The 57,671-nt window shown below is 73.4% G+C and carries 41 protein-coding genes and 2 pseudogenes (1 of these 43 running past the window's edge); 26 read left to right on the forward strand and 17 right to left on the reverse strand.

What is annotated here, in order from left to right; translation table 11 throughout:
• Positions 1-46: 46 nt before the first annotated feature.
• Together ACFXOZ_RS20255 and ACFXOZ_RS20260 are read right to left on the reverse strand one after the other, a co-directional pair.
• A complete protein-coding gene (locus tag ACFXOZ_RS20255) occupies positions 47-1,081 on the reverse strand; it encodes a methyltransferase (RefSeq protein ID WP_375885920.1) in 1,035 nt (344 codons plus the stop codon).
• A gap of 38 nt (positions 1,082-1,119) precedes the next feature.
• Positions 1,120-2,199, reverse strand: coding sequence for a nitrous oxide reductase family maturation protein NosD (locus tag ACFXOZ_RS20260; RefSeq protein ID WP_380591787.1), 1,080 nt, complete (start codon positions 2,197-2,199; stop codon positions 1,120-1,122).
• 304 nt (positions 2,200-2,503) lie between these two features.
• Between ACFXOZ_RS20260 and ACFXOZ_RS20265 the strand changes: the two genes are divergently transcribed.
• Both ACFXOZ_RS20265 and ACFXOZ_RS20270 read left to right on the forward strand, forming a co-directional pair.
• A complete protein-coding gene (locus tag ACFXOZ_RS20265; protein WP_380591788.1) occupies positions 2,504-3,448 on the forward strand; it encodes a deoxyribonuclease IV in 945 nt (314 codons plus the stop codon).
• A 125-nt stretch (positions 3,449-3,573) separates the two neighbouring features.
• On the forward strand, positions 3,574-5,661 hold the full coding sequence (locus tag ACFXOZ_RS20270; RefSeq protein ID WP_380591790.1) for an MMPL family transporter: 2,088 nt from the start codon (positions 3,574-3,576) through the stop codon (positions 5,659-5,661).
• 69 nt (positions 5,662-5,730) lie between these two features.
• On the opposite strand, the gene ACFXOZ_RS20275 is transcribed toward ACFXOZ_RS20270, so the two are convergent.
• The gene (locus ACFXOZ_RS20275) at positions 5,731-5,955 is read right to left on the reverse strand and encodes a hypothetical protein (protein ID WP_375885909.1); all 225 of its coding nucleotides are present in this window, start codon (positions 5,953-5,955) and stop codon (positions 5,731-5,733) included.
• Between the two features lie 401 nt (positions 5,956-6,356).
• Here ACFXOZ_RS20275 and ACFXOZ_RS20280 point away from each other — a divergent pair, with 401 nt between their 5' ends.
• Positions 6,357-7,841 carry an amino acid permease gene (locus ACFXOZ_RS20280; protein WP_380591848.1) on the forward strand — a complete coding sequence of 495 codons (1,485 nt, stop codon included), beginning with the start codon at positions 6,357-6,359 and terminating at the stop codon, positions 7,839-7,841.
• A 267-nt stretch (positions 7,842-8,108) separates the two neighbouring features.
• Positions 8,109-8,756, forward strand: a complete 648-nt coding sequence (locus ACFXOZ_RS20285; RefSeq protein ID WP_380526764.1) for an HNH endonuclease family protein — start codon at positions 8,109-8,111, stop codon at positions 8,754-8,756.
• An 82-nt stretch (positions 8,757-8,838) separates the two neighbouring features.
• Here the strand turns inward: ACFXOZ_RS20285 and ACFXOZ_RS20290 are convergent, their stop codons facing one another.
• On the reverse strand, positions 8,839-9,756 hold the full coding sequence (locus ACFXOZ_RS20290; RefSeq protein WP_380526813.1) for an SDR family NAD(P)-dependent oxidoreductase: 918 nt from the start codon (positions 9,754-9,756) through the stop codon (positions 8,839-8,841).
• A gap of 139 nt (positions 9,757-9,895) precedes the next feature.
• Between ACFXOZ_RS20290 and ACFXOZ_RS20295 the strand changes: the two genes are divergently transcribed.
• Positions 9,896-10,564 (forward strand): TetR family transcriptional regulator, encoded by a 669-nt coding sequence (locus ACFXOZ_RS20295; RefSeq protein WP_375885901.1) that lies wholly within the window; start codon positions 9,896-9,898, stop codon positions 10,562-10,564.
• Positions 10,565-10,578: 14 nt separating this feature from the next.
• Here ACFXOZ_RS20295 and ACFXOZ_RS20300 read toward each other — a convergent pair whose 3' ends face one another.
• The 3 genes from ACFXOZ_RS20300 to ACFXOZ_RS20310 all read right to left on the reverse strand — a co-directional run bounded on the left by ACFXOZ_RS20300 (position 10,579) and on the right by ACFXOZ_RS20310 (position 14,242).
• A complete protein-coding gene (locus ACFXOZ_RS20300; RefSeq protein WP_380526766.1) occupies positions 10,579-11,898 on the reverse strand; it encodes an MFS transporter in 1,320 nt (439 codons plus the stop codon).
• Positions 11,895-13,301, reverse strand: coding sequence for a hypothetical protein (locus tag ACFXOZ_RS20305; RefSeq protein ID WP_380591792.1), 1,407 nt, complete (start codon positions 13,299-13,301; stop codon positions 11,895-11,897). Before ACFXOZ_RS20305 ends, ACFXOZ_RS20300 begins: the two co-directional genes overlap by 4 nt.
• Before the next feature lie 206 nt (positions 13,302-13,507).
• Positions 13,508-14,242 (reverse strand): SDR family oxidoreductase, encoded by a 735-nt coding sequence (locus tag ACFXOZ_RS20310; RefSeq protein ID WP_380526768.1) that lies wholly within the window; start codon positions 14,240-14,242, stop codon positions 13,508-13,510.
• Positions 14,243-14,402: 160 nt separating this feature from the next.
• Here ACFXOZ_RS20310 and ACFXOZ_RS20315 point away from each other — a divergent pair, with 160 nt between their 5' ends.
• A complete protein-coding gene (locus tag ACFXOZ_RS20315; protein ID WP_380591794.1) occupies positions 14,403-15,236 on the forward strand; it encodes a helix-turn-helix transcriptional regulator in 834 nt (277 codons plus the stop codon).
• Between the two features lie 176 nt (positions 15,237-15,412).
• On the opposite strand, the gene ACFXOZ_RS20320 is transcribed toward ACFXOZ_RS20315, so the two are convergent.
• Positions 15,413-16,249: a hypothetical protein gene (locus ACFXOZ_RS20320; RefSeq protein WP_380591796.1), complete on the reverse strand. Its 837-nt coding sequence runs from the start codon at positions 16,247-16,249 to the stop codon at positions 15,413-15,415.
• 489 nt (positions 16,250-16,738) lie between these two features.
• Positions 16,739-24,556 (reverse strand): ricin-type beta-trefoil lectin domain protein, encoded by a 7,818-nt coding sequence (locus ACFXOZ_RS20325; protein ID WP_380591798.1) that lies wholly within the window; start codon positions 24,554-24,556, stop codon positions 16,739-16,741.
• A 703-nt stretch (positions 24,557-25,259) separates the two neighbouring features.
• Here ACFXOZ_RS20325 and ACFXOZ_RS20330 point away from each other — a divergent pair.
• The 7 genes from ACFXOZ_RS20330 (at position 25,260) to ACFXOZ_RS20360 (ending at position 35,016) form a co-directional block, all read left to right on the forward strand.
• On the forward strand, positions 25,260-29,204 hold the full coding sequence (locus ACFXOZ_RS20330; protein WP_380591800.1) for a ricin-type beta-trefoil lectin domain protein: 3,945 nt from the start codon (positions 25,260-25,262) through the stop codon (positions 29,202-29,204).
• Positions 29,205-29,538: 334 nt separating this feature from the next.
• Positions 29,539-29,727, forward strand: a complete 189-nt coding sequence (locus ACFXOZ_RS20335; protein ID WP_375885888.1) for a YegP family protein — start codon at positions 29,539-29,541, stop codon at positions 29,725-29,727.
• A gap of 108 nt (positions 29,728-29,835) precedes the next feature.
• Complete coding sequence (locus ACFXOZ_RS20340) at positions 29,836-31,155, forward strand: glycosyltransferase family 4 protein (protein WP_380591802.1); 1,320 nt, start codon at positions 29,836-29,838, stop codon at positions 31,153-31,155.
• Complete coding sequence (locus ACFXOZ_RS20345) at positions 31,152-32,348, forward strand: glycosyltransferase (RefSeq protein WP_380591804.1); 1,197 nt, start codon at positions 31,152-31,154, stop codon at positions 32,346-32,348. Before ACFXOZ_RS20340 ends, ACFXOZ_RS20345 begins: the two co-directional genes overlap by 4 nt.
• Positions 32,323-33,207, forward strand: coding sequence for an SGNH/GDSL hydrolase family protein (locus tag ACFXOZ_RS20350; protein ID WP_380591806.1), 885 nt, complete (start codon positions 32,323-32,325; stop codon positions 33,205-33,207). The genes ACFXOZ_RS20345 and ACFXOZ_RS20350 overlap by 26 nt, the downstream gene beginning before the upstream one ends.
• A 143-nt stretch (positions 33,208-33,350) precedes the next feature.
• The gene (locus ACFXOZ_RS20355; protein WP_380591808.1) at positions 33,351-34,574 is read left to right on the forward strand and encodes an NUDIX domain-containing protein; all 1,224 of its coding nucleotides are present in this window, start codon (positions 33,351-33,353) and stop codon (positions 34,572-34,574) included.
• Positions 34,555-35,016, forward strand: a complete 462-nt coding sequence (locus tag ACFXOZ_RS20360) for a DUF6188 family protein (RefSeq protein ID WP_380591810.1) — start codon at positions 34,555-34,557, stop codon at positions 35,014-35,016. Before ACFXOZ_RS20355 ends, ACFXOZ_RS20360 begins: the two co-directional genes overlap by 20 nt.
• Before the next feature lie 29 nt (positions 35,017-35,045).
• On the opposite strand, the gene ACFXOZ_RS20365 is transcribed toward ACFXOZ_RS20360, so the two are convergent.
• The 7 genes from ACFXOZ_RS20365 to ACFXOZ_RS20395 form a co-directional block, all read right to left on the reverse strand.
• Positions 35,046-35,420 carry a hypothetical protein gene (locus ACFXOZ_RS20365; RefSeq protein ID WP_375885872.1) on the reverse strand — a complete coding sequence of 125 codons (375 nt, stop codon included), beginning with the start codon at positions 35,418-35,420 and terminating at the stop codon, positions 35,046-35,048.
• A 139-nt stretch (positions 35,421-35,559) separates the two neighbouring features.
• Complete coding sequence (locus ACFXOZ_RS20370) at positions 35,560-35,955, reverse strand: roadblock/LC7 domain-containing protein (protein WP_380591812.1); 396 nt, start codon at positions 35,953-35,955, stop codon at positions 35,560-35,562.
• Between the two features lie 82 nt (positions 35,956-36,037).
• Positions 36,038-37,108 carry a hypothetical protein gene (locus tag ACFXOZ_RS20375; RefSeq protein WP_380591814.1) on the reverse strand — a complete coding sequence of 357 codons (1,071 nt, stop codon included), beginning with the start codon at positions 37,106-37,108 and terminating at the stop codon, positions 36,038-36,040.
• A gap of 44 nt (positions 37,109-37,152) precedes the next feature.
• Entirely contained in the window at positions 37,153-37,536 is a 384-nt protein-coding gene (locus ACFXOZ_RS20380; protein WP_375886195.1) for a hypothetical protein, read from the reverse strand.
• Positions 37,537-38,176: 640 nt separating this feature from the next.
• The gene (locus ACFXOZ_RS20385) at positions 38,177-39,184 is read right to left on the reverse strand and encodes an MsnO8 family LLM class oxidoreductase (protein WP_380526815.1); all 1,008 of its coding nucleotides are present in this window, start codon (positions 39,182-39,184) and stop codon (positions 38,177-38,179) included.
• Positions 39,185-39,254: 70 nt separating this feature from the next.
• The gene (locus tag ACFXOZ_RS20390) at positions 39,255-39,881 is read right to left on the reverse strand and encodes a DUF2269 domain-containing protein (RefSeq protein WP_380591816.1); all 627 of its coding nucleotides are present in this window, start codon (positions 39,879-39,881) and stop codon (positions 39,255-39,257) included.
• Positions 39,882-40,091: 210 nt separating this feature from the next.
• The gene (locus ACFXOZ_RS20395) at positions 40,092-41,291 is read right to left on the reverse strand and encodes a peptidoglycan-binding protein (protein ID WP_380526786.1); all 1,200 of its coding nucleotides are present in this window, start codon (positions 41,289-41,291) and stop codon (positions 40,092-40,094) included.
• A gap of 414 nt (positions 41,292-41,705) precedes the next feature.
• Here ACFXOZ_RS20395 and ACFXOZ_RS20400 point away from each other — a divergent pair, with 414 nt between their 5' ends.
• The 13 genes and pseudogenes from ACFXOZ_RS20400 (at position 41,706) to ACFXOZ_RS20460 (ending at position 57,555) form a co-directional block, all read left to right on the forward strand.
• On the forward strand, positions 41,706-43,070 hold the full coding sequence (locus ACFXOZ_RS20400; RefSeq protein WP_380591818.1) for a DUF6271 family protein: 1,365 nt from the start codon (positions 41,706-41,708) through the stop codon (positions 43,068-43,070).
• On the forward strand, positions 43,067-43,564 hold the full coding sequence (locus tag ACFXOZ_RS20405; RefSeq protein WP_375885858.1) for a GNAT family N-acetyltransferase: 498 nt from the start codon (positions 43,067-43,069) through the stop codon (positions 43,562-43,564). Before ACFXOZ_RS20400 ends, ACFXOZ_RS20405 begins: the two co-directional genes overlap by 4 nt.
• 116 nt (positions 43,565-43,680) lie before the next feature.
• Entirely contained in the window at positions 43,681-45,000 is a 1,320-nt protein-coding gene (locus tag ACFXOZ_RS20410; protein WP_380591820.1) for a hypothetical protein, read from the forward strand.
• 190 nt (positions 45,001-45,190) lie between these two features.
• Positions 45,191-46,339 carry a hypothetical protein gene (locus tag ACFXOZ_RS20415; protein WP_380591822.1) on the forward strand — a complete coding sequence of 383 codons (1,149 nt, stop codon included), beginning with the start codon at positions 45,191-45,193 and terminating at the stop codon, positions 46,337-46,339.
• A 289-nt stretch (positions 46,340-46,628) separates the two neighbouring features.
• A pseudogene (locus tag ACFXOZ_RS20420) lies at positions 46,629-48,236 on the forward strand (AMP-binding protein); the annotation flags it as partial.
• Positions 48,237-48,335: 99 nt separating this feature from the next.
• Positions 48,336-48,680, forward strand: a pseudogene (locus ACFXOZ_RS20425) (acyl-CoA thioesterase); the annotation flags it as partial.
• Positions 48,677-51,112 carry an FAD-dependent monooxygenase gene (locus ACFXOZ_RS20430; RefSeq protein ID WP_380591824.1) on the forward strand — a complete coding sequence of 812 codons (2,436 nt, stop codon included), beginning with the start codon at positions 48,677-48,679 and terminating at the stop codon, positions 51,110-51,112. The pseudogene ACFXOZ_RS20425 and the gene ACFXOZ_RS20430, both read left to right, overlap by 4 nt.
• A gap of 9 nt (positions 51,113-51,121) precedes the next feature.
• Positions 51,122-52,090, forward strand: a complete 969-nt coding sequence (locus ACFXOZ_RS20435) for a carbon-nitrogen hydrolase family protein (protein WP_380591826.1) — start codon at positions 51,122-51,124, stop codon at positions 52,088-52,090.
• Positions 52,087-53,220 carry a cupin domain-containing protein gene (locus ACFXOZ_RS20440; RefSeq protein ID WP_380591828.1) on the forward strand — a complete coding sequence of 378 codons (1,134 nt, stop codon included), beginning with the start codon at positions 52,087-52,089 and terminating at the stop codon, positions 53,218-53,220. Before ACFXOZ_RS20435 ends, ACFXOZ_RS20440 begins: the two co-directional genes overlap by 4 nt.
• Positions 53,221-53,234: 14 nt before the next feature.
• The gene (locus ACFXOZ_RS20445; RefSeq protein ID WP_380591830.1) at positions 53,235-54,128 is read left to right on the forward strand and encodes a fumarylacetoacetate hydrolase family protein; all 894 of its coding nucleotides are present in this window, start codon (positions 53,235-53,237) and stop codon (positions 54,126-54,128) included.
• A 16-nt stretch (positions 54,129-54,144) separates the two neighbouring features.
• On the forward strand, positions 54,145-54,897 hold the full coding sequence (locus ACFXOZ_RS20450) for an Asp/Glu racemase (RefSeq protein ID WP_375885842.1): 753 nt from the start codon (positions 54,145-54,147) through the stop codon (positions 54,895-54,897).
• A gap of 130 nt (positions 54,898-55,027) precedes the next feature.
• Positions 55,028-55,870 (forward strand): PaaX family transcriptional regulator C-terminal domain-containing protein, encoded by an 843-nt coding sequence (locus ACFXOZ_RS20455; RefSeq protein ID WP_375885840.1) that lies wholly within the window; start codon positions 55,028-55,030, stop codon positions 55,868-55,870.
• Positions 55,867-57,555, forward strand: coding sequence for an amidohydrolase (locus ACFXOZ_RS20460; protein WP_380591832.1), 1,689 nt, complete (start codon positions 55,867-55,869; stop codon positions 57,553-57,555). Before ACFXOZ_RS20455 ends, ACFXOZ_RS20460 begins: the two co-directional genes overlap by 4 nt.
• Before the next feature lie 32 nt (positions 57,556-57,587).
• Here ACFXOZ_RS20460 and ACFXOZ_RS20465 read toward each other — a convergent pair whose 3' ends face one another.
• On the reverse strand, positions 57,588-57,671 hold the final stretch of the coding sequence (locus tag ACFXOZ_RS20465; RefSeq protein WP_375885836.1) for a universal stress protein. Its footprint extends 438 nt past the window's final position; the window shows 84 of its 522 coding nt (coding positions 439-522); its start codon lies beyond the right edge, outside the window — the gene reads right to left on this strand; it ends in the stop codon at positions 57,588-57,590.

The following is a 57,671-nucleotide window of genomic DNA, read 5'->3' on the forward strand; positions in this document are numbered from 1 at the left end:
CCCCCTGGTCGGGGAGCAGCGGCCGTCGGGCGTTCCTGGAGGGGGGTCAGCCGCGGACGGTGGACTCGAAGGCGTGGAGGTAGGGGTTGACGGGGCGGACGGCGGCGACGTCGAGGCCGGCCTCCTGCATGAGGTGGACCATGCTCTCCTCGGAGTGCTTGGCGCCGCCGACGTTGAGCATCAGCATCAGGTCCATCGCGGTGGTGAAGCGCATCGAGGGGCTGTTGTCGACGAGGTTCTCGACCACCACGACCCGGGCGCCGGGGCGGGCCACGGCGACCACGTTGGCGAGGGTGCGGCGGGTGCTGTCGTCGTCCCACTCCAGGATGTTCTTGATGATGTAGAGGTCGGCGCGCACCGGGATCTCCACCCGGCAGTCGCCGGGGACGAGGCGGGCGCGGGCCGAGAAGGCGCCGCCGTCCTGGAGGCGGGGGTCGGCGCCGGCGACCACCTTGGGCAGGTCGAGCAGGGTGCCGTGGAGGGCCGGGTGCTTCTCCAGCAGGCTGGCGAGGACGTGGCCCTGGCCGCCGCCGATGTCGGCGACCGAGTCGATGCCGGTGAGGTCCAGGTACTCGGCGAAGTCCCGGGCGGACTGCCGGCTGGAGGTGGTCATCGCCTTGTCGAAGACCTTCGCCGAGTCGCCGGCGTCGCTGTGCAGGTAGTCGAAGAACTCCTTGCCGAACAGGTCGGGGAAGACGTTGCGGCCGGAGCGCACCGCCTCGTCGAGCTTCGGCCAGGCCTCCCAGGTCCACGGCTCGGTGCACCAGAGGGCGATGTGGCGGAGGGAGTTGGGGGCGTCGTCGCGCAGCAGGCGGGACATCTCGGTGTGTTCGAAGCGGTCGCCGCCGGTCTCCGCGAAGATCCCGTAGCAGGTGAGCGCGCGCAGCAGGCGGCGCAGCTGGCGGGGTTCGGTGTCGAGCTGCGCGGCGAGCTCGGTGGCGGTGGTCGGGGTGTCGCCGAGCACGTCGGCGACACCGAGCCGGGCGGCGGCGCGGACGGCGGCGGCGCAGGCGGCGCCGAAGACGAGTTCGCGCAGGCGCATCGCCGGCTGGGGGGTGGGGTTGACGGGGGCGGTGGTCATGGTGTGGTCCTTGTCGGTCGGGGACGTCAACGGGGGTGTCAGCAAAGGCCGGACGGCTCGGAGACCGCGCAGGTGTTGCGGACGAAGGAGTTGTCGGTGCCGGTGTCGCGGTCGGCGAGGTCGGCCGGGCGGTTGCCGCTGAGGCGGTTGTCGGCGATGGTCGCCCGGGTGTTGGGGATGCCGACGACGCTCTTGAACAGGACGATGCCGCCGGAGAAGTCGGTGGATCCGACGTTGTCGCGGACCTCGTTGTCGGTGACCCGGGTGTCCTCGGTGCCGGTGAGCACGATGCCCGCGCCCTGGATGGCGCCGAGGCGCGGATTGGCCGGGCAGAACTTGTTGTTGGCAACCACCCGGTTGCGCCGGACGTCGAGGTCCCCGGCGCGGGGCACGCCCTCGTCGCCGACCACGAAGACACCGCTGCAGTTGCCGCTGATCTCGTTGCCCTGGACGGTGAGCACGCGCAGCCGGCGCACGGTGACGCCGACCCGGTTCCCGGTGAGCACGTTGCCCTCGACGAGGGTGCCCCCGGTGTCGGGCGCGCCGCCCTCGCGGTAGGCGTAGTTGGCGAGGAAGACGCCGGACTGGCCGTTGTCGACCGAGCGGTTGCCCACGATCGCGGCCTTGGTCGAGATCTCCTGGCTGATGCCCTGCTGGGCGTTGTCGTGGACGTAGGTGGCGCGGACGGTCAGGCCGGTGGTGCCGCTGGCGTCGATGCCGTTCTTGCGGAAGCCGGTGACGGCGAGGGCCTCGACGGTGACCCCGCGCAGCGGGGCCTGCTCGGTGCCGACCACGCAGACGCCGTGCCCGGCGGTGGCGCAGGCGTTCTCGGTGCCGTCCCCGGGGGTGATCTCGGTGGCCGCTCCGGCGCCGCGCAGGGTGAGACCGGGGGTGGCGATGCGGACGCTGCCGCGGTAGCTGCCGGGCAGGACCTGGACCGTGTCGCCCGGGGCGGCGGCGTCGACGGCCTGCTGGATCGATTCGCCGGGCTGGACGAGGTGCAGGGTGCCTTCGGCGGCGTGGGCCGCGGGGGCGGCGGCCAGGGTGGCGAGAACGGTGGTCAGGGCGGTGGCGGCGGCGGTGGCCGCGGCGAGGTGGTGGACCCGGCGCGTGGGCATGAGTGGTGACCTGTCTTTCGGCGCGCGCGGTGGGGCGGTGGGCGCGCTGGTCGGCTGCGGGAGGGCGGAGGGGACGCTCCGACCCGGCGTGTGCGGGTGGTGACGTTCGGTGAGTACGGCCGAGTCGACGGTACGGTCGCCCCCGGGGGCCCGCCACCAGGGCTGGGCTGCCGGACTGACGGGCCGTCGGCCATGGGGACGGGTCCGGCGGTTCCCGCCGGGCGCGCCCCGGCGTGGCGTGCGCACCCGGCGCGGGGACGGGCCCGCGCGCCGTCGCCGGCCGGGCCCGTGACATCCTCGGGGCATGAGCACCGCGACCGGACCGACCCCCGCCGCCCGCCGGAACCCGATCGGCGCCCACGTCCCGGTGGCCGGCCGGGGCCTGGCCGGGACGGGCCTGGCGTACGCGAACCGGGTCGGTGCCGAGACGGTGCAGGTGTTCGTGGCCAATCCGCGCGGCTGGGCCACGCCCGCGGGCAACCCGGCCCAGGACGAGGAGTTCCGTACGACCTGTGCCGAGCAGGGCATCCCGGCCTGGGTGCACGCGCCGTACCTGATCAACTTCGGCTCGGACAACCCGGCCACCCGGGAGCGCTCGGCCGACTCGCTGCGGCACTCGCTGCACCGCGGCCACGCGATCGGCGCGCTCGGCGTCGTACTGCACACCGGCTCGGCGGTCGGCACCGCGCCCGGCGGCGGTTCGCGCCGGGCCGAGGCGATGGCGCAGGTGCGCGCCGACGTCCGGCCGCTGCTGGACGAGCTGGACGCGCTCGGCGACGACGCGCCCTGGCTGCTGCTGGAGCCCACCGCCGGCCAGGGCAGCTCGCTCTGCTCGCGGCTGGAGCAGCTGGCCGAGTACGTGGAGGCGCTGGACGGGCACCCCAAGGTCGGCGTCTGCCTGGACACCTGCCACGCCTTCGCCGCCGGGCACGACCTGGCCGCCCCCGGCGGGGTGACGGCCGCGCTGGACGCCCTGGCCTCGGCCGCCGGTCCGGGCCGGCTGCGGCTGATCCACGCCAACGACTCGGAGGACGTGGTCGGTGCCCGCAAGGACCGGCACGCCAACATCGGCGCCGGGATGATCGGCGCGGAGCCGTTCCGCGAGCTGTTCGAGCACCCGGAGACGGCCGGGGTGCCGCTGCTGGTGGAGACCCCGGACCGCAAGCACGGCGGGGACGGCACCGGGCACGCGATGGACATCGCGGTGCTGCGGGAGCTGCGCGAGCGGGCGGCCGTGCCGGTGTCCTAGCGGACGCGCGGAACCGCCGGACGCGCGGAACCGCCGGACGCCCGGAGCTGCCGGACGCCCGGAGCTGCCGGTCGGGCGGTGCGGTGGCAGGCTGGAACGAGTCACTGCCACCTGGGGGTGGATGCATGTCCACGACTCGGAAACTGGCCGCGCTGCCCTGCGGGCGCCGGGGCAAGTGGGTGGTGCTGGCCCTGTGGCTGGTGCTGCTGATCGCGCTGGGCCCGCTGGCCGGGAAGCTGATGGGCGCCGAGGACAACCAGGCGTCCAGCTGGCTGCCGGGCAACGCCGAGTCCACCCAGGTGCTGAACGAGCAGCGGGCCTTCCAGCCGGTGGACACCGCCCAGGCCGTCGTCGTCTACCAGCGGACCACCGGCATCACCCCCGCCGACCGGGCCGAGGCCGCCCGGCAGGCCGTCGGGTTCGCCGCCGTCCCGCACGTGGTCGGGCCGGTCATCGGCCCGGTGCTGTCCGCCGACGGGCAGGCGATGCAGACCGTCGTGCCGATCGACGTCGGCACCAACGGCTGGAACGACCTCAAGCCCGCCGTGGACACCCTGCGGCAGACCGCGACCGCCGACAGCCACGGCATGACCACCCACGTCACCGGCCCCGGCGGGATCGCCGCCGACCAGGCCAAGGCCTTCGCGGGCATCGACGGCTCGCTGCTCGCCGCCACCGTCGGCGTGGTGATCGTCCTGCTGCTGCTCACCTACCGCAGCCCGGTGCTGTGGCTGCTGCCGCTGCTCTCCGCCGCCGGTGCGCTGACCGTCTCCCAGGCCTTCATCTACCTGCTGGCGAAGCACGCCGGGCTGACCGTCAACGCGCAGAGCGCCGGGATCCTGATCGTCCTGGTGCTGGGCGCGGGCACCGACTACGCCCTGCTGCTCACCGCCCGCTACCGGGAGGAGCTGCGCCGGCACGAGGACCGGCACGAGGCGATGGCGTACGCCCTGCACCGGGCCGGGCCCGCCGTGCTGGCCTCCTCGGCCACCGTGGTCGCCTCGATGCTGTGCCTGCTGATCGCCCGGATGAACTCCACCCGCGGCCTCGGCCCGGTGCTGGCGATCGGTGTCGTGGTGGCCCTGGCCGCGATGCTGACGCTGCTGCCCGCGCTGCTGGTGCTCGTCGGCCGCTGGGTGTTCTGGCCGGTCAGACCGGACTACGGCACCCCGGAGCCGACCCGGACCGGCCGCTGGGCGCACGTCGGCGCCTGGATCGGACGGCGCCCGCGCAAGGTGTGGGTCGGGACGGCGCTGGCGCTCGCGGCCTGCTGCGTGGGGCTGGTCTCGCTGAACGCCAACGGGCTCAGCACGGCCGCCTCCTTCACCGGCAAGCCGGACTCGGTGGTCGGCCAGCAGGTGCTGGAGCAGCACTTCCCGGGCGGGACGGGCGCACCGCTCACCGTGGTCTCCGCCGCGGCCGGCGCCCCGGCCGTACGGGCCGCCGCGCAGTCCACCGCCGGGATCGCGGCCACCTCGCCGCCGGTGGTGCGGGACGGGCGGGCGCTGTTCCAGGCCACCCTGACCGACCCCCCGGACAGCCAGGCCGCCAAGGACACCGTCGACCGGGTGCGCACCGCCGTGCACGCCGTACCGGGGGCGGACGCCAAGGTCGGCGGGAACACCGCCGTCGTCCTGGACGCCGGGCGGGCCGCCGGGGACGACAACCGGGCGATCATCCCGCTGGTGCTCGGAGTGGTGCTGCTGATCCTGGCCGTACTGCTGCGGGCCGTCACCGCGCCGCTGGTGCTGATCGCGACCGTGGTGCTCTCGTACGCGGCGGCGCTCGGGATCAGCTCGCTGTTCTTCGCCCACGTCTTCCACTTCCAGGGCGAGGACAACGCGTTCCCGCTGTTCGTCTTCGTCTTCCTGGTGGCACTCGGGATCGACTACAACATCTTCCTGATGACCCGGGTACGGGAGGAGTCCGCCCACCACGGCACCCGGCGGGGCGCGCTGATCGGGCTGTCCGCGACCGGCGGGGTGATCACCTCGGCAGGGCTGATCCTGGCCAGCACCTTCGCGGTGCTGGGGACGCTGCCGGTGGTGGGGCTGGCCGAGATCGGGTTCGCGGTGGCGCTGGGGGTGCTGCTGGACACCCTGGTGGTGCGCTCGGTGCTGGTCACCGCGCTGACCATGGACCTGGACCGGCACATGTGGTGGCCGGGGCGGCTGTCCCGGCGTCCCGGGGCGGATGCGAAGACGGAGACGTAGGCGGACGGACGGCCGTGAGCCCGGGGACCGCTACGGGCGGTCCCCGGGCTCAGCTGCGGATCAGCCGGATCAGCAGTCGCCGATGCAGTCGTCCTCGGTGTGCGAGTGAGCGTTCAGCCAGCTGGCGTGCGGGCCGAACAGGCCGACACCCGCCGAGCCCGACTCCAGGCTCTGCCCGGTCGACGCGTGCGACCCGTGCCAGGCCGCCATCGCCGGCGCCGGCGCCGCAAGGGCCGCGGCACCCGTCACCACGGTGATCACGGCGAACTTGCGGATGTTCCCACGAAGCGACATCTGATGTCCTCTTGGTTGGTCTCTGGTCGTCAACCCGCGCCCCCGAACGGCCAGTTCGAGCCGGTCCGAAAGGCCGGGCGGCGCTCCACCGGGGAGCGCCGGGCCAAGGTTGGCACACGAACCCGCAGGCGGCGCGCGCGTCGCGGCCGCGCTGAGTCATTCGGGTGACACATCTCCCCCGGCCGGACGAACGTGCTCGTACATCCGCATTCCGGGTCGAACGCCCTCGCGGGGCGCACCGGACGAGTGCCGGTCCGACAGGCGTACGACCGTAAGTCTTGCGGTGTTCCCTCGGGCGAAATGAACAAATACCGTCGATTTGGTGCAAGGTGCCGCCCGGTCCGAGCATGAGCGGTCGCTCCACCGAGCGCAGGCAGGACCACGAAAGGCACACCACCCTCATGCAGACCAGCCCCGCCGCGACCCGGCAGGCGAACCCGCAGGCGACCCCGCACGCGACCCCGCACGCGACCCGACCGAGCAGCCCGGAGACCCCGGACCAGGCTCCGGCTCCTGGTCCGGCTCCGGCTCCGGCTCCGGCGAAGAGCGGCCGCTTCGGGCTGCCCGTCGCCACCGCCCTGGTGATGGGCAACATCATCGGCGGCGGCATCTTCATGATCCCGGCCGCCGTGGCGCCCTTCGGGACGGTCAGCCTGCTCGCCTTCGCCGTCATCACCGTGGGCTCGATCGCGCTGGCGCTGGTCTTCGGGCAGCTGGCCCGCCGCAACCCGCGCACCGGCGGGCCGTACGTCTACGCCCGCGAGGCCTTCGGCGACTTCGCCGGCTTCCTGTCGGCGTGGTCGTACTGGATCACCGCCGTGGTCAGCAACGCCGCGCTCGCCGTGGCGGCCGTCGGCTACCTGGACGTGCTGCTGCCGATGCACCACGACGTCGCGCTGGAGATCACCGCCGCACTGGTCCTGCAGTGGCTGCCCGCACTGGCCAACCTGGCCGGCACCCGGTACGTCGGGGCGGTCCAACTCGTGTCCACCGTGCTCAAGTTCATTCCGCTGCTGCTGATCTCGGTGGGCGGACTGTTCTTCTTCGACCCGAAGAACGTCGGCCCCTTCGAGGCCAGCGGCCAGGGCTGGATGGGCGGCATGACGGCCGCCGCGGCGATCCTGATGTTCAGCTACGTCGGCGTCGAGTCGGCCGCGATGAGCGCCGGCCAGGTCCGCGACCCGGAGCGCAACGTCGGCCGGGCCAGCGTGCTCGGCACCAGCGGCGCCGCGGTGGTCTACCTGCTGGGCACCCTCGCGGTGTTCGGCACCGTCGCGCACCAGCAACTGGTCGACTCCAGCGCGCCGTTCTCGGACGCCGTGAACGCCATGTTCGGCGGCACCTGGGGCGGCGCGGCGATCGCGGTCGCCGCGCTGGTCTCGATGACCGGCGCGCTCAACGGCTGGACCCTGCTGGCCGCCCAGGCGCCGTACGCGGCCGCCGGGGACGGGCTCTTCCCGGCCGCCTTCGGCAAGGAGAAGCGCGGCGTGCCGACCTTCGGCGTGCTGGTCAGCGTGGCGCTCGCCTCGGTGCTGACCGTCGTCAACTTCGCCAGCGGCGCCAAGGGCGCCTTCGACGTGCTCGTCCTGATCACCACGTTCACCGCCGTCGTGCCCTACCTGCTGTCCACCGCCGCCCAGTTGTACTGGCTGGTCCGCGGCGCCACCGACAAGGTCGACGGCACCCGCCTGGTCCGCGACGCGGTGCTCGGCCTCGGTGCCTTCGCCTTCTCGATCTGGCTGCTGGCCGGGGCCGGCTACGCCGCCGTCTACCAGGGCGTGTTGTTCCTGTTCGCCGGCATCCTGGTCTACGTCTGGCTGGCCGGCCGTCGCCACCGCCAGGAGCAGCAGGACCAGGAACAGGCGCGGCAGGAACAGGTGAACTGACCGCCGACCTCGACGACCTCGACGAGGTCGGCGAGGTCGGCGAGGTCGGCACGACGAACGGCCGAGGGCCCGGGACGCACAGCCGCGTCCCGGGCCCTCGTCGCGTCCGGGCCGGGTGCGAACGGCCCCCGGGAGTGCCGGACTTGTCCGTACCCGTCCGATGTCCACGAGGATTTCACTCCCGGGGTCTACCCGCGTAGCCGCGAAGCCGACACACTGGCGCACGCAACTCATCAGTCAATCCGATCTTCTGATGGAGCGTTCGCCATGGCCCTCACCGGATCCATACGCCGGTTCCTGTCCTGCCTGCCGGCCGCCGCCGCCCTCGTCGCCGCGACCGTGGTCGCCGGCGGCAGCCCGGCCCAGGCCGCACTGCCGACCCCGATCTCCGCCGCCACCGCCCGGCTCTACCTCGACGGGATGACCGCGACCCCCGAGACCCACGCGGACAGCTACGACAGAACCCTCTTCCCCACCTGGATCAAGATCAGCGGCAGCTGCGACACCCGCAAGTGGATCGTCAAGCGGGACGGCACCGACGTCACCACCGACACCTCCTGCAAGGCCACCAGCGGCAGTTGGACCTCGCCGTACGACGGCGCCACCACCACCAACCCGTCCACCTTCGACGTGGACCACCTGGTGCCGCTCTCCGAGGCCTGGGCCTCCGGCGCCTGGGCCTGGACCACCGCCCAGCGCCAGGCCTTCGCCAACGACGTCACCCGCCCCCAGCTGGTCCTGGTCTCCGCGAGCAGCAACCGCTCCAAGGGCGACCGCGACCCGGCCGAGTGGCTCCCCCAGGCCTCCTACCGCTGCACCTACGCCCGCGCCTGGGTGCAGGTGAAGCAGTACTACGGGCTCGGCGTGGACAGCACCGAGAAGACCGCGCTCACCGGCATCCTCGACAACTGCTGACCCGCCGAACGTCGGGGACGGGTGCCGGACCCGGGCGCCCGTCCCCGGGCCGGACCCACTCGCCCCCTGACCCCGGCCCCGCTCACCCCTCCGAGTCCGCGGGGAAGGCCACCGGGTAGGGCTCGGTGAAGTCGGCCGAGCGGGAGACCTCGCGCCACCGGCTGTCCTCCTCCAGCAGCCGGCGGTCCTGCGCGATCGAACCCTCGGCCGCGTTGACCCCCAGCGGCAGGTGGTCCGGGACATCGCGGCGCCCGGCCATCCGCACCAGGATCTCGGCAGCCCGGTCCGGGTCACCGGCAGCGCCGTCCACACCCTTGCGCAGCCGCTCGTTGACCGCGCCGACCGTTCCCGCATAGGCCTCCGGGACCTCGTGCACCACCATCGACGCCCCCGCCCAGTCGGTACGGAAGCCGCTCGGCTCGACCACCAGCACCTTCACGCCGAACGGCGCGAGCTCGGCCCGCAGAACCCGGCTGAACCCGTCGATGGCGAACTTCGCCGCCTGGTACGAGGCGATGCCCGGCGAACCGCCGACCCGCCCGCCCACCGAGGAGAACTGCATCACCAGGCCCCCCTTCTGCTCGCGCAGCAGCGGGATCGCAGCCTTGGTGACGTGGTAGACGCCCCAGAAGTTCGTCTCGAACTGGGCCCGGAAGTCGGCGTCCTCGGTGGTCTCGATCGGCGAGACGTTGGCGTACCCGGCGTTGTTGACCAGCACGTCGATCCGGCCGAAGGCCTCCCGCGCCTGGGCGACGGCCGCCCGGGCCGCCGCCGGATCGGTGACGTCGAGCGCCACCGGGCGGACGCGCTCGCCGAACTCCTCGACGAGGTCGGCCAGCTGCTCCGGCCGCCGGGCCGTCGCGACCACCAGGTCACCGGCCTCCAGTGCCGCGCGCACCAGGCTCCGGCCGAAGCCGCGCGAGCTGCCGGTGACGAACCAGACCCGCGCCTCGGGGCGGCGTGCGCTCTCCGCGTTCTCCATGCTCTCCGCGCTCTTCATGCTCTCCATGACTCTCCTCCGCGTTCTCCGGCGTGCCGTGTCGTGCCGTGTCGTGCCGTGCCATTAGTAGAACACCGTTGCGCTAATAGTGCAACGCCGTTGCGGTAATACGGCAACACCGTTGCTCTACCATGGGTGGATGGCAGACACACCGGAGTTCCAGCGCGCACGCTCGCCCGAGGCCAAGCGCCGACGCGAAGCCGCGATCCTGGAAGCGGCCGCGGCACTCGGCCGCGAGCGCGGCGTCAGGGAGATCACCCTGACCGACATCGCCTCCGCCGTCGGCATGCACAAGTCGGCCCTGCTGCGGTACTTCGAGACGCGCGAGGAGATCTTCCTGCGCCTCACCGCCGAGGGCTGGGCCGAGTGGTCGCAGGCCCTCACCGCGCGGCTGCGGGAGACCGGGGACCCGAGCCCGGCGACCGTCGCCCGGGCCTTCGCCGCCACCCTCGCCGAGCGCGGGAGCTTCTGCGACCTGCTCGCCCACGCACCGCTCAACCTCGAACGCCACGTCTCCGTCGACGCGGTCCGCGAGTTCAAGCTCGCCACGGTCGCCGCCCGCGAACCCGTCACCGCCGCGCTACGGGAACAACTCCCCACTCTCGACGACCAGGACGTCACCGACCTGTTCGCCACCGCCGTCTCCCTCGCCGGCGCCATGTGGCAGATCGCCAACCCGGGCCCCGAGGTCGCCGCCCTCTACCGCAGCGACCCCCGCCTCGCCCACGCCGTCGTCGAGGTCGAACCCCGGCTCGCCCGCATCCTCACCGCGACGATCACCGGCCTGGCCGGGAAGTCCGAGGGCTAGGGTCCGTCCCGCGTTCAGTCGGCCGGCCGGGACGGGAAGGCCCGCAGCGTCCGGAGGTCCGCGGTCGCGATCAGGGGCAGGCAGGAGAGCAGGCCGATCCCGGCGATCGTCCACAGCGTGGGGCGGGTGCCGAGGACCGAGCCGAGGTAGCCGCCGGCCAGTGCCCCGAGCGGGCGGGTGCCCCAGATGGCGAACCGCACGGAGGCGTTCATCCGGCCTTGCAGGCCGGTGGGGGTGATGGCCTGGCGCAGGCTCACCTGGCCGATGTTGTAGACGGTGATGCCGCAGGCCATGATGCCGGTCGCGACGCCCAGGGTCGGCACGGCACGGGCCGGCGCCGCGGTCGCGAGCACCAGCACGGCGATCCCCGACATGGACTTGGCCGCGACCAGGACGGGGCCGAGGCCCACGCGCCGGATGACCCGGCCGCTGAGCGTGGCCCCCAGCAGCGCACCGCAGTTGCCCATGCTCAGGGCCAGCCCGAGCTCCCCCGGCGAGAGCCGCAGGTCGCGCAGCGCGTACGCGGTCAGGACGGCGCCCAGCGCGCCGCTCAGGCCGACGAGGTTGCTGATGCCCGTGGCCAGGGTCAGCGAGCGCAGGGTCCGGTGGCCGAAGACGAACCGCAGCCCCTCGGCGATCCGGGTGCGCATCCGCTCCCTCGTCCGCGGCACCGGCACCCGGGGCGTCCGGATGAGGCAGAGGAGCAGCGCGGACACCAGGTAGCTCACCGAGTTGACGGCCAGGACCAGGGGCGCGGCGACGGTCTGCAGCAGCAGGCCGCCGATGCTGGGGCCCGCCAGCTCCGCCGTCGAGCGGGAGAACTCCAGCCGGCTGTTGCCGTCCGGGGTCTGCTCCCGCGCCACGACCGTCGGCAGGAACGCCTGGTCGGCGATGTCGAAGAAGACCGTGCACAGCCCGATGGCGAACCCGACCGCGCAGAGCAGCGGCACGCTCAGCACCCCGGCGAGGTGGGCCGCCGGCAGCAGGGCGATGGTCACGGCCCGGCCGACGTCCGCCACGACCATCACCCGCCGGCGGTCCCACCGGTCGAGCAGCGCGCCCGCCGGCAGGCCGACCAGGAGGAACGGCAGGGACTCCATCGCCGAGACGAGTCCCAGCTGGCCGGTCGAGGCGGACAGGGTCGTCAGGGCGAGCACGGGGATGACGAAGAACGTGATCCGCGTCCCGAACTCGCTGACGGTGTGCGCCGCCCACAGGACCTGGAAGTTCCGCTGCCGCCAGACGCTGACCAGCGGTCCCGGCCGCGGCCGGGACCGGGGCCGGGCGGGAGCGGCCGGCCCCGGGGGCGGGACCACCTCGACCGGCCGGCTCACAGGTACAGCGGGTGCGGCCGTCCGGAGCCCGCGACGTTGTGGCGCTCCCCGTAACCGGCGCGGGAGAAGGCCGAGACCAGCCGGCCGTCGACGGCGCCCAGGGCCACGTCGTGGCGGGGGGCCGGCCCGTCCACGACCCCGAGGAGGTGGGGACTGGTCACGTACTCCTGGACGAGCCAGCCCTCGGCGCCCGCGAGGTCGACGGCGGCCTCCCAGGCCGGTGCGTCGGCGGCCTCCCGGCCGATCACCACACCGTTGCCGCGGGTGTCCAGCGGGCGCTTGAGGACGTAGCGGTCGCGGTCGCGGACGACGGCGTGCAGCGTCGCCGCGTCGCAGTGCGCGAGGTTGCGCGACCACGGGATCGCCGGACGGACCCGGCGGTAGTCGGCGGCGTCGAAGAGGTGGGCGAAGCGCGGGTCGGAGAGCACGGCGAGGCACAGCTTGTTGTCGCCGATCAGGCGTCCGCGCAGCCCGTTCTGCACGAACAGCCGGCCCTCGCGCACGGCCTCCAGGTAGGACGCCGCGCCGTCGCCCATCCGCAGCAGGTCCTGGATGCCGACCTTGGCGAACGCGTGCCGCACCGCCTCCCCGCGTACGACGACGCCCCCGCGCCCGTCGAGCGAGATCTCGCGCGGGTCCGCGTGCAGGACCCGGACGCCCAGGGCCGTCAGGGCGGTGTCGTAGTCACGGGTGTCGGCGCGGTAGCTGCCGTCCGGGCAGAGCAGGGCCACCGTCTCCGGACGGGTCCCGGTGTGCTGCTCCGCCAGGCGCAGCAGCCAACTCCCCGGCCAGAGCGGGTCGTCGGCCGGCAGCGGGCCCGGCACGTCGACGCCGTGCCGGGCCAGCAGCGACCGCCAGGCCGCCCGGCCCCGGCCGGCCCCGGGCAGGCCCCCGGGGCAGTTGGCGTTGGTCTCCAGCACCCGCAGCGTGCCGTCGGCCTGGGGCAGCAGGTCGATCCGCAGCAGGTGCACCCGGGTGTCGCGGGCGGCGTCCACGTGCTCGCGCAGCACCTGGGGAAGCGTCAGCACCTCGCGCAGGTCGCGGTCGTGGTCCCAGGCCGCCACCAGCGTCTCGATCACCCGGTGGTACGAGGCGACGAACGCGTCCAGCTCGCCGCGCAGCTGCGGGCGCACCCGCAGCGGCAGCCCCTGCGGCTGCGGCTGCGCCCGGACGATCTCGAAGACCTGCGACTCGGCGAGCTCGCGCCCCTCGGCCGTCCGCGCGATCGCGACGACCTCCCGGGTGAACTCCTCGTCCAGCCCGGGCCAGGTGTACCCGCCGGCCCTGGGCCCGTCCGGGGACGGCACGTGGGGGCGGGCCGGCATGACCGTGGTCGTGCCGGTCGGCCCGCCGACCGCGCCCTGGTCGCCGCCGGGGCCGCCGGGGCCGGGAATCGACTGCATGATCCGGTGTCCTTCCGCAGTTGGGAGGCGTGCGCCCGCGCCCCGCCACGGCCGGTGCACACACGTGATCCCGGAGTATCCAGCCAGCCGCGGACGACTCGGTGGACCGCAGCGCGCGGTTCGTCAGATCGAGTGAGGGGACCGGACCCGCACAGGACTGCCTGCACCGGTCGGTCCGCGTCGCCCCGCCCACCGACGCGGACTGGTCACTGGGCGCTCGCCGCGGGGCGGACCACCAGCTCGTTGACGTCGACCTCCCGGGGCTGGGACACCGCATAGGCGATGGCCCCCGCCACCGCGGAGGCGGGAATGGCCACGGCGCGGTACGCCTTCATGGCCTCCCGCGCGGCGGGGTCCGCGATGCCGTCGGCGAGTTCGGACTCGGTCACGCCGGGAGAGACGAGGGTGACCCGGATGTCGCCGGCCGACTCCTGGCGCAGCCCTTCGGAGATCGCTCGGACAGCGAACTTGGTGGCGCAGTAGACGGCGGCGGTGGGCGAGACCTCGTACGCGCCGACGGACGCGATGTTCACGACGTGCCCGCCGCCCTGGGCCCGCATCACGGGCAGCGCGGCGGCGATGCCGTGCAGGACTCCCCTCACGTTCACGTCGATCATGCGGTCCCACTCGTCCGTCCTCAGCGCCTCCAGGGGCGACAGCGGCATCACGCCGGCGTTGTTGACCAGGACGTCGACCCGGCCGTAGCGCTCACCGGCGGCGGCCACGAAGGCCCGGACGTCGGCGGCGTCCGTGACGTCGAGGCGCCGGAACGCCGCGGTGGCGCCCGCGGCGGTCAGCTCGCCGGTGAGCGCGTCGAGGCGGTCGGTGCGCCGGGCCCCGAGGAACAGCCGGTGGCCGTCGGCGGCGAGCCGGCGGGCGGTGGCCTCCCCGATGCCGCTGCTCGCCCCGGTGACCAGTACGACCTTGGATGTCTGCGTCATGCCTGCTTCTCCTCCTGGTGGAGCACGGGGTTCGTCGACGGATGCGGATCCGTTCCGCCGGACCGAGTCTGGGCGGGGCGCGGGCGACCGACCAGGACGTGTCCTGCCTGGGTGCGGTACACCCAGGCAGGGCCCGGGCGGCGCCACCTAGGGTGAGGGCGTGACCGACAACCACCTGGGAGAGTTCCTACGCGCACGCCGCGCGGCCCTGCGGCCGCAGGACGCCGGCGTGGCGAGCCACGGGGTGCGCAGGGTCGCCGGACTGCGCCGGGAGGAGGTCGCCGTCCTGGCCGGGGTGAACGCGGACTACTACACCCGCCTGGAACAGGGGCGGGAACGCCACCCGTCGGCCCAGGTCCTCGACGCGCTCGGCCGCGCCCTGCGGCTCGACCCGGACGGGCACGCGCACCTGCACCAGCTGGCGGGGACGGTGCCGGGCAGCCGGTTCGCCCACACCACCGACCTGGTCGGCCCCGCCCTGCGCCAGCTGCTGGACGGCTACCCCGCCGCCCCGGCCTTCGTCATCAACCGGACCCTGGACGTCCTGGCGGCCAATGCCCTGGCCGAGGCCCTGCACTCGCCCTTCGAGCGGATGGACAACCTCGCCCGGATGGCCTTCCTCGACCCGGCGGGCCGACAGTTCCACGAACGGTGGGGCCACACGGCCCAAGCCGTCGTGGGCCATCTGCGGCAGGCCGCCGGGCTCGACCCGGACAGCCCCCGGCTGCGCGCGCTCGTCCGCACCCTCACCGACCACAGCACCGACTTCACCCGGCTGTGGAACGCCCACGCCGTACGCGGAAAGACCCAGGAGGCCAAGCACTTCCTCCACCCGGACGTCGGCCCGCTGACCCTCACCTACCAGGCCTTCGACGTGCGCGACGCCCCCGGCCAGCAACTGGTCGTCTACCAGGCGGAGCCCGGCAGTTCCAGCGCCCAGGCCCTCGCCCTGCTCGGGTACCTGCGCGCCACCGCGAACCGCGCCGCCGGCTGAGCCGGAGGTCGGCTCCGCGACTCGAACGGTCGCCACCCGGCTGGGTCAACTGGCGAGCTTTCCAACGGATTTGGGCCTACGGTGCGGTGCCAGGGAGTCATCGAGCGAAAGGCTGTTGACGGCATGGCCGGGAAATTCGAGCTGTACCGACCTCCGAATTCAGGCCTCCTGCGCGACTACTGCTTCGGAGCACCCCACCAGGTACCGTCCTGGTAGTAGACGCTGTTCCAGTCTTCGTCGGAGGCACCGGCAGGCATCGGTACGAGCATCGAACGCGTCGCCGCGTACACCTGGTCGACCTGGGCCGAGGCCAGCAGGCGGCAGTTCCACAACAGCCCTGCCATCTCAGCTGCCAACGGGTCATCGGGCCAACGTGGTTCAGGGAGTCCAACCCCCACAACGGCGGCCAGGTCGCCCTCGGAGAGGCCGAGGGCGCGCGCGAAGCCGGCGACCATGTCCGGGGTCAGGGGAACGCCGCCCCGAGCCAGGGCCGCGATCGTGGTCTCGGCCAGGCACAGGTGGCCATTGGTGAGCAGGAACAGCAGCTTGGCCGCAGCGCGCAGGGACCTCAAGTTCCGGTTGCCGAACAGGAGGTTGACGAGTGCGGCTCCGAAGCCCCCCTCCCGCTGGTCCGCCATCCGTGGTGGGTCGAGCGGACCTTCGGGGGACTCCTGACGCAGTTGGTCGACCAGGCGGTGCACGCGGTCCCGCTGGTCCGGCGGCAGCGCGAGCGCGTACTGGACGAGGTCCGCGAGCCGCGGCCCAGGGGCCGCCTCCCGAGGAGTCAGGGCCTGCGGCACCGGGAGAGCCGCGATCACGTAGAGGTCGGCCACGTGGAGTCCGAGCGCAGGCGCGAGTGCCTCCAGGTGTGCGGGCAACGGTGCCGCGCCCGCAAGCACTCCACGGAGCTCGGGCGCCGGAACGCCGGACTCTGTGGACAGCCAATCGGCGTCTACCCCACGATGGCTCAGCAGCCGGGCCATTATCGTGCCGAAATCCGGATAACTCGTCATGGATGGTCCCCCTCCCGCCCAGGAATTACTCGGCCCGACCGCTGCGCACTGTCGAAATACCCCTCACTGCGGGGGAAGGTCAGCCGGTTCAGCGAACCCAGCTCTCACAGCCGATCAGGCGAGCTTCTCGCCTCATGACGTCGAGCGCCATTCGAAGCCTGTCTGCAGCAGCCTGGAATGCCTGTGTTGTCTCTGGACCTAGCGACGGAGACGGCCAGGAACTCCCATCACCCGGAGCGCCATCACCGATCTCAGCGGCAAACCGCTGCCACGCGGTTCTATAGAGACGCATGCAACCCTCAAGTTCAGCGGAACAGTCCGACCACACTTCGCCCGCCATCCTCCCCTTGGTACACGCCAGGAGGTGGTTCAACTCCGAAAAAGTGGCGATCAAACCTCCAGTAAGGGCGCGCCGATGCGCACCTGCATGCCGATGGGCCAGTACATCAATAAATATCTGATATGGATTCACAAACTCACGCACGCCTACTACTCCTCTCGCCTACCGTACAACTCGGACGGGATGTGGCCGCGGAGCAGGGATGTCCCTGCCTCACCTGGCAAGAAAGCATCCAGACCACCCGCCCTAAGGATATCAGAGCAGTATGTGATACAGCTATTACTCTCCTTGTCCCACTCGCCGAACATATAGCTTTGCTTTTCAAACAATCCATCGATATAAGCGAGTGCCCCCTCAGGATTCGGAAGCATGAAATCTAGCGCGAACACCCCTTCCGCAGGGGGCGGGACTATGCGAGGAAGGTTCAGACTTTCAAGACCACCCCATGGCGGCTCCACATAATCGGGAAATGCATCAGTCGTGACCGTGCGAGTCTCAGACCTCACAGTAATTGAGGCGTGCTGACTCTTAGCATCCCAATGGAACGTGGCGTTGGGCGTCGACCCTGTATCGCATTTGTTATGGACCAGAATCGGCGTGACGCCTGCCACAACATAGTACGTGTGGAGCTGAGCGACGGTCAGGTTGTACATCTGTTTGGTGCCGGCCGCGGAGCGGACGGCCGCGATGCGTACGGGCCGGCCGGTGACGGTCTTGAGGGCGTGGCCCTCCGAGAGGTGGCCCGCGGGTACCCAGGTGTGGGTGGTGTCGTCCCAGAAGGGGTGCTCGGCCGTGGTGTGGACCGTGCTCTCGGTGCCGGCTTCGGTCTGGACTGTCAGGTCGATCAGGTCGTTGTCGGTGTGGACGAGAGTCGCGGTGACCGCACGGGCACCCTGGTCGGTCGCGCTTTCCTGGTCCGCGGACTGGACGAGATCGCCGACCTTGATGTCACCGATCGCCTTGGTGGTGCCGTCGCCCATCAGGACCGGTGTGTCCGGTGTGAAGCTGCAGTTGGTGCGGGCAGGTGACATCGGTTCGGCTGGGGCAGTGGGTTTGGCCGTCGGGGTGACCGGGGCTGCGGGGTCGGTCGGTCCACCGCTGTGGATGTGCGGTTCTGCGGGGCGCTCTGCAGAACCCCCACCGCCACCGCCCTTCGGCTTGGGGCCGTCTCCGAAGAGGCGCCGCAGGGCGTTGCGGATGCCGCCGGACTCGGAGGCGGCCTCGGCCAGAAGCCTGGCACCCTTGAACGCTGCCTTGACGAGACCGAAGCCGTCGGCCGCGACCTCGATCACCGTTTCGGTGACCTCGCCGGCAACGTACGCGGTGTCGTTGTGGGGGATCCCGAAGATGTCCGCCATGGGGTGTTCGCTGGGCTCGATGTAGTGCAGGTCGCCGGTGACCGACACCCGGGCACCGACGTCGCGGCTGATCGCCTTGTCGACCTCGACACCGAAGTTGTTCATGGCCACGTACGGACTGTTTTTGGCCAGCCACCCCACCCCGCTGTCGACCGCACCCGCGATGAAGTGCCCCGTCGCCGAGCACCAGCCGCAGTCCCACAGGCCGGTTGGATCGCTCAGTGTGGTGGGGTTGTCGCCGGCATAGGTGTAGCCGCCCATCTGGTTGGGGTCGCCCGCCTCGAAGACGGGGTCGACGGTGAGGAAGCGGCCGATGGCGGGGTCGTAGTTGCGGGCGCCGAGCAGGTTGAGGCCGCTGCCGGTGTCGACGGGCTTGCCGAGGTAGCCGTGGTTGTCGGCCCATGAAGTGGGGGCGGTGCCACGGGGGTTGCCGTAGGGGTCGAAGGCACGGCGGGTGACGGCGCGGGTGGTGCCGTCGATCTGGAGGCTGGAGGTGCCCTGGGGGTTCGTGGGCTGGTAGGTCAGGCCGCCGCTGCCGGAGCGGACGACGACCGTGCCGTCGGGTTGTGAGTAGTACCGCGTGCCCGTCACGTTGGCGCCGTCGGCCGAGAGGGTGAGCTGTTCGGCACCGCCGAACAGGTAGAGGACGGTGCCGTCGGAGCCGCGTTGGATCAACAGCTTGCCGCCGGCGTCGTACAGGTACCGGGAGGTACTGGTGCCGGCCCCGTTCGGGGTCGTGACGCTCTCGGTGCGGCCCTCGGCGTTGTAGGTGAAGGCCTGTGTGCCGCCAGCGGTGGGCTGGGTGCCGCCCGGACCCCACTTCTGGTTGGGGCCACGGTTGCAGGTCCACAGTGCGACGCGGGTGCCCGGGTCGGTGTTGCCTCCGGGCAGGTCCACGCACAGGCCGGACGTCTTGTGGACGAGGGAGCCGTCGGTTCCGGTACGCCACTGCTGACTGCTGTCGTTCGGGTCGCAGGCCCACAGTTCGATCTGGGTGCCGGAGCCGGCGGTGCCGCCGACGGGGCGGGCGCAGGCGCCGAGGACGCGCAGGGTGCCGTCGGTACCGATGGTCCAGTCCTGCGCCGTGCTGCGGTTGCAGGTCCAGCTCCAGACGGCGGTGCCGTTGGCGTTGTGGGCACCGGAGGCGTCCAGGCAGAGCGGGGTGGCGCCGGTCGGCACGCCGGAGGGCAGGGTGCTGGTCGTGGTGGTGGAGCGGGAGGTGGTGTCGCCGGCCGCGTCGTACTGAGGTGTCAGCGTCGCCGTGGCCGCGGGGCCGCTCGGCGGGTTGGCGGTGGCGAGCCACTGCTGGGCGCCGGTGCCGTTGCAGGTCCACAGCGCGACCGCGGTGCCCGGCTTCGCGTTGGCGCCCGGCAGGTCGAGGCAAAGGCTCGAGGCGGTGTTGACCAGGGCGCCGTTGGCACCGTCCTGCCACTGTTGGGCGGCGCTGCCGTCGCAGGTCCAGAGCTGGATCGGGGCGCCGGGCCACGTGCCGGTCGCGGCCGCGCACTTGCCGAGGGCGCGCAGGGTGCCGTCGGCGTTGCGGGTCCACTTCTGGGCGCCGTTGCCGTTGCACGTCCAGGACTGGATCGCGGTGCCGTTGGCCGTGCGGGCGCCGCTGACGTCCAGGCAGTTCGGCGTCCCGCCGGTGCCGACCGAGGAGGTGAGCGTGGAGGTGGCGGGCCCGGTCGTGGTGGTGACGGCGGTGAGGCTGTTGGGCCCGGTCGCGGGCTTGCCACCCACGCCCTGATAGGTACTGGTCTGGACGAGGTCGCGGGAGGTGTCTCCTGTGACGTCGTGCTTGATCTGCTGCGTCCGGTCGCCGAGCAGGTTGTACTGGAAGCTCTGCCAGTACGGTGCCGGGCCGCCGATGGCGATCGGTGCGGGGTCGGGGTTGTTGCAGTGGGAGATCTGACCGGCCGTCGGGGTGCTGACGCCGGAGGTGTCGGTCCAGGCCTCGGCCAGGCGGTCCAGCCCGTCGTAGCGGAAGCACTGGACGTCGAAGGTCTGGTCCGTGCCTCCGGAGGACTGGAGTTCGGCGACGCTGGTGATGTTGCCGGCCTGGTCGTAGCCGTAGGTGGTGCCCGAGACGGGGTTGGTGTCGTTTCCCTGGAGGCTGACCCGGTTGGTCGTCAGCCGCCCCGTCGCGTCGTCGTAGGTCTGCGCGGTGCGCAGCAGGCCGCCGGCCTTGCCGTAGGTGGACTGGAGGAGCTGACCACGCGCGTTGTAGTTGGCCATGTCCAGCAGGGGCGTGTCGGCCGTGCCTGCCTGGATGAGCTCGCCCTGGAGGTCGTAGCCGAAGCCGAGGGTCTCGGAGGGCAGTCCGCCCTCGGCGTTGTAGCCGATGGAGGCGAGCAGGCCGACGTTGTTGGAGTAGATCTTGGAGGTGGTGTAGTCGCCGGCGAGCTTGCCCTCGGCGGCCGGGATCGTGGTGGTGGTGCCTGTGGCCTGGTAGGCGGTGTTGTAGCCGTTGACCTTCTGGACGTAGGCGCTGCCCTGCGCACCGCCGACGTAGCGGGTGACGGAGGTCGGGTAGCCCTTCGCGAGGGTGTCGTACTGGAAGGAGGCCAGCAGCTTGGTGCTGTCGGAGGTGCTGGTCCCGTCGTAGCGGCCCGTCACACGGCCGATGGCGTCGTAGGTGAGCGAGACCGATCGGCTGCGGGCGTCCGTCGTCGTCGTGACGCGTCCGAGGTCGTCGTAACCGGTCGTGGAGGTGCCGCTGTCGGGGTCGGTCTGGGAGACGAGCTTGCCCTGGATGTCGTACGAGTAGGACCAGGTATTGCCTGCCGTGTCCGTGACGGACTGGCGGCGGCCGCCGCGGTCGTAGCCGTAGGTGGTCGTGACGTCGCCGATTCCGGAGCCGCCGTGCATCACGGACGAGGTGAGCTGGCCCAGCGCGTTGGTGAACGCCGTCGTCGGGGCGGTGCCCGAGGGCGGGGTGGTGTCGACCCGGTCGGCGCCGGGGTAGGAGCGGGTCGACTGCCAGAGCAGAGCGCCCTTGGCCAGCATCTGCTGCGCCACCGGTCGGCTCAGCCCGTCGTAGACGGTCACCTGCTCCGAGGCGAGGCTGTTCTCGACCTCGTCGAACAGGGTTGTGCCTGGGGCGGTCGTCGGGTCCGACCAGGTCGGGATGCCGATGACGGGCTGGCCGTGGGTGTCGTACCTGGTCGACGTGACCAGTCGGCCGTCGGTGTTGTTGGCCGTGGAGGTCTGGGTCTGGCGTGGTTGGAGGAAGCCGTCGTAGATGGTGACCGAGGTGCTGTAGGTCTCGTTCTCGCGGAGCGTCTGGGTGCTCACGCTCGACGGGTCAGGGGTGTCCCCCGAACCGTGGACCAGGTAGGCGAACGTTCGGTCGGGTGCCTTGCCGTCGTCCTTGTTCCGTCCGGGGAGCCAGACCTTGGTCCGCCGTCCGAGGGCGTCGTAGGTGGAGTCGGTGATCCGGCCGTTCGCGTCGACGGCGCGGGTGACCAGGCCGCGGGCGGGCGCGATGGTGCTCTTCGAGGTCCATTGCAGGGGGTTCGTGGTCGACATCTCGGTGGGGAGGGTGTCCCCGGCCGGGGTGTAGGCGGTCGACTGGACGTTGCCCGTGGGATCGACGCTCCGGGTGACGCGGCCGTAGGTGTCGAAGCTCTGGGCGTTCGCCGTCTGGTAGACCGGCTGGCCCTGCCCGTCGTACGTCTTCAGGACCTGCGTCGCCGTGACGTACCCGTTTCCGGATCCGTTCTGCCCGAGCAGGCCGACGGCACCGGGGTTGGCCTGGTCGGAGGAGCCGTCGTAGATGAGGCGGCGGTCCCTGACGGTGGTGTCCGGGCCTGCCTTGGTGCCGCAGGGGCCCGAGAGCGTGAGGTTCTCGCTCGGGTAGGCGAGCATCATCGGGTTGGCGGCGGGAGGTGCGGCGTAGCTGACGGTGGTGCAGGTCCGGAGTGCCGGGTTCGCGCTGTCCGGGTCGTTGTTCGTCTGGTAGGGGCGGCTGAGTTCGTCGTACTGGGTGCTGGTCCGGCTGGTGCGCCAGGTCTTGCCGTCGGAGAGGAGGTCGAGTTTGCGACCGCCCGCGACAGCGGTCCTGCGTGCCGCCAGAGGTGGCAGGGTGGAGAGCTTCGGGGTCCCGTCGGTCTGGGAGGTCCAGGCGGTTCGCGGCCGGGATGCCGTGTCCTTGAGGTCGGGCACGTCCGACAGGGACTTGGAGACGACGGCGCCGCCGGCGGCCGTGTAGACGGTGGTCTCCTGTGGCATGCCGGCCAGCCACGGGCTGTCCGGGACCTGTTCACCCAGGGAGTTCGTCAGCTTCGGCGCGCTGTGCGGTGTCCGGTCGGCCTTGTAGTCGCCGTCCATGCCCTGGAAGTAGCGGACGGTCGCCTGTCCGACGGGGTACGGGGCGGAGCCGGAGGTGGTGGTGACGGTGCGGTAGCCGCGGAAGTCGTTCCAGGTGCGGTACTGGTCGTCGGTGAGCTCGGAGTCGTCCCGGTGCCAGGCGGCGCCGTCGCTGTAGGTGTACGCGGTGGTCTGTGCAGGTGAGGCGGCCTTGGTGGAGTCGGAGACGGTCACCTTGGCGACCAGGGTCTTGTGGAACCAGTCCGCGATCGGCTTCGCCGCGCCCGGGGTGGTCCACCACACCGGGTAGCAGGCCATCGTGTTGCTGTCGGGTGAGGAGGGCATCGTCCCCTTCACGCGCGAGCACTCCGGGTCCCGGTAGGCGACGGCGATGAACGAGCCGGTTTCCGTCTGGATGCCGGAGATCCGTGGCCGGTAGAGCGGTGGTGCGGCGGGGGTAGAGCCGTCGACGCGGTTGTCGACCTCGATGCCCTTGAACGTCATCGGGTCCAGTGCGGCGGTCGAGCTCTCACCGGCCGACTTGTCCAGACCGGTGTGCCGGATCTCCGACAGCCACATCACGGACTGAAGCGCGCCCGCGTTCTTCGGGTCGACGGTGTTGCCGGTCACCGGGTCGAGGGTGCCGCCCGCGTCCGAGAAGAGGTGCTTGAGGTCGTACCGGTCGACGCCGTTCCAGCCGTTGGTGGTCCGGAGCTCGGTGAGGATGCCGCGCAGCCGCACGGTCGACCAGAAGGTGGCTGCGCTGGCCCGGCAGACGTTGGGGCCGGTTCCGCTGGTGGGCCAACCCGCCTGGCAGGTCAGGTCGTACGGGACGTCCGGCCAGTTGGTCGCCGTGGCGGAGGAGAGGTTGGACGCCTGGCAGACGCTGTCGGAGACGACGCAGCGCTGGGCGGTGTCGAAGGTGACGCGGGCGGAGGGTTCGCGGCCCGCGACGGCGTCGTCGAGCTTGTAGCCGTAGGAGATCTTGGTCAGGTAGCCGCCCCGGACGTACGGGGTCAGCTTGCCGCTCCCGCCGGCGGCCGCGGCCTGGCCGGCGCCCATGCTGTAGTAGTTGGTCTCGGTCGCCCAGTCGTACCGCTGGAGGCCGCCGTGCGGATCGACCACGAAGTCGAGGGAGAAGCGGTAGCCGAGCGGGCTGTCGCACTGTGACGACTTCCCGCCTGCCGCGGAGTAACACGGGTCACCGCTGTTCGGGTGGTAGACGGGGATGCCCCACGCGCTGTTGGTGGCCTGGTCGGAGGTCGTCCCGGGCGCGTGGTTCAGGCCCAGGTAGTAGGCGGTGCCGTCGGTCGTGGTGACCTTGAAGTACTCGCCCTGCCACAGGCCGTTGGCCGCGCCCGTCAAACGCTCGACCTTGGTGCCGTCGTCGCTCTGGAGGTGGTAGACGCCGTTCGCGTCCTGGACCAGTTCACCCGAGTGGGAGCCGAGCGAGAGGGTGGCGTTCCACCCCGCCCAGCACCGGTCCGCCGACCCGGGGATGCCCGTGTCCTTGCAGGTTTTGTAGGAGCGTTCGATGAAGCCGGGGCTGTACGACCATCCGTCGCCGACCCAGGAGGCCTGGGAGTTGCGGGCCGAGGTCTCGCCGTCGATGGCCTGCGAGTTGTAGGACAGTGCGACCGAGGGCGCCGATCCCGTCAGTGACGGCGGCGTTGCCACCGGGTAGTTGTAGGTGAACGCCCCAGCAGCGGTCTGGGACCAGCTACCGGAGGCGGACAGCGAGGTGGCCGCGTAGGAGCCCTGCGAACCGCCGCTCTCGCCGCCGACAGCGGCGATCGCGAGCGCGGCGGGTGCCACCGCTGCGGATTCCCGGTCGGCGGCGGCGGAGTCGGCCGCGTGGGCGGGTGTGCCGGAGGCTGTCAGGGTGACGGTGCCGGTCAGCAGTCCGGCAGCGGGGTCGTTGTGGTGCTCCAACGGGGTCTGGCTGCGGCAGGCCTCGACCTCGGGGGTCGTCAGCGCACAGGCGGGCATGGCGACCAGGCGCAGCCGGGACGCCCAGGCTCCGCCGTACGCGGGGGCGATGGCGTTGTAGTCCAGGCTCACCGAGACGCTGCCCGCCCCGGCCTTCCCGGTGTCCGCGCGGGTGAGGCCGACGAGGAGGCCGTCGACCCCGGCGGCTTGGGCCTTGCCGCGGTCCGCGACCTTGACCTGGACCGTGGACGGTGTTTCGGTCGGCGTGTCGGCCGCTGCCGAGTTCTTCGTGCTCGCGCCGGGGCGGGCCGAGCCCGGCGCTGCGAGCAGCACCGGCGTGCTGCCGGCTCGTACCGGGGCGTCGGCAGCCACAGCTTCGGCCGAGGTCGTCCGGGGCCTCCCGGCAGAATTGCCGAGGTTGACCGTGACAGTGCTCTCGGCGGGCCATTGGACGGGTTTCGCGTGGTGTTCCGACAGTTCGCGGGAACCGGCCTGGGGCCTGGCCTCGATCTTTCCCCCGCCCTTGGCGGGGTGGCCGTCGACTCTCGGCAAGGACGGTAACGGCCCGGTCGGCCAGGCCTTTTCGTCATAGGCGTAGTGGTAACCCCCGACCACCTCGGCGGATACCGTCGGAGCCAGGAGGGACATCACGGCGACGACCGCGGATACCGTCACCGCGCGATGTCGCCGGCCGCGTCCGGCCACGCTTGAACCGAACCCGTGCAGCCTTGATTGCACTGCTAACCCCCCACTGGACAAAGCTCTCTGACGTAATGTCACCTTGATCGGGACCGAACCCTGGACGGTCGGTCCGAGCCGCCGGAACCGTATTGCCACGGGTGCGAACGACGCAATAGCCTTCCCGCGACCCGCCGGCTCCGACTCGGTTCTTCCTGCAGCCGCCTCTAGCTGGTCAACGCCCCGGAATTACCTGTTCACCTGCACCGCGCCCCGCTGACGTGAGATGCATCACAGCGAGGGCCTTCCGGTTCAATCCATCCGAAAGGGACCATCCGTGGGGGAAACACGCCGTGTCCGACAGGGCCGAACACGCAAATTGACACATTGTGCTGCCTTGATATCCGCAATCGGCGGACTGGTAGCAGGAGGTACCCAAACGGCATTCGCGGCCGATCGACCGTTCAACGCGCATCCCGCGCAAACCACCCGGCCCGCCACCGGCCCCGTCCCCAACCCGGGCGGCGCCGTACAGGCGGCCCGCCTCAAGGCCAAGACCAGCGGCAAACCGGTCACCGTCGACGACCTGACCACCGAGTCCTCGCTCACGGTCGCCCAACCCGACGGCAGGCTCACCCTGACCACCCACCTCCGCCCCGCCCGGGTGCAGAAGGACGGCGCCTGGACACCGGTCGACGCCACACTGACCCGCTCCAAGGACGGCAGCTGGTCCCCCAAGGCCACCCCCTCCGCAGTGGTCCTGTCCGACGGCGGCGCCGGCCCGCTCGCCACGCTCACCGACAAGGCCGGCCACAGCCTGGCCCTCGCCTTCCCCTTCCCACTGCCCAGCCCGGTCATCACCGGCGCGGGCGCCCGCTACCCCGAGGTCCTGCCCGGCGTCGACCTCCAGGTCAACGTCACCGACCAGGGAGCCTTACGCGAGGTGCTGGTCGTCAAGGACGCCAAGGCCGCGGCCGACCCGAAGCTCGCGACACTGCGCCTGGGCACCACGACCAAGGACCTCGCCCTCGCCGCCGACCAGACCGGAAACGTCACTGCCAAATCCAGCGACGGCCAGCCGGTCTTCACCGCTCCGGCACCCCTCATGTGGGACTCCTCCGCGCCTGGCCCCGCTGCGGCCTCCGCGGCCAAGTCCAACGGTTCCGCCGACCCCGGCTCGGCCCAGACCTCCTCGGCACCGGCCGGCGCGCCGTCGTCCTCCGCCGACGGCCCCGGCGACGGCGCCAAGGTCCGCCCCATAGCGGTCAAGGCCGACGCCGACTCGCTCACCCTCACCCCCGACGCCGCCCTGCTCTCCGGAGAGGGCACCGCCTGGCCGCTGTTCATCGATCCGACCTTCCAGCCCGCCACCCTGACCAGGAGCCACTTCGCCCAGGTCATGGAGGGTTGCGCAGGCAGCCCCCAGTACGACGTCGCCCAGGACAACGGGCAGGGTGTGGGCTACCAGCACTACCGGACCAACTGCTACGGCATGGAGCGCTCGTTCTACGAGTTCGGCACCGGCGCCCTGACCGCGCAGATGAACATCGACCACGCCCAGGCGTACTTCTACGAGACCTACGGCGCCGCCCACGGCTGCGACACCACGGCCCCGGTCACCCTCAAGTGGACCTGGGGATTCGACGGCGGAACCAACTGGAACAACCAGCCCGGTGTGCGCCAGGACGGCGAGACCAAATGGCCCAAGAGCGCCTACGGTTCCTGCGGCTACCAGCCCGTCAACTTCGACGTCACCGGCGCGGTGCGCCAGGTCGTCCAGGAGGGTCGGCCGCTGACCGTCGGCCTGTTCGGCGACGAGACCCGCTCCATCGGCATCGACCACTTCATGCGGTTCAACAACGACCCGTACGTCGTCGCGAGCTACAGCATCGCGCCGAACACGCCCGACGCCCTCTACACCAGCCCGGACTCCCAGAACCCCGGCGGCCCGGCCTGCAACAACTGGGGCAACGCGGGATGGATCGGCATGACCTCCCTGGCCGGTGACGCCTCGAACATCACGCTCAACGCCTACGCGTCCACCGGGATGCCCGGCGCCAACCTGAACGTCAACTTCCACGTGTGGGACAGCATGGCGGACGACGGCCACGGCGGCCCCGCGGGGGTGGGCGACCCGAGCAGCGCCCAGTTCGGGTCATCCGGCTGGGGTCGCGCCAACATCGGACTGAGGGTGTCCGACGGGCACCAGTACGGCTGGAACGCCACCGCCTCGGACACCGGGCTGAGCGGTCCGACCTCGGTGGCCTGCTACTTCAACATCGACCTCGTTCCGCCGACGCAGGCGCAGTTCGGCGCCCTCCAGGCCTTCCCGCCACTCGGCAGCGGTCTCGTCCCCACTGCCCACGCCGGTGACCAGGGCGTCAGCATCAAGGTCAGCAGCACCGACCCGACCCCGGGCGGCTGCACCCGCGGCTCATGCGCCAAGAGCGGCGTGAGGGCCTTCCAGTACAACCTGGACGACAACATCCCGCCCGTCGGGGCCAACGCCGTCCAGGTGACACCCGACGCGGACGGTTCCGCCTCCGCCGACATCCCGGTCAAGCTCAACCCCGATCAGTGGGGCACGCACCGCCTCTACGTCCGGGCCGTCGACGGCGCCGGGAACACCCAGCCCCAGGCCTCCGTCTACGACTTCTACGCCCCCTGGAACCCGGCCACCAAGGTCGTCCCAGGCGACGTCGACTTCGACGGCACCCCCGACTTCCTGGCCCCTGCGTCCAACGGCAGCCTGACCCTCGTCTCCGGAAACCGCGACTTCACCGCCACCCCGGCCCTCGCCTCGGCCCAGAGCCAGAGCCCCGAGAAGGACAGCTGGAACAACTACCTGATCGCCCACCGGGGCTCGCTCACCCAGTCCAGCGTCGACGACCTCTTCGCCTACAACAAGGGCAGCCACAGGCTCTACGCCTACCTCAACGACGCCACCGCCACCCCAGCCGGAACACCCGGCCACTTCAGCATCGGCAGCCGGATCACCGAACTCGGCACGTCCTCGACCTGCGCGGGCGGGATCGACGGCACCTGGGCCAACCTCACCCAGCTGGTCGCCCCCGGAACCTACGGCAACCCGAACGGCCTGGCCAACCTGATCACCGTCGAGAAGGGCCGCCTGCGCCTCTACCCCGGCACCTATACGGGCGGCTGCCGGCTCGGCGCCGGAATCGACCTCGGCGACGGCGACTGGTCGACGGTGACCCTGCTCGCCCCAGGAACCGTCGGCGGGACGCCGACCCTGTGGGCACGTGACAACGTCACCGGTGCCCTGTACACCTACCCGCTCTCCTTCGCCGCCGACGGCAAGCCCACGACGACGCTGCACGCTCCCGTGCACCAGGCACTGGTCTCCGCCGTCAAGAACACCACCGGCGCCGGCATGTGCACCGACATCAACGGCGGCTACACCGACAACGGCACCCCGGCCCAGCTCTGGGACTGCAACGGCACCGGCGCCCAGGTGTTCACCCGCGGCGGCGACGGCACCCTCCACGTTCTCGGCAAGTGCCTGGACGTCAAGAACGGCGACACCGCGAACGGCACCAGCATCCAGCTCTGGGACTGCAACAACAGCGGCGCCCAGAAGTGGACCGACGGCCCCTACCCCGGCACCCTCCAGAACCCCCAGTCCACCCGCTGCCTCGCGGTCCCCGGCGCCAAGAACACTCTCGGCAACCACCTCATCCTCTGGGACTGCCTCAACGACACCGGCCAGCAGTGGACCGGCCCGACCACGGCCGCGGTACTGCCGGTGTCCTTCGGCTCCGCCGCCTACCCCTCCGTCGACTCACCGGGTGACGTCAACGGCGACGGCAACCCCGATCTGTTCGCCACCGGCGCCGACGGTGCGATCAGCCAGATCCCGGGCGCCGCGCCGGTCGGCGGCATCGCCCAGTTCACCACCGCCGTCTCCCGCGGCGCACCCAACAAGCCCGCCGGCTACAGCGTCCACTCCGCCGTCGACGGCGGCAAGTGCCTCGACAACTTCGGCCCGGCGGTCGGGAAGAACCTGGTCGTGTGGGACTGCTGGAACGGCATCAGCCAGAAATTCACCTTCGCCCCCGACGGCACCCTGCGCACCGGCACCTGGTGCGTCAGCGTCCGCGACAACGCCACCGGCAACGGCTCCCCCATCGGCATCCTCGACTGCGTCGGCGACCCCGGCCAGCAATGGACCCTCCGCGGCGACGGCAGCCTCTACAACCCCGCCTCCAACCGCTGCATGGACATCCACGGCTGGGACACCACCAACGGCAGGACCCTGGACATCTGGGACTGCACCGGCGGCCGCAACCAACTCTGGACGCTCTCCCCCAACACCACCTGACCGACCCCCACAGGTCGAGGGCCCGCGGCGGCGGCGCACCGTACACGCCGCGGGCCCGTGATCCCCAGTGATCACCCCACTGCAGCAGCGAACTGCCCGCCCAGCAGCAGCCACGCCCCTCGGGCACCGGCGGTCTCGACCCGTCCCGCGGGGATGACTGCGGTCAGCTGCCTTGACTGCGCAGTGATCGACTCGTCTGATGGCCGCGACGCGGCGGTTCGCTCTCCGCGACTCGAACGGTCGCCACCCGGCTGGGTCAACTGGCGAGCGTTCCAACGGATTTGGGCCTACGGTGCGGTCCCAGGGGGCCATCGAGCGAAAGGCTGTTGACGGCATGGCTGGGAAGTTCGAGCTGTACACGGACGAGAGCGGGATGCACCGGTTCCGGCTCAAGGCGAGCAACGGGACCGTCGTGGTGACCGGTGACCCGCAGGAGAGCAAGGACGACTGCCTGAAGAGCATCGAGTCGATCCGTAAGCTCGCGCCGTACGCGGAGCTCAAGGAGGCGGCCGGGTCGATGTGACGCGGCGGTGCCGGGGCGCGGGTCGGCGGTGCAAATCGCCGACCCGCGTTCGCTTGTACGACAGATCCCTTTGGCCGGGTGCACGCCGTGCGCGGAGACAACACAGGCATGCGCGTCGCCATCGTCACCGAATCCTTCCCTCCCGAGGTCAACGGAGTCGCCCACAGCGTGCTGCGGACGGCCGAGCACCTGCTCCGTCGGGGCCACCGGCCCCTCGTCGTCACCCCCGCACCGGCCCGGGGCGCCCAGTGCCCGCCGCAGACCTTCGGCTCCGGCGCCGACGCGGAACGGATCCCCGTCGTGCGGATCCCGTCGGTGCCGCTGCCCGGGTACCCGCAGGTGCGGATCGCCCTGCCGAGCCGGCAGCTGGCGGCCGCGCTGGCCGGGCACCGGCCCGACATCGTCCACCTGGCCAGCCCGTTCGTCCTGGGTGCGCGCGGCATGCAGGTCGCGGCCCGGCTCGGCGTGCCCGCCGTCGCCGTCTACCAGACCGACCTCGCCGGGTACGCCCACGCCTACCGGGCCGGACGCGGGCTCGGCGAGGCCGCCGCCTGGCGGCGCATCCGGGCCGTACACCGGGCCGCCGCCCGCACGCTGGCGCCGTCCACCCCGGCCGCCCAGGACCTCACCGCGCACGGGGTGCCCCGGGTCCAGCTGTGGCCGCGCGGGGTGGACTCGGTGCGCTTCCACCCCCGGCACCGGGACGAGGCGCTGCACCGGGCCCTCGCCCCCGGCGGGGAGGTGCTGGTCGGGTACGTCGGGCGGCTCGCGCCCGAGAAGCGGGTCGACCTGCTGGCCGCCGCCTCCGCGCTGCCCGGGGTGCGGGTGGTGGTGGTCGGGGACGGCCCCTCGGCGCCCGGCCTCAGGGCCGCCATGCCCGGCGCGGTGTTCCTCGGGCGCCGCACCGGCGAGGAACTCGCGCGATGTTTCGCCACCCTCGACGTGTTCGTCCACACCGGCCCGCTGGAGACCTTCTGCCAGACCATCCAGGAGGCGATGGCCAGCGGCGTCCCCGTGATCGGCCCGGCCGCCGGCGGCCCGCTCGACCTGGTCTCCCACCACCGCACCGGACTGCTGGTGCCGCCCCGCGACGGCGCGGCGGTCGCCCGGGCCGTCGCCGAACTGGCCGCCGACCCGGCCCGGCGGGCCCGGTACGGGCAGGCCGGACGGGCCGAGGTGACCGCCCGGACCTGGGAGGCGGTCGGGGACCTGCTGCTGCGGCACTACGCCGAGGTGCTGGCGGAGCACCGGAGGGTGGGGGTGGCTCCTTCGGCGGCTCCGTCCGGGGTCGGGGCCGAGGTCGGGGTCGGGGCCGAGGTCGGGATCGGGGCCGGGACCGAGGTCGAGGTCGAGCCCCGGTCGCCGGGGGCGTCGGCCGGGACGGTGGTGCCGGTGCTGCCCGTACTGCCGGAGGAGTTGCCGGCATGACTGCGCCGCCCCGCGGCGGGCCGCTGACCATCGTGCGGCTCGCCAACTTCGTCACCCCGGTCTCCGGCGGCCTGCGCACCGCGCTGCGCCACCTGGGCGCCGGGTACCGGGCTGCCGGACACCGGCCCGTCCTGATCGTGCCCGGCGAACGGCGCACCGAGGAGGACACCGAGCAGGGTCTGGTGATCACCCTGCCCGGCCCGGTGCTGCCGGCCAGCGGCGGGTACCGGCTGCTCGCCGACCGACGGGCGGTCGCCGCCGAACTGACCCGGCTCGGCCCCGACCGGCTGGAGGTCTCCGACCGCACCACCCTGCGCTGGACCGGCGCCTGGGCCCGTCGGCACGGGGTCCGCTCGGTGATGGTCTCGCACGAGAGCGCCAGCGGAGTGCTGCGGACCTGGGGCCTGCCCGGCCCGCTCGCCGCCGCGGCCGCCGACCGGCTCAACGCGGCCACCGCCCGCGGCTACGACTCGGTGCTCTGCACCACCGACTGGGCGGCGGCCGAGTTCCGCCGGATCGGCGTGCCCAACCTGGTCCGGGCCCCGCTCGGGGTCGACCTGGCGGCGATGCGCCCGCTGCCCACGGCCGTACGGGCGTTGGAACGGGCCCGGTACGCGGCGCCCGGGGACGTCCTGCTGGTGCTCTGTTCCCGGCTCTCCGCCGAGAAGCGGCCCGAACGCGCCGTCGAGGCACTGGCCCGGCTGCGGGCGCGGGGGCTCCCCGCCGTCCTGGTGGTGGCCGGGACCGGACCGCTGCGGTCCCGGCTCGCCGCCCGGGCCGCCCGGCTGCGGCTGCCCGTACGCTTCCTCGGACACCTGAACGGGCGGGCGGAGCTGGCCGCACTGCTGGGCAGCGCGGACGTGGTGCTGGCCCCCGGACCGGTGGAGACCTTCGGACTGGCCGCCCTGGAGGCACTGGCCTGCGGCACCCCCGTCGCGGTCAGCCGCTCCTCCGCGCTGCCCGGCCTGATCGGGCCCGCCGGGATCGCCGCCGCCGACACCGGGGCCGGATTCGCCGCCGCCGTCACGGAGTTGCTCCGCCGACCGGAACCGGCCCGGCGGGCCGCCGCCCGGGCCCAGGCCGAACGGTACGGCTGGTCGGCGGCGGTGGCCGCCTTCCTGGCCGCGCACGGGGCCCGGACCGCCGATGCCACCGGGAGGAGTGGGGATGAGCGTGCTCGACGCGGGGCCTGACCGGACCGCCGACGACCAGCCCACCGCGGGCGAACTGCTGCGCTTCGTCGCGCTCGGCGACTCGCTCACGGAGGGCGTCGGGGACCAGGTCGGCGAACGGTGGCGCGGCTGGGCCGCCGTCCTCGCCCGGTCACTGGCCCCCGAGGGCCAGGACGTCGAATTCGCCAACCTGGCGTACAGCGGCGCACTGACCGCAGATCTGACGACTCGTCAACTCCCGGCGGCACTCGCCCTTCGGCCCCAGCTGGCGGCGGTCCTGGTCGGCGGCAACGACACCCTGCGGGCCGGCTTCGACATCCGCCGCACCACCCGGGAACTCGACGCCACCCTCGGCGAACTCTCCGGCCACGGCGCCGTCCTGCTCACCGCCTGCCTGCCCGACCCCGGCACCCTCCTCCGGCTCCCCGCCCCGCTCGCCCGACCACTGGCCCGACGGATGCGCGCCGTCAACACCGTCGTCCACGCCCTCACCACCCGGCACCGGGCCGTCCACCTGCACATCGCCGAACTGCCCTGGTGCGAGCAGCGCGGCCTGCTCAGCGTCGACCGCCTCCACCCCAGTGCCGAAGGACACCACCTGATCGCCCGCCGCTTCCACGAACTGCTCGCCACCCAGGGCCACCCCCTCGGCCCGCCACCCGCTGCCGAACCCGTCGAACCGCCGCCCGGCCTCGCCGCCGACCTGTGGTGGATGGCCACCCGCGGCACCCGCTGGCTCGCCGCCCGCAGCACCGACCTCCTACCGGGCCTGCTCGCCCTCGCGGCCGTCGAAGGCGCCGCCCGCCTCCGCGGATCGAGCGCCCGCCACGACGAACAGATGGCCCGAGCGGCCGCCCAGGCCCTGGCCTCCCTGGGGTGACGGCCCGCCGGGCGGGGCCGGGAGGGCAGGTCGGGCGGCGGTGCGGGGGCGTGTCCCTTCCGGGTGGTGGTCGGGGTGGGCGGGAACCATCGGGTGCGTGGGGATGTCGTCCCCCGGGAGATGAGCGGGTGGAAGGAGTCGGGGTGGAGGCGTCGGGTGCGGCGGGACGAGAGATGATGGCGGCCGCCGGGGTGCTGTTCCCGGACGGGCGGGGGCGGGTGCTGGTGGTGCGGCTGCCGTACGACCGGAAGCATCCGGTGGCGATCCCGGGTGGCGGGTGGGAGCCCGGCGACCGGTCGCCGCGGGAGACGGCGTTGCGGGAGATCGCCGAGGAGCTGGGGTTCACGCCCCGGCTGGGAGCGTTGGCGTGCGTCGACTGGGCGATGTCCCCGAGCCGACCGCCGATCGTGGCCTACCTGTACTGGGCCGAGGCGTTGACGCCGGAGCAGGTGTCGGCGATCCGGCCGGACGCGGCGGAGGTCGGCGGCTGGGTCTGGCTGACGGCGGAGGAGGCCGGGCACGCCCTGCCGCCGCGGCTGTCCCGCCGGGTGGCGGCCTGTCTGCGGGCGCCGCGGGAGGCCGGGCCCCTGGAGCTGGAGGACAGCCGGCCGGTGGGGCACACCCTGGGGGCGCTGCCCGCCGAGGGGCCCGTGCCGGAGTACACCGGCCTGGCCGCCGCGCCGGGGCTGGGGTCGGGGCCGGGGTCGGGGTCGGGGTCAGCTGCGGGGCAGCCGTCGGAGGCGCCGGAGCCGCTGGAGCCGCCGATGGACCGGGACACCTACTACGCCACCCGGCCGCGGATCCGGGCGAAGGCGCGGGCCCTCTTCACGGACGGTGACGGCCGGGTGCTGCTGGTGCGGCTGCGGCCGTGGGACGGGCCGCGCGGGCGGGTGCCGTACTGGACACTGCCGGGCGGCGGGGTGGAGGCGGACCGCGAGACGCCCCGCACGGCGGCGGGGCGGGAGATCCGCGAGGAACTGGGCTGGGAGGTCGAGCCCGGGCGGCTGCTGGCGTTGGACTGGCTGCCGGGGGCGGCGGCCGATCCCGGGGCCGGTCCCGCGACCGAACCTGCGACCGGTCAGGACACCGCCGTGCTGGTGTACGTCTACGACGGCGGCGCGGTGACGGAGGAGTCGCTCGGCACGATCGTCCTCCAGGAGCAGGAACTGGTGGAGTGGCGGCTGTGCGACCCGGCCGAGGCGCGGACGCTGCTCTCCGGACCGTCCTGGGACCGGGTGGCCGCGGCCCTCGCGGCCCGGGAACGGGCGGGCGGACCGGTCGAGCTGGTACGCGGACGGCCGGTCGGTCCCGTGGTTGGGAACGCCTCGGCCGGTGAAGACTGGGAGCATGCAGAACACGATCACTGAGGTGCTGGCCGGCCGGACGGTCGAGGCGGTCAGCGGAGGCGACCGGCTGGACCTGCGGCTCGACGGGCCGGTGACCGTACGGGTGGTGCACGAGTTCCGCTTCGCGGCGCCGTCCTTCACCACGCCGGAGGAGGTCGGGCACTTCTTCCCCGCGCTCACCTTCCGGCCGACGCCCGCCCTGCTGGCCCTGGTCGGCCGGACCGTCGGCACCGCCCGGATCACCCTGGCCGGCGGCCTGGAGCTGGGTTTCACGGAGGGCGGTGAGCTGTCCGTCCCGCCGCACGCGGTGCTCGCGCCGTGGAGCGTGCTGAGCGCCGAGGGGGCGGTCTGCGCGGGGCTGGCCGGCGGGGAGGTCCAGTGGGCACCGCCGGACGGGGCACCGCCGGACGGGGCACGGCTGGACGGGGCCGGGCCCGGCGGGGCGGGGCCCGGCGGGGCGTGAGCCGCCGCCGGGGCCGTGCCGGTGCCCGGTCAGACCTCCAGGTCGGCCTCGATCTTGACCAGCTGGTGGCGGGCCATCGCCAGGTTGGCGCGGCCCTTGTCCAGTGCCAGGTAGAGGAACAGGCCCTTGCCGGTGCGGCCGGTGAGCGGGCGGATCAGGTGGTACTGGGTGCTCAGCGTGATGAGGATGTCCTCGATGCCGTCCTGGAGGCCGAGCATGTCCATGGTGCGCATCTTGGCGCGCATCACGTCGGTGTTCCCGGCCGCGGCGACGTTGAGGTCGAGGCCGCCGGGGCCGTCGAGGGTGGCGAGCGCCATGCCGCTGTTGTAGTCCACCAGGGCCGCGCCGATGGCGCCCTCGATGACGGTCATGGCCTGCTTGAGCGCGCCGGCTGCGTCGGTCATTCTGATCAACTCCTGTGGGTCGGTTGGTCGGTGGGTCGGTAAGTCGACAGGTTGGTCGGTGGGTGGGTCAGTGGGTCGGTGGGTCGGTACGGGGGCGGCTCGGTACGGGGGCGGGCGGGGCGTTCGGTCCCGGGACGGGTCAGAGCACGTCGCGCGGGTCCTTCGGCACCAGGGCGTCGTTGAGCAGTTCGGCGATGTGCCGGGCACTGCGGCGGCCCTCCAGGTGGAGCCGGCCGACGTTGACGTCCGGGAGCGCCAGCAGGGTCAGCACACAGCTGCCGCCGGCCGCGTAGGTGGCGACGTAGCCGTGCTCACCGCGCACCACGGACTCGCGGAACTCCCCCTGCCCGGTGGTGTCGGCGAGCCGCTGGGCGAGCGAGAGCGAGGCCGCCGTCATGGCGGCCAGGCCCGAGGGTTCGGTCCCGTGGGTGTCGTGCGCGACCAACAGGCCGTCCACGCTGGCCACCAGCCCGCCCGCGAGGTGCGGGACGCGACGTTTGACGGCGCGGAGTTCGGCGAGCAGCTCGGTCTCCAAGGCGATCAGTTGTCTCCTTCCGACACGCTGCTTGAGTGCCCGCCTCATGGCCGGTACCGCGGGGTCGCGGGCGGGGAGTGACTCAAAGTCGGGCCTCCAGAAGGTCTCGGACCCGGGTCAGCAGCGCGATGTCCGGGTCGGGGACGGTCAGCGGGTGGGCCGCTGCCGTGGTGGTCGGTCGGTCGGAGCGCGTGGGGGCGGGGGCTACAGGGACTGCGGGGCTGGTCGTTGCTGCGGAGCCGGTCGTTGCCGCGGGGCCGGTGCTCGGGAGGCCCCGGAGGGTGGCTCCGGGGACCCTGCGGTGCAGGCCGCTGCCAGGCCGGGAGGGAGCGGCGGCCGAGAGGACGGGGTCGGCGACCGGGCGGACGGGGTCGGCAGCCGGGCGGACGGGGTCGGCAGCCGGGCGGGAGGGTGCGGCGGCCGGCGCGGCGTGCCGGGGGGTGTCGAGCAGTCCGGCGGCGGCCAGGCGGCGGATGTCCGCCGTCACGCCGAAGCCGGAGCGGCCGAGCAGCCGGGCCAGGTCCGCCGGGGTTCTTCGGCCGTCGGCGTGGTCCAGCAGTTCGCGCCGCCGACGGCCGGGCGGGCGGTGGGAGGGCGATCGACTGTGCTCGACCGGCCGGACCGGCGCGGTGTCGAGCTGCGGCCAGGGCCAGATCCGGTCGAGGAGTCGGTGCCGGCGCTCGACCTCGCGACCGAGCCGCGCCGGGTCGACCGGCGTCACCGTGCCGAGCCAGTGCCGGGCCTCGGACTCGAACCGCCAGGTGCCGCCGGCCCGGTCGGCGAGCACGAAGTAGGCGGCGTCGAACAGCGTTCCCAGGTGGCCGAGTTCGAGTTCGCCGCGGGTGAGCAGCTGCCGGTCGACCAGTGCCTCGCCGACCCGCCCCTGCGGGCCGTGGCGGTGCAGGAGGTCGGCCCACTCCTCGGGGGTGAGCCGACCGCAGCCGGTGAGCAGGTCGGCCAGGCCGGGCGCACGGGGGGACTCCGCGGCGGCGACCTGACCGTCGACCAACCACAGGATGCCGAGCGGGCCGTGCAGGGCCCCGGTGGCGCGGCGGGCGGCGAGCAGGGCGACGGCCTCGCCCGGGGTCCTCGGCGCGGCGGGTTGGACGTGGTGGTCGGCGGCCTCCACCAGGGGCGTGTACGGGGCGGCCACGCGATCGGCTGGCCGGAATGCGACGGTCGGTGCGGGCCTCGTGTTCACCCCAGCACCAGTTCCTCGGCGAGGGCCTGGAGACGGAACCGGGCCGCGGCGAGGTTGCCCGACTCGCGGTCGAGCCAGAGGTGCAGGACGAGCCGGCTGTCGAAGACGGTGTCGATGAAGCGGATCAGGTGGTAACTGCGGCCCGCAGTGACGATGATGTCCTCCAACGGGGAGCGCCGGTCCTCCGCCGCGGTGAAGGTCTGGCTCTCAACGGCCGCGCGCACCAAGTCGGTTGCCTCGGCGGCAGCGGTCTCGTGTTCGCCGACCGGGCTTTCGCCCAGGCTCCCGAGGGCGAGTCCGCTGCTCCAGTCGACCAGGCTCGCCGAGCGGGCTCCGGCGATCGCCATCGCTCCGGAGAGACATTCGTCGATACCCGGCACACCGGCTCCTTCGAGGGGGTCTGGGGGTGGCCGGGCGCAGCGCAGATCCGGCCGGATCGCCACCAGCAGTGGCAGGTTCGACACGGAAGGCTACTGCCGGTTTCCGTATGACGAACATTCCAATGGCATATTCACACCAGCTACGGCGACTTCCGGCCAAGGTGCGACGATCCACCGGCTCGACCGGAGCGGCAAAACTGCTGGCCGCCCGGCCGCCGCAGACCGTCACTCGTCGGCCACCTGGTACGGGACCTTGGCCGATACCGGATCGCCGCCCGGAGTTTCGCCAGCGAAAGTGCGATAAGAGGACTCGGCGCACACCAGGGCCGAGGACGGTGCACAGCCGGACATGACGAAGGGGCCCGTTCCCTTGACGGAACGAGCCCCTTCGGATGGAGCGCCAGGCCCGGATCGCACGGACTCTTCCTACTGAAAGTAGGACGTGCTCTGGTAGCACCGCTGACGCATGTTCAAGGGTTCCGGGATCTCCGTTTCGGAAGATCATTTCCCCTCGACGAGAAGAACAGTAGCAGGCCATCGGGCCTGGTCAGAAATCCGCCGGGACGGCCGGGGAGCGGTGGAGTGGGCGGTCGCGCGGGCTGCGGAACGGGCGGCGCGGCAGGCGGCGGGCCGCAGCCGGTCAGAGCAGGCCGACGGCCTCGGCGAGCAGTCGGTACGAGTCGAGCAGGGCCGTCCGGTCGTAGGTACTGGTGGCGATCAGGACCTCGTCCGCACCGGTGCGTGCCACCAGGGCGGACAGCTCGGCGGCCGCCTGCTCCGGGGTGCCCGCGATGTGGCCCTTGAGCGACTGCTCGAAGGCCGCCCGTTCGCGCGGGCTCATCGTGCGCGCCCGGATCTCGGCGGCCGGGGCCAGCGGCGGGAACTCCCCGTGGGTGCGGGAGTAGGCGCCGGCCCAGGCCTCCGGGAGGAGGAGGTCATGGGCCCGCTCCTCGGTCTCGGCCACCGCGACCGTGCCCGAGACCACCACGTACGGTTCGGCGGCCTGCGCGGAGGGGCGGAAGCGGCTGCGGTAGCCGTCGAGCGCGGCGAGCATCCGCTCCTCCCCACGTGCGGCGGCGATGACCAGCGGCAGCCCGGCCTCGGCGGCCAGCTCGGCGCCCGCGCCGGTGGCCAGCACGAAGGCCGGCACGTGCAGGCCCTCGGCCGGGCGGGCGTGGACGCCGCGGTGCACCTGCTGGGAGCCGTCGAAGTACCCGAGCAGCTCGGTCAGCTGGCCGCCGAAGTCGTCGGCCGCGTCCTTCTCGCGCCCGAGTGCCCGCCGGACGCCGTCGGTGAAGCCCACCGAGCGGCCGAGCCCCATGTCGATCCGGCCCGGGAACAGCGCCGCCAGCACCCCGAACTGCTCGGCCACCACCATGGGCCGGTGGTTGGGCAGCATCACCCCGCCGGTGCCGACCCGGATCCGGCTGGTGGCCGCCGCGACCGCCGCGGCGAGGACCGTGGGCGCCGACCCGGCCACCCCGGGCACGCCGTGGTGCTCGGAGACCCAGAAGCGGTGGTAGCCCAGCCGCTCGATCTCACGCGCGAAGGCCACGGTGTCGCGCAGCGCCTGCGCCGGCTCTTCGCCCTGCCTGGTCCGGGAGCGGTCGAGGACGGAGAGCCTGGTCGCGGGCGTAGCGCTGGTCACGTGGGTGGACAACACCCACCCGCCGTACGGGCATTCCCCGCCGGTACGCCCGGGCGCGCCGTCACCGCCGTCACCGGCCCTCGGGCCCTGGCCCGGCCCCGGCCGCGCCGGAGGCCCCGGGTATTCGGCCCGTACGCGTGCCCGCGGCCTTGCGGCGGCCCCAGGGCTTGTACACCGAGAGGATCACGTTGAACAGGTAGAGCGCCAGGGCCACCGCCGGGACGATCACCGTGTTGTAGCGGACGAAGCCGAGGTCCGCCACCGGGATGGGGCCGGTCGGGTGGGCGTCCGCCACCCGGACCGCGTCGTGCAGCCGGGCGGTGAGGGCGAAGACCGAGGCCGCCATCGCACCGAGCGTCAGCCAGAACTTGGTACTCACCCAGTAGTACCGGAACAGGCCCCAGGACGTGCCGAGCCCCAGCGCCACCCCGCTCAGGAAGGTGAGCAGGCTCAGCGGCAGGATGAGCGCGTCGCCGAGCAGGCCCATCGCCCGGTAGGCCGTTCTCAGCCGGTCGGCGTCGTCGGTGGTGAGGGCCGTCACCGCCAGGGTGAGCAGGCAGAGCATCAGGGCCAGCCAGCTCACCGAGGCGACGACGTGCAGCACCACCAGGCGTTTGCGCGCTCCCGGCGACAGTCGGCGGTCGGCGGACCGCCGCCCCGCGCCGGGGGCCGCGACGGCTTCGGTGGACGGGCGCACAGGTACCTCCTTCGAGTCGGGGTCACGAGGACGCGCCCAGACTCCCCCGTCCGCCCCTCATCGGGCATCTGACGGCGGAAGTAACCTCGGCTACTCCCCGGCGAGTACGTCCCCGGCCGTCGCCGCGACCGACCGACTCCCCGGGGAGTACCCACACCGACCCGCGGCCCCGCAGCGCCCCGCCCGTCGGCCCGTCAGTCCGTCAGTCCGTCAGTCCGTCACCGCGAACCCCCGCGCCGCCCCCAGCCGGTGCAGCGAGTCCCGCCCCGGGATCCCGTCCGCGGCACCCGCCGAGTACCCGCAGCGCCGCTGCCAGCCCGCGTACGCCGTCACCGTGAGGCTGCCGTAGGACCCGTCCACCCAGCGCTGTTCGAGCAACCCCTCGTCCGCCAGCGCCTGTTCGACGATCGCCACCTCGGCCCCGTACGTCCGGTGCCCCTGCTCCGCCCCCGGGTCGCTGCGCGCCGCCGCGACGACGTGGGCGAGCGAGACGGTGCGCGGGCCGGGCAGGTAGCCGAGCAGCCGGCGCAGCGAGGCCTCGCCCGGGACGCCGTCCGCCGCCGGCCCGGAGTACCCCAGGCTCGCCTGGTAGTCCGCGTAGTTCTCGGTGTCGGCGTCCGTCCAGGTCGGTCCGGGCCCGGAGTGGTAGTGGGTGCCGAAGCCGGCCGTGACCAACGCCCGTCCGACGGTGGTCACCTGGTAGCCCTGGGCGCCGTAGCCGTACGCCAGGCCGTTGACGGTGACCTGGTAGCGGGCGGGGGTCGGGTCGGCGGGCGGGGCGGGGTGCTGCTGGGAGGGCGGGCCGGTGGGCGAGCCGGGGCCCGCGGTGAAGGCGGGCCAGGAACCGGGGTCGACGTGGTCGTTGTACGGCACGTGGGCGTGCGCGTACCAGCCGCCCGCGGTCTCCCAGACCCGCTCGTCGCGGTGCTCGGTGAAGTCGGTCGGCCGCCCCATCGGCCAGGCGTCGGGCACCCCCCAGGAGGTGATCCAGGCGTGGATCCGGTCCCAGCCCGCGCACGGGGTGTCGACCAGCCGCGGGTAGACGGTGCCCTGGTGGCGGCAGTAGGGGAAGAACACCGCCTCGATCTGGATCACCACCAGCCCGGCCCGGTTGGTGCGGGTGGGGCTCTGGGCCGGGCTGAGCAGGCTCTTGGAGCGGGAGTCGGCGGGGAACAGCTGCGCCGTGCGGCCGCTGAACGGGTCCCAGACCAGGTGCGGGGCGTCGCCGGCGCCGGCGCCGGTGAAGTACCCGACGAGGTCCTCGTAGGTGCACCAGTCCTGCGGCGCGGCGGCGGTGGCGTTGCGGTCCCAGGTGATGTGGGCGATGGCCTTCGGGGGGTACTGGTGGTCGGTCGGCGCGTGGTCGCCGAGGTCGTGGATCTCGGCACCGGGCAGCCACGGTTCGGGCATGCTGGCTCCTCCGAACGGCGTAATGACGTCGTTGCCGGTATCGGCAGGTCCGGGTCGCGGATTGACCCCGGCGGCGGGATCGGCGGGGTTGAACCGCCCGGGGCCGCACGGCCGTTCGGATCAACGAGGGGAATTCGTCCTCACGTGCGGAACCGGCGGCGACAGGGCGCGCCGCCGGTTCCGTGCTCCGCCCTGTCCGGAAGCGGGTCCGGGCTCGGTCCGCACGGCCCCCGGACGACCCCGAAGGCCCTCCGAGGGCCCTCCGGAGCCACCGGGCGGGGGCGCATTCCACCCCGCCGCAGCCCCGCTGTCAATCGTTGACTTGGGAAGTGGTCTAGTCCACGGTGGTGCGCTCGAAGCCCTCACGGCGCCACCGCCGCAACCGTTCTGACGAACCGACGGAGAACCACCGCCATGCAGAGAGTCTGCCTCGCCCTGCCCACCATGCGTTCCTGCCCCGAGACCATCGCGGAACTCGCCGAGGAGGCGGCCTACGCCGTCGCGACCTTCGGCGTCGAGGTGCACCTGCTCATCCTCGACACCACCGGCGCCGCCGCCTTCGCGCAGAACGCGGACGCCGTGGCCGCGCTGGAGCCGACCCCCGGCGTGGCCGTCCACCACCTGGGCGAGGCGCGGCAGCGGGAGTTCCTGCGCCGGGTGGCCGAGCGCTCCGGCGCCGCCGACCCCGGCCTGCTGCTCGACCTGATGCTCCCGCCGGCCGTCGCGTACGGCTCCTGCGTCAACCGGCTCTTCCTCTGCGCGGCCGCCCTCGGCTGCACCTCGGCGCACCTGCGCAACGACGACGCCGACTTCCAGGTCGTCGACGGCCGGAAGGTCTTCCCGATCCACCACGAGCTGCTCTCGATCGGCCGGCCGGCCGGCGAGGCGGTGGCCGGGGTGACCCGCTCCGAGCTCGACCCGGCCGACGCGGACAAGCCGGTGATGCTGGTCAGCGGCTCCTTCATCGGCGAACTCAACGTGGACATCAGCGAGATCCACGAGCTGGACCCGGCCGTCTACCGCGAGATCGTCCGCCTCTGGACCCCGCCGGTCTGGCCGGAGGAGGACCGGGACGCGATGGTCGACGTCTCGTTCAAGGGCGCCGGCTCCGAGCCGTTCACCGCCGACGAGTCCGTCCTCGGCGTCCCCGACATCTGGGACGTCTACATGTGCAACATCGCCCTGGACCACCGGGCCTACGAGGTGCTGCCGCTGCTGCCCTCGATCGAGACCATCGGCAGCGACTACGCCCTGCTGCACGCCCTGGTCCACTCCCGGCTGCCCGGCGTCGTCCACAACCGGCACATCGTCAACTACTACACGCCCGAGCGCCGCATCGGCGCCGGCTTCGTCAACTACCAGCTGCGGTTCGTCAAGTTCCTGCTCTCGATGCTGTACCTGTACCCGGTCTACGGCGGCATGATCGACCTGGGTAGCGGGCTGCTGGACGAGCGGCACGGGCTGAAGGTCGAGCCGATCGTCGACCTGGTGCGCGGCAGCGTCGACTGGGACCAGGCCGGGAACGAGCACTGCCTGGACGTCCTGGACCGCTCCTACCGCAAGCTCGGCGGCAAGTACACCGAGCTCGCGGACGTGGTGGCCGAGCGGCGCGGACAGCTCCTGGACGAGGCCCGGCAGGACGCCGAACGCTGGGCGGTGCTGGTCGAGGCCTGGGCCGCGATGGTGTCCGCCGCCCGCGCCCACGGACTGGACGCCGGTCCCGAAGGTGCGGAAGGCCCGGAAGGCCCGGACGCCGGTGCGGAGGGGGCGACCCGGTGAGCGAGGACCTCCGGATCCGGCGGCTGGCCGACGGGGACTGGGACGCCGTGGTCGCGCTCGAACACGACGCCTACGCCGCCGACGGCCTGTCCGAGGGCCGGGAGGCGCTGCAGTCCCGGGCCCGCAGCTCACCGGACACCTGCTACGTGCTGGAGCAGCAGGGCGTCGTCCGCGGCTACCTGCTGAGCCTGCCGTACCCGCCGCTGCGCTGCCCGGACCTCACCCGGCCGGAGGAGACGGCGTACACCTCGGCCAACCTGCACGTGCACGACCTGGTGATCGCCGAGGACCTGCGCGGCCGGGAGGTCGCCCTGGGGTTCATGCGGCACTTCCGCGAGCGGGCCGAGGAGTCGGGCTTCGAACGGATCTCGATGGTCGCGGTGCGCGGCGCGGACATCCTGCTGCGGCTGCTCGGCTACCGGGCGCACCGCGAGGTCACGGTGCCGGAGTACTACGGGCGGCGGGCCGTCTACATGTCGGCGCCCGTGCGCTGACCCGGGCCGACGCGCCCCGGCGGGCGGACGACGGCAACCGGTCGGACGACGGCAACCGGTCGGGCCCGCACGGAAATCGGCGGCGGGCCCGACCGGGCGGCGGGCAGAATGCGCGGATGCCCACCCTGCTGTACGCCGTCGCCCGCAACCCCGCCCTGCCGCCCGAGCTGCTCGGGCAGCTGATCGACCGACTCCCCGCCGCGGACGAGGAGTTGGCGTGCGCACTCGCGGAACGGCCGGACCTCGACCCGGGGCAGGTCCGGCTGCTGGCCGAACGCTTCGAGGACGCCGCCGTACGGCTCGCCGAGCGCGGCCTGTTGCCCGTCGGGGACGTCGACCCGCTCGCCCGGCCGCGGGTCGCGCTCGTCCTGCTGGACGAAGGACGCGGGGACCCGGCCTGGGCCCGGCTTTTCGCCCGCGACCCGGACGAGCTGGTGCGGGAACGGCTCGCCTCCGCGGTCGGGCTCCCGGACGAGGTCGCGGACCTGCTCGCGGTGGACGAGTCCGACGACGTGGTGGCCGTTCTCGGACACTGCACCGGGCGCCCGGACCTGCTGGCACGGCTGGCCGCGCACCCGGCGGCGCAGGTCCGACGCGCGGCCGCGGCCAACGAGGCCACGCCCGCGGAACTGCTCACGGCCCTGCTGGACGATCCCGAGGTGATGGTCCGCGAACGGGCGGCGGCCCATCCGACCACCCCGGGGTCGGCCGCCGCCCGCCTGGTGGGTGACCACATGATGATCCGGCAGGCGCTCGCCACCCACCCCGGGCTGCCCGCCGAGGCGTACCGCCGGCTGGCCGGGGACGAGATCCCCTGGGTCCGCTCCAACCTGGCCCGGAACCCGGGGATCGACGCGGCACTGATGAGCCGGCTCGCCGAGGACGACGGCTACGACGTCCGGCGCTCGCTCGCCCACAACCCCGCCATCCCGTTCGACCTCCTCGCCCGGCTCGCGGCCGCCGTCCGGATCGGCTCGACCCTGCTTCCCCGGATCGCCGCCGCCACTCCGGCCGAACTCCGCGCCCTCGCCGCCGTACCCGAACCCAGGGTCCGCGTGCTGGTCGCCGAGCACCGGGCCCTGCCGACGGACCTCCGGGACCGGCTCGCCGCGGACCCGGACGCGAGCGTGGTCAAGTCGGTGGCCCCGCATCCGGGCCTCAGCGGTGCCCAACTGGCCACCGTGCTGGACCGGTTCGGCACGAAGGTGGCCACCGCCGTGACCAGGAACCCGGGTACCACCACCGCACTGCTCGACCGCATCGCCACCACCCCGCCCACCCCCGTCAAGGCCCTGCGGACCCTCGCCGCCCACCCGAACGCCTCCCCCGCCGCGCTGACCGCCTGCCTGGCCTCCGCGGACCACCGCACCGCCGAGGCCGCGGCCGCCAACCCGGCGCTGCCGGTAGCGGTGATGGCGGAGCTGGCCACCCGGTGACGGACCGGACCGGCGACGGACCGGACCGGCGACCGACGGGACCGGCGACGGACGGGACCGGTGGGCCGCCGGGTCTCCGCCAGGTCCGCGCGCGGTTGCAGTTGCGTCTCCGTTCAACCGGAGGGGGGTGCGCCCCGGCGGCCGGTCCGGGAGCCTGGGGGCAACGACTCGTACGGCGGGGGGAGTTGCCATGGGGGACGGCCGCGGGCTGGTGGCGGGTGTGGTGGGGGCGCTGGTGCGACTGGCCCGGGGCACGCCCGGCGGGCGGGGGCGGGCGGTGGCCGAGGTGGTCCGGGCCCGGTTGCGGCTGACGCCCGAGGGGGCCCGGGCGCTGTCGGCGATCGAGGCGGACCCGGACGATCCGGCGGCGCGGGCCGAACTGGCCGCGGCCGTCGCCCGGCTGCTCGCCACCGACCAGGGGTTCGCGCAGTACCTGACCACCACCGACCTCGGCGGGACGGCCGATCCAAACACCGTCCAGCTGCGGACGGACGCGAGCCCCAGCACGGTCCAACTGCGGACCGGCCCGAGCACCGTCCAGCTGCGCACCGGGGGGCCGGACGCGGAACCGGAGCCTCGCACCGTCCGGCCGGGGGCGGACCCGGACGCCCCGGCCGGCGGCTCGAGCACCGTCCAGCTGAGGGTCGACCCGGCGGCCGCCGGCGCCGCCCGGGCCCTGGCGGCCCGGCGCGGCAACGTCGCCGTCCTCACCGTCCTGGCCCTGGTCCTGATCGCCGCGCTGGTCGCACTCGGGATCAACCTCGGCTCGCGCCCGCTGCTGCAACCCACCGGGCCCGACTTCGCCCACGCCGCCCGGACCATCCGCGATCCCGCGCGGGTGCAGGGCGTGCTGCCGGACGCCGCCGCGATGCCGGGCGGCTGGCAGCAGCAGGGGGCGCCGCGTTCGGGGACGGGCAGCGGGCCGGGCGCGCCCTGTCTGCTCCCGGGCGCCTGCGACCAGCAACTCGCCTATGCGACGGTGTCGTTCAGTGCCGCGCCGCTGCCGTCCGTGCAGTTCACCGTGGTCACCTTCAGCTCCGCCGAGGCGGCCGGCCGGGCCTTCGACACCCGGCTCGACCTCCTCGACGCCCGGGGCGACGCGGCCCCGGCGGCCGTCCAGACGGTCGGCGACCGGAGCGCCGCCCGCACCCGGGGCGACTCGACGGCGGAGACGGTGGTCCGGGTCGACTCGACGCTGCTCTACGTGCACTACGCCGGGCCGGGGGCCGCGGTGGCACTGCCCGGGCTCACCCCGTTCGCCCGGATGCTCGCCGAGCGCGCCCGGCAGGCCGAGGACGGCCGGACCCCGGACGCCGTCTTCCACGCCACCGGGGGCTGAACGCCGACGCTCCCCGGCCGCCCCGGCAAGCCCGGCCACCCGGCAAACCCGGCAAACCCGGCAAACCCGGCCGCCCAACGAGGCACAGCCACCCCGGGAACCCCACCCGCACCGCAGCTCCCCTGCGCCCCGCAGGCCCCACCGGCCGGCGGGGCGTTCCGCTCGCCCCGCCCCGCCCCTGACCTGCGCCGACCGCCCCCGTCGCCCGAATGCATGTATCGCTCTCTTGACTGGCGTCACGAGCGCGCCATACTGGCTTCACTCCCGCTCGCCCGACGAGGTGCCGCCCATGGAGCTCTCCCCCTCGGCGCACATGGACACGTTCTGCCGAGACCATCTCCCGCCCTTCGACCAGTGGCCAGAACTCCTCTTCGAACTCCCGGAGTTGGCCTACCCCGACCGACTGAACTGCGCGTCCGCCCTGCTCGACGACACCATCGCCCGCCTGGGCCCCGACCGCCGCTGCCTGCTCACCCCCACCACCCGGTGGAGCTACGGCGAACTGCGCGACCACGCCGACCGGACAGCCCGCCTGCTCACCGAGGAACTGGGCCTGGTCCCCGGCAACCGCGTCCTGCTGCGCGGCCCCAACACCCCCTGGCTGGCCGCCTGTTGGCTCGGGGTCCTGAAAGCCGGCGGGGTGGTCGTCACCACCGTGCCGCTGCTCCGGGCGGCCGAGCTGACCGAACTGGCCCGGATCGCCCGCCCCACCCTCGCCCTGTGCGACCACCGCTTCCGCACCGAGCTCGACCTCGCCGACGCCCCCGGGCTGCGGGTCCTCTCCTTCGGCGGCCCCGGCCCCGAGGACCTCACCGCCCGCAGTGCCACCCAGCGGCCCGGCTTCACCGCCGTACCGACCGCCGCCGACGACGTCGCGCTGATCGCCTTCACCTCCGGCACCACCGGCCGGCCCAAGGCCACCCTGCACTTCCACCGGGACGTGCTGGCCAACGCCGACACCTTCTCCCGCCACCTGCTCCGCCCCACCCCCGACGACCTCTTCACCGGCACCCCGCCGTTCGGCTTCACCTTCGGCCTCGGCGGCCTGCTGGTCTTCCCGCTGCGGGCCGGCGCCGCCAGCCTGCTGCTGGAGCGGGCCACCCCCGAACAGCTCGCCGAGGAGGTCGCCCGGCACGGGGTGAGCGTGCTGTTCACCGCGCCCACCGCCTACCGGGCGATCCTGGCCGCCGGGCTCGCCGACCGGCTGTCCGGCGTACGGCGCTGCGTGTCGGCCGGCGAGCCGCTGCCCGCCGCCGTGTGGGAGGCCTTCCACGCCGCCACCGGCCGACGGCTGATCGACGGGATCGGCGCCACCGAGCTGCTGCACGTGTTCATCTCGGCCGCCGACGACGACGCCCGGCCCGGCGCCACCGGCCGCCCCGTCCCCGGCTACCGGGCGGCGATACTCGACCGGCAGGGCAACCCGGTGCCGGACGGCCAACCCGGACTGCTCGCCGTCAAGGGCCCCACCGGCTGCCGCTACCTGGACGACGAGCGCCAGCGCGAGTACGTCCGCGGCGGCTGGAACCTCACCGGCGACACCTACCTCCGCGACCGGGACGGCTACTTCCGGTACCAGGCCCGCAACGACGACATGATCGTCTCGGCGGGGTACAACATCGCCGGCCCCGAGGTGGAACAGGCCCTGGCCGCCCACCCCGCGGTCGCCGACTGCGCCGTGGTGGCCGCGCCGGACGAACGGCGCGGCACGGTGGTCAAGGCGTACGTGGTGCTGACCGGGGGCACCCCGGCCGGCGCCGGGACCGTCAAGGAGCTCCAGGAGCACGTCAAACGCACCATCGCGCCGTACAAGTACCCGCGCGCCGTCGAGTTCGTCCCCGAGCTGCCGCGCACCGCGACCGGCAAGCTGCTCCGCGCCGAGCTGCGCAGAAGGGCCGCCGTGACACACCGATCCGAGCCGGAGCCCGCCCCGGCCGCCATCACCATCGAGCGCCGGGTCGAGTGGTCGGACACCGACGCCGCCGGGCACTACCACTTCTCCGCCGTCCAGCGCTGGGCCGAGGCCGCCGAGGCGGCGCTGCTGCGCCGGCTCGGCCTGGCCGAGCTGTTCGGACGGATCCCCCGGGTGCACTTCGAGGCCGACTACCGGGAGCGTCTCTGGTTCGGGGACGTGGTCCGCACCGAGCTGCGGGTCGTCCGGGTCGGCGGCTCCTCGCTGCACTACGCATTCGAGGTGCACGGCCCGCAGGGGCTGGCCGCCAGCGGCCGGATGTCGGTGGTGCACGCCGCGCCGCGGGTCAAGGGCGCCGAGCCCTGGCCCGACCCGGTCCGCCGGGCGCTCACCGAGGCCGGTCCGCAGCAGCCCGAGGTGGTCGCGTGACGGGCGGGCCGCAGCAGTCGACGGCCGGACAGCAGACGGGCGGGCAGCGGCCGACGGGCGGGCCGCAGCAGCCGACGCCCGGCGGGCCGCGCCGCATCGCGGTGATCGGCGCCGGCCCCGGCGGGCTCTACTTCGCCGCCCTGGCCAAGCAGTTGGACCCCGCCCGCGAGATCACCGTGTTCGAACGGGACGGCCGGGAGGACGCGTTCGGCTTCGGCGTGGTGTTCTCCGACGAGACCCTGGACGGCATCGCCCAGGCCGACCCGAAGGTCTTCGCCGCGATCAGCGCCGAGTTCGCCCGCTGGAGCGACATCGACATCCGCTACGCCGGCCAGGTCCGCACCAGCGGCGGGCACGGCTTCGCCGCCCTGGACCGCAACCGGCTGCGCGCCGTCCTCCAGGACCGCTGCGCCGAGCTGGCGGTGGACGTGCGCTACCGCACGCCCGCCCCGCCGGCCGACCGGCTCGCCGCCGAGTACGACCTGGTGGTGGCCGCCGACGGCATCCACTCCGGCACCCGGGCCGCCCGCCCGGAGGCGTTCCGCACCGAACTGGACGAGCGGCACTGCCGCTACATCTGGCTCGCCACCGACAAGGTCTTCGAGGCCTTCACCTTCATCGTCGAGGAGTTCGACTTCGGCACCGTGCAGGTGCACGCCTACCCGTACAGCGCCACCCGCTCGACCTTCATCGTCGAGATCGCCGCGGACGCCTGGCGCCGGGCGGGCTTCGAGGCCCTCGCCGCACGGGAGTTCGCGCGCGGCGAGAGCGACCTGGCGAGCGTGGAGCGCTGCGCGGAACTGCTCGCCGGGCACCTGGACGGCCACCGGCTGATCCCCAACGCCTCCCGCTGGATCCGCTTCACCACCGTCCGCAACGCCAGTTGGCGCCACGGCAACACCGTGCTGCTCGGCGACGCCGCGCACTCCGCGCACTTCTCGATCGGCTCGGGCACCAAGCTGGCCCTGGAGGACGCCCTCGCCCTGGCCGCCGCGCTGAGCGAACAGCCCACCCCGGACGGCGCGCTGGCCGCCTACGAGGCCGAGCGGCGGCCGGTGGTGGAGTCCACCCAGCGGGCCGCGCAGGCCAGCCTGGAGTGGTTCGAGACGGTGGGGCGCCGCACCGGGCGGGACCCGGACCGGTTCGCCTTCGACCTGCTCACCCGAAGCCGCCGGGTCACCTACGACAACCTGCGGGCCCGCGACCCGGAGTTCACCGCCGCCGTGGACGCCGCCACCGGCGGCTCCCCCGGGGTGCCGCCGATGTTCCGGCCGCTGAAACTCGGCGCCCTGGAGCTGCGCAACCGGATCGTGGTGCCCCCGCTGGCGACCTTCACCTCCCCCGACGGGCTGCCCAGCGCCTTCGACCGGGCCCAGCTGACCGCCCACGCGCTCGGCGGCGCCGGGCTGGTGATCGCCGGGATGACGGCGGTCAGCCCCGAGGGCCGGGCCACCGACCGCTGCCCCGGGCTGTGGACCGACCGCCAGGAGGGCGCCTGGGCGGAACTGCGGCGCGCCGTCGCGGCGGTGAGCGACACCCCGGTCGGCCTCCAGCTCACCCACGCCGGCCGCCGGGGCGCCACCGCCGCGCCCGGACCGGACGGCATCGGCCGCCCGCTCGTCGACGGCTGGCCGCTGCTCGCCCCCTCACCGCTGCCCTGGGACTCCGGCAGCGCCGTCCCGCACGAGGCGAACGACGTCCACCTGGCCGTCGTCACCGCCGACTTCGCGGCCGCCGCCGAACGCGCCGCCCGGGCCGGGTTCGACGTGCTGGAGCTCCAGTTCGGCCACGGCCACCTGCTCTCCGCCTTCCTCTCCCCGCTCACCAACCACCGCACCGACGGCTACGGCGGCCCGCTCGCCCACCGGCTGCGGCTGCCGGTCGAGGTGCTGTCCGCCGTCCGCGCCGTCTGGCCCGCCGGGCGGCCGCTGCTGGTCCGGATCTCGGCCGCCGACTGGGCCCCCGGCGGCACCACCGAGGACGAGGCGGTGGCGATCTGCCGGGCGCTGGGCGAGGCCGGGGCGGACGCGGTGGACGTCTCCACCGGCGAGGTGGTGGCGCACCAGCGGCCGCCGTACGGGCGCGGATTCCAGACGCCCTTCGCCGAACTGGTCCGCGCCGCCACCGGCCTGCCGACCGTCGCGGTCGGCGCGATCTCCGGCCACGACGACGCCAACTCCGTCCTGCTGGCGGGCCGCGCCGACCTGGTCGCGGTCGGCCGGGCCCAGTTGCACGACCCGTTCTGGACCCTGCACGCCGCCGCCGAGCAGGCGTACACCGGCCCGGGCGCCCCCTGGCCCGCGCCCTGGCTCGCCGGGCGCCGCAGGCCGCCGGGCCCGGGCGCCGACAAGGTCGCCCCGCGCCTGCACCTGCTGCGGGAGGCCGCCCCGCCCGTCCACCGCCGCTGGCGGCCGGCTCCGGACGGGCAGTGAGGAGGACGCATGGACCTGCCGCGCTTCACCGCCGCCGCCGTCCAGGCCGCCCCGGTCTACCTGGACCCGGCCGCCACCGTGGACAAGGCCGTCGCCCTGATCCGGGAGGCGGCCGGCCGCGGCGCCGAACTCGTGGTCTTCCCCGAGGTCTTCGTGCCCGGCTACCCGTACTGGAACTGGACGATGACCCCCGTGCAGGGCTCCCCCTGGTACGAACGGCTGTACCGCGCCGCGGTGGACGTCCCCGGACCGTACGTGGACGCCCTGTGCTCGGCCGCCCGGCAGGCCGGGGTGGTGCTGGTGATCGGCGTCAACGAGCGCGGCCGGCACAGCCTCGGGGTGCTGTACAACACCCTGCTGATCATCGGCTCGGACGGCGAACTCCTCGGCGTGCACCGCAAACTGGTACCCACCTGGGCCGAGAAGCTGACCTGGACCCAGGGCGACGGCAGCTCGTTGAAGGTGCACCGCACCGCCGTCGGCCCGCTCGGCGCCCTGGCCTGCGGGGAGAACACCAACACCCTGGCCCGCTTCACCCTGCTGGCCCAGGGCGAACTCGTCCACGCCGCCGCCTACATCGCCCTGCCGGTCGGCCCCGAGGACTACGACATGGCGGAGGCGATCGCGCTGCGCGCCGCCGCCCACTGCTTCGAGGGCAAGCTGTTCACCGTGGTCTCCTGCTCGACCGTGTCGCCCGAGATGGTCGACCTGATCGCCGGTGACGACCGCCGGCTGCGCAGCCAACTCGCGCGCCCGCACAGCGCGTTGTCCGGGATCTTCGGACCGGACGGCCGGGCGGTCACCGAACCGCTGGTCGACGAGGAGGGCATCGTCTACGCCGAGATCGACCTCGGCCGCTGCATCCAGCCCAAGCAGATGCACGACATCGTCGGCCACTACAACCGCTTCGACGTCTTCCGACTGCACGTGGACGACCGCCCGCTGCGGCCACTCACCTTCCCCGAGGAGGAGTCATGAGCACCGAAGGCACCTACGACGACGGCCGGATCGGCCGGGCCCGCGTCAACGACAGCCCCGAACTGCTCGCCTACTACGAGGAGTTGGGCAAGCACGAGGCCGGCGCCCTGTGGACGGTGGCGAACGAGATCGAACCCTGGTACCCGCAGCCGAAGTCCGTCCCGGTGCTCTGGCGCTACGCCGACCTGCGCCCGCTGGTCCGCAAGGCCCTCCCGCTGGTGAAGGCCGACGACGCGGGCCGCCGGGTGGTGATGCTGGTCAACCCCGGGCGCCGCGAACTCAGCGCCGCCGTCGGCCTGTTGTACACCGGCCTGCAGATCATGGGCCCCGGCGAGGCGATGACCGCGCACCGCCACCAGGCCTCCGCCCTGCGTTTCGTCCACGAGGGCACCGGTGCCTGGACGATCGTCGACGGCCAGAAGCTCCGGGTGGGCCCGCGCGACTTCGCGATCACCCCCAACAGCACCTGGCACGAGCACGGCAACGAGGCCGAGGACAACCCGGTGATCTGGCAGGACGGCCTGGACATCCCGCTGGTCAACACCCTGGACGCCAACTTCTACGAAGTCCACCCGGACCTCTACCAGCGCCCCGGCCCGGTCCCGAACTCCTCCCTGCTCAGCTACGGCGGCAACCTGCTCCCGTACGGCGTCGAGAAGTGGACCCGCCCGTACTCGCCGCTGCTCGGCTGGCCCTGGGAGCCCAGCTACCACGCGCTGTGCCGACTGGCCCGCGCCACCGAGGGATCCCCGTACGACGGCGTGATCATGGAGTACACCAACCCGGTCACCGGCGGCTCGGTGATGCCCACCATGGCCGCCCACCTCCAGCTGCTCCGCCCCGGCCAGGCCACCCGCGCCCACCGGCACACCGGCTCGGTGGTCTACACCGCCGCCAAGGGCCGAGGCGTCTCGGTGATCGCCGGGCAGCGCTTCGAGTGGCAGCAGGGCGACATCTTCGTCGTCCCGTCCTGGGCCTGGCACGAGCACGAGAACCTCGACCAGGGCGAGGACGCCTGCCTGTTCTCCTTCAACGACTTCCCGGTGATGCACTCCCTCGGCCTCTACCGCGAGGAGGCCCACCCGGCCCACGACGGGCACCAGGACACCCCCGAGCCCACCGCCCCGTAACAGGAGTCCACCCGATGCAGCTGCTGACCTTCCGCGCCGACGGCGACCCCACCCCCCGGCTCGGCGCCCGCACCGACGGCGACCGGGTCGCCGACCTGACCGCCCTCGCCACCGCCGCCGGGGCCGAACTCCCGCCCGACCTGCTGGGGTTGATCCGGGCGGGCGAACCGGCCCTGGCCACCGCCCGCGCCCTGACCGCCGGCGCGCCGGCCACCCGGCCGCTCGCCGAGGTCACGCTGTGCGCCCCGCTGCGCCCCGGCAAGATCGTCGGGGTCGGCCTCAACTACGTGGAGCACGTGGCCGAGTCCCACCGCACCCTGGACACCGAACGCGAACTCCCGGACCGCCCGGTGCTGTTCGGCAAGCCCACCACCGCCGTCACCGGCCCCGGCGGACCGATCCTGCACAACGCCGACCTCACCAAGCAGCTCGACTGGGAGTGCGAACTCGCCGTGGTGATCGGCGAGCCCGCGTTCCGGGTGAGCGAGGCGGACGCCTGGCGGCACGTGTTCGGCTACAGCATCGTCAACGACATCAGCGCCCGCGACCAGCGCCGCAGCGGGCAGTGGTTCTTCTCCAAGGGCCAGGACAGCTACGCGCCGTTCGGCCCGGTCGTGGTCACCGCCGACGAGATCCCCGACCCGCAGCGGCTCGACCTCTCGCTGCGGGTCAACGGCGAACTGCGGCAGGACTCCAACACCCGCCACATGCTGTTCGGCATCGCCCGGCTGATCGCCGACATCTCCGCCGGGATGACCCTGGAACCCGGCGACGTCATCTCCACCGGCTCCCCCTCCGGGGTCGGCGCCGGCATGGTCCCGCCGCAGTTCCTGCAGCCCGGCGACCTGGTCGAGGCCACCATCGAGCGGATCGGCACCCTCGCCAACCCCGTGATCGACGCCCGCTGAGAGGAGTCCGGCGCAGATGACCACCTACCGGATCGGCCAGATCGTCCCGAGCTCCAACGTCACCATGGAGACCGAAGTCCCGGCCCTGCTGCGGGCCCGCGAGGCGGTCGCCCCGGAACGGTTCACCTTCCACTCCAGCCGGATGCGGATGACCAGGGTCACCCCCGAGCAACTGCGCGCCATGGACGGCGAGTCCGACCGCTGCGCCGCCGAGCTCTCGGACGCCCGGGTCGACGTGATCGGCTACGCCTGCCTGGTCGCGGTGATGGCCACCGGCCCCGGCTACCACCGCGAGGCCGAGCAGCGGCTGCACCGCCGCACCGTCGAGAACGGCGCGCCCGCGCCCGTGGTGACCAGCGCCGGCGCCCTGGTCGCCGGGCTGCAGGCGCTCGGCGCGCGGAAGGTCGCGATGGTCACCCCGTACCTGCGCCCGCTGGCCGCGACGGTGGTCGACTACCTCGGCGGGGAGGGCATCGAGGTGCTCGACCACGTCGCGCTGGAGATCGCCGACAACCTCGACGTGGCCGCCCACGACCCGGCCCGGCTGCCCGGGATCGCCAAGGGCCTGGCGCACGGAGACGCGGACGCGGTGGTGCTCTCCGCCTGCGTGCAGATGCCCTCGCTGTCCGCCGTCGAGGAGGCCGAGCAGCAGCTCGGCAAGCCGGTGGTCTCGGCGGCGATCTGCACCACCCACCAGTTGCTCCGGGCGCTCGGCCTGCCCGCCGTCGCCCCCGGCGCCGGGCACCTGCTCTCCGGCGCGTACGCCTGAGCCACGCCCCGGTCACGCCCGGCCCCCACCCGCCCCGAGGCCGATCCGCACCAACCCGCCACCGGCCCGCGCCCGACCCGCGGTGCCGTCGCTATGATCACCACCAGCCGTCGGGGAGGAGGGCCCGCAGATGCCGGAGAGCACCACCCGGCCCAGCTCCCTGATCAACACCGTCTACGGAGAGTTCGTCCGCCGCCTCGGCGGCTGGATATCGATCGCCGACCTGATCGCGCTGATGGCCGAGCTGGACGTCGACGGCCCGGCCGTCCGCTCGGCCATCTCCCGCCTGAAGAAGGCCGGCACCCTGCTCCAGGAGCGCCGTTCGGGCACCGGCTACCGGCTGGCCCCGGCGATGGGCCCGGTGTTCGACGAGGGCGACCGCCGGATCTTCCACAGCCTGGAGCCCGCCGAGCTCGCCGACGGCTGGGTGGTGGCGGTCTTCTCGGTGCCGGAGTCCGAACGCGCCCACCGCCACCAGCTGCGCTCCCGGCTGAGCTGGCTCGGCTTCGGCAACGCCGCCCCGGGCGTCTGGCTGGCCCCCGCCCGGCTGCTGCCGGACGCCCGCCGGCTGCTGGAGCGCCTCGGCCTGAGCGCCTACGTCCACCTGTTCCTCTCCGCCGAGTACGCCGGCTTCGCCGAACTCCGTACGGCGGTGGCGACGTGGTGGGACCTCCCGGCGATCGAGGCGCAGTACGCGGCCTTCACCGACGCCTGGCGGCCGGTCGCCGAGCAGGTGCGCGGACGGGAGCGGATCGACCCGGTCGAGGCCTTCCGGGACTACGTGCCGATGCTCACCCAGTGGCGCCGGCTGCCGTACCTCGACCCCGGGCTGCCCGCGCCGCTGCTGCCCGAGCACTGGAACGCCGTGCCGGCCCGCGCGGTGTTCACCGAGGTGCACGGGCTGTTCGCCGAGCCGAGCCTGCGCTACGTCGAGAAGGTCACCGGACTGTCCCACCCCGAGGAGCTGCCATGACCGCCCCGGACCGCACCCCCACCCCGGACCGCACCCCCGCTCCGGCCACCAGCACCCCCGCCCCGGCCGCGAGCACGCCCCCCGCCGATCTGCTGATCCGCGCCGCCGCCGTGCACACCCTCGTCCCGGGCGGGGCGCCGCAGCGGGCGGTCGCCGTCACCGGCGGCCGGATCACCGCCCTCGCCGCCGAACCGAACGGCCTGGACGCCCTGGTCGGGCCGGACACCGAGGTGGTGGACGCCCCGGACGCGACCGTGCTGCCCGCCTTCGACGACACCCACACCCACCTGATCCTGGCCGGGCACAGCGTCCACGGCGTCCCGGTGCACCGGGCCCGGGACCTCGACGGCTTCCTGGCGCTGATCCGCGACCGGGCCGCCCGCACCCCCGCCGGGGAGTGGATCGCCACCACCGTCAACTGGCAGGAGGTGCTGCTCGCCGAGCAACGCCTGCCGACCACCGCCGAGTTGGACGCCGTCACCGCCGACCACCCGGTGCTGGTGCGCCGCGGCGCCTACAACATGGTGCTCAACTCGGCCGCGCTGCGGCTGGCCGGGATCGACGAGTCCACCGAGGCCCCGGACGGCGGGGTGATCGAGCGGGACGCGCGGGGGCGGCTGACCGGCCGGCTGATCAACCGGGCGGTCGAGGCGGTCGAGCGGGTGCTGCCGCGGCCGACCCTCGCCGAGCGGATCGAGGGGCTGCGCGCGGCCTCCGCCGACTACGCGGCCACCGGGATCGGGACGGTGCGCGACTGCCTCGTCCCGGTCGAGGACCTCGACGTGCTGGACGCGGCCCGGGCCGCGGGGGCGCTCGCCGTCCGGGTCCGGGCCCTGGTCTCCGGCTTCGCGGCCCGCACCCCCGCCCAGGTGGACGCCCTGCTCGACCGGATGGACGGCTGGCGCGCGGACGGCCGGGACGACGCCCGACTGCGGCTGTGGGGCGTCAAGTTCGGCATCGACGGCGGCTTCGAGGCGGGCGCCCTAGAGCAGCCGTACCAGGGGCAGCCCTGCTACCACGGGCGGCTGCTCTGGGAGCCGGCCGAGCTGCTCGCCGCGGTGGAGCGGGTGGTCGGGCGCGGCTGGCGGGTGGGTGTGCACGCCTGGGGCGACCGCGGGCTGCGGGTGCTGCTGGACGTCTTCGAGCAGGTGGTGAAGCGCCACCCGGGGCTGCCGCCGGGAACGCTCGTGGTCGAGCACGGCGGACTGGCCCGGGCCGACCAGCGGGCCCGGGCGGTGGCGCTGGGCATCCCGGTGACGGTGCAGCACCCGCTGCTGCACGACGGCGCGCTCACCCAGCAGCGGGCCTGGGGCGAGGAGCGCACCGCCGCGCTGTTCCCGCTGCGCGAGTGGCTGGACGAGGGAGCGCAGCTGTCGGCCGGATCGGACTTCCCGGTCGGCCCGTACGGCGCGATGGTGTCGGTGTGGGGCATGACGACCCGCGGCACCACGGCCGGGGTGGTCGGCCCCGAGCATGCGATCGGACGGGCCGAGGCGATCGCGCTGCACACCGTGAACGCCGCCCGGCTGACCGGCGAGGAGGCCGAGCGGGGCAGCCTGCGGCCGGGGGCGCTCGCCGACCTGACGCTGTGGCCGGTCGACCCGCTGCACTGCCCGACGGCGGACCTGCGCGGGCTGCTGCCGCTCCGTACGGTGATCGGGGGCCGAACCGTGCACGGGGGATGACGGCCCGACCGTGCACGGCAGTTGATGGGCCGTCAGGCCGCGATGAGCTCCCGCAGGTCGATGTCGCCGCGGTGCAGGGCGCGCAGGTCCTCGTGCAGGGTGGACGGCGGGACGAC

Source organism: Kitasatospora sp. NPDC059160 (genome assembly GCF_042755465.1).
Taxonomy (GTDB): domain Bacteria; phylum Actinomycetota; class Actinomycetes; order Streptomycetales; family Streptomycetaceae; genus Kitasatospora.

Excerpts from the sequence above, each read along its gene's own strand:
- ACFXOZ_RS20415 (WP_380591822.1), top strand. The coding sequence starts at position 45,191 with ATGGGGGACGGCCGCGGGCTGGTGGCGGGTGTGGTGGGGGCGCTGGTG.
- ACFXOZ_RS20365 (WP_375885872.1), bottom strand. The coding sequence starts at position 35,420 with ATGACCGACGCAGCCGGCGCGCTCAAGCAGGCCATGACCGTCATCGAG.
- ACFXOZ_RS20440 (WP_380591828.1), top strand. The coding sequence starts at position 52,087 with ATGAGCACCGAAGGCACCTACGACGACGGCCGGATCGGCCGGGCCCGC.
- ACFXOZ_RS20450 (WP_375885842.1), top strand. The coding sequence starts at position 54,145 with ATGACCACCTACCGGATCGGCCAGATCGTCCCGAGCTCCAACGTCACC.
- ACFXOZ_RS20395 (WP_380526786.1), bottom strand. The coding sequence starts at position 41,291 with ATGCCCGAACCGTGGCTGCCCGGTGCCGAGATCCACGACCTCGGCGAC.
- ACFXOZ_RS20435 (WP_380591826.1), top strand. The coding sequence starts at position 51,122 with ATGGACCTGCCGCGCTTCACCGCCGCCGCCGTCCAGGCCGCCCCGGTC.
- ACFXOZ_RS20280 (WP_380591848.1), top strand. The coding sequence starts at position 6,357 with ATGCAGACCAGCCCCGCCGCGACCCGGCAGGCGAACCCGCAGGCGACC.
- ACFXOZ_RS20255 (WP_375885920.1), bottom strand. The coding sequence starts at position 1,081 with ATGACCACCGCCCCCGTCAACCCCACCCCCCAGCCGGCGATGCGCCTG.
- ACFXOZ_RS20320 (WP_380591796.1), bottom strand. The coding sequence starts at position 16,249 with ATGACGAGTTATCCGGATTTCGGCACGATAATGGCCCGGCTGCTGAGC.
- ACFXOZ_RS20275 (WP_375885909.1), bottom strand. The coding sequence starts at position 5,955 with ATGTCGCTTCGTGGGAACATCCGCAAGTTCGCCGTGATCACCGTGGTG.
- ACFXOZ_RS20460 (WP_380591832.1), top strand. The coding sequence starts at position 55,867 with ATGACCGCCCCGGACCGCACCCCCACCCCGGACCGCACCCCCGCTCCG.
- ACFXOZ_RS20340 (WP_380591802.1), top strand. The coding sequence starts at position 29,836 with ATGCGCGTCGCCATCGTCACCGAATCCTTCCCTCCCGAGGTCAACGGA.
- ACFXOZ_RS20260 (WP_380591787.1), bottom strand. The coding sequence starts at position 2,199 with ATGCCCACGCGCCGGGTCCACCACCTCGCCGCGGCCACCGCCGCCGCC.
- ACFXOZ_RS20265 (WP_380591788.1), top strand. The coding sequence starts at position 2,504 with ATGAGCACCGCGACCGGACCGACCCCCGCCGCCCGCCGGAACCCGATC.
- ACFXOZ_RS20270 (WP_380591790.1), top strand. The coding sequence starts at position 3,574 with ATGTCCACGACTCGGAAACTGGCCGCGCTGCCCTGCGGGCGCCGGGGC.
- ACFXOZ_RS20400 (WP_380591818.1), top strand. The coding sequence starts at position 41,706 with ATGCAGAGAGTCTGCCTCGCCCTGCCCACCATGCGTTCCTGCCCCGAG.
- ACFXOZ_RS20445 (WP_380591830.1), top strand. The coding sequence starts at position 53,235 with ATGCAGCTGCTGACCTTCCGCGCCGACGGCGACCCCACCCCCCGGCTC.
- ACFXOZ_RS20410 (WP_380591820.1), top strand. The coding sequence starts at position 43,681 with ATGCCCACCCTGCTGTACGCCGTCGCCCGCAACCCCGCCCTGCCGCCC.
- ACFXOZ_RS20295 (WP_375885901.1), top strand. The coding sequence starts at position 9,896 with ATGGCAGACACACCGGAGTTCCAGCGCGCACGCTCGCCCGAGGCCAAG.
- ACFXOZ_RS20290 (WP_380526813.1), bottom strand. The coding sequence starts at position 9,756 with ATGAAGAGCGCGGAGAGCATGGAGAACGCGGAGAGCGCACGCCGCCCC.
- ACFXOZ_RS20360 (WP_380591810.1), top strand. The coding sequence starts at position 34,555 with ATGCAGAACACGATCACTGAGGTGCTGGCCGGCCGGACGGTCGAGGCG.
- ACFXOZ_RS20285 (WP_380526764.1), top strand. The coding sequence starts at position 8,109 with ATGGCCCTCACCGGATCCATACGCCGGTTCCTGTCCTGCCTGCCGGCC.
- ACFXOZ_RS20455 (WP_375885840.1), top strand. The coding sequence starts at position 55,028 with ATGCCGGAGAGCACCACCCGGCCCAGCTCCCTGATCAACACCGTCTAC.
- ACFXOZ_RS20335 (WP_375885888.1), top strand. The coding sequence starts at position 29,539 with ATGGCTGGGAAGTTCGAGCTGTACACGGACGAGAGCGGGATGCACCGG.
- ACFXOZ_RS20305 (WP_380591792.1), bottom strand. The coding sequence starts at position 13,301 with ATGCAGTCGATTCCCGGCCCCGGCGGCCCCGGCGGCGACCAGGGCGCG.
- ACFXOZ_RS20310 (WP_380526768.1), bottom strand. The coding sequence starts at position 14,242 with ATGACGCAGACATCCAAGGTCGTACTGGTCACCGGGGCGAGCAGCGGC.
- ACFXOZ_RS20345 (WP_380591804.1), top strand. The coding sequence starts at position 31,152 with ATGACTGCGCCGCCCCGCGGCGGGCCGCTGACCATCGTGCGGCTCGCC.
- ACFXOZ_RS20350 (WP_380591806.1), top strand. The coding sequence starts at position 32,323 with ATGAGCGTGCTCGACGCGGGGCCTGACCGGACCGCCGACGACCAGCCC.